The 48,842-nt window shown below is 41.7% G+C and carries 45 protein-coding genes and 1 pseudogene; 27 read left to right on the forward strand and 19 right to left on the reverse strand.

Features of this window, described 5'->3' with window-relative positions; genetic code table 11:
• Positions 1–104: 104 nt before the first annotated feature.
• Together FTT91_RS11565 and acnD are read right to left on the reverse strand one after the other, a co-directional pair.
• The gene (locus FTT91_RS11565; RefSeq protein ID WP_180169483.1) at positions 105–983 is read right to left on the reverse strand and encodes a P-loop ATPase, Sll1717 family; all 879 of its coding nucleotides are present in this window, start codon (positions 981–983) and stop codon (positions 105–107) included.
• Positions 984–1,061: 78 nt separating this feature from the next.
• Positions 1,062–3,668, reverse strand: coding sequence for a Fe/S-dependent 2-methylisocitrate dehydratase AcnD (gene acnD / locus FTT91_RS11570; RefSeq protein WP_096901558.1), 2,607 nt, complete (start codon positions 3,666–3,668; stop codon positions 1,062–1,064).
• 257 nt (positions 3,669–3,925) lie between these two features.
• Here acnD and FTT91_RS11575 point away from each other — a divergent pair, with 257 nt between their 5' ends.
• Both FTT91_RS11575 and FTT91_RS11580 read left to right on the forward strand, forming a co-directional pair.
• Positions 3,926–4,648 (forward strand): folate-binding protein YgfZ, encoded by a 723-nt coding sequence (locus FTT91_RS11575; protein ID WP_179993681.1) that lies wholly within the window; start codon positions 3,926–3,928, stop codon positions 4,646–4,648.
• 189 nt (positions 4,649–4,837) lie between these two features.
• Entirely contained in the window at positions 4,838–5,644 is an 807-nt protein-coding gene (locus FTT91_RS11580) for a tetratricopeptide repeat protein (protein ID WP_026438287.1), read from the forward strand.
• 102 nt (positions 5,645–5,746) lie between these two features.
• Here the strand turns inward: FTT91_RS11580 and FTT91_RS11585 are convergent, their stop codons facing one another.
• Together FTT91_RS11585 and FTT91_RS11590 are read right to left on the reverse strand one after the other, a co-directional pair.
• Entirely contained in the window at positions 5,747–6,679 is a 933-nt protein-coding gene (locus FTT91_RS11585; RefSeq protein WP_096901559.1) for an AEC family transporter, read from the reverse strand.
• A 124-nt stretch (positions 6,680–6,803) separates the two neighbouring features.
• Positions 6,804–7,940, reverse strand: a complete 1,137-nt coding sequence (locus tag FTT91_RS11590) for an NADH:flavin oxidoreductase/NADH oxidase (RefSeq protein ID WP_180169484.1) — start codon at positions 7,938–7,940, stop codon at positions 6,804–6,806.
• Positions 7,941–8,228: 288 nt separating this feature from the next.
• Between FTT91_RS11590 and mutM the strand changes: the two genes are divergently transcribed.
• Together mutM and FTT91_RS11600 are read left to right on the forward strand one after the other, a co-directional pair.
• Positions 8,229–9,089 carry a bifunctional DNA-formamidopyrimidine glycosylase/DNA-(apurinic or apyrimidinic site) lyase gene (gene mutM, locus FTT91_RS11595; protein ID WP_004972419.1) on the forward strand — a complete coding sequence of 287 codons (861 nt, stop codon included), beginning with the start codon at positions 8,229–8,231 and terminating at the stop codon, positions 9,087–9,089.
• Positions 9,086–9,364 (forward strand): peptidylprolyl isomerase, encoded by a 279-nt coding sequence (locus FTT91_RS11600; protein WP_180169485.1) that lies wholly within the window; start codon positions 9,086–9,088, stop codon positions 9,362–9,364. Before mutM ends, FTT91_RS11600 begins: the two co-directional genes overlap by 4 nt.
• Before the next feature lie 91 nt (positions 9,365–9,455).
• Here the strand turns inward: FTT91_RS11600 and mscL are convergent, their stop codons facing one another.
• A complete protein-coding gene (gene mscL / locus FTT91_RS11605; protein WP_004972423.1) occupies positions 9,456–9,890 on the reverse strand; it encodes a large conductance mechanosensitive channel protein MscL in 435 nt (144 codons plus the stop codon).
• Positions 9,891–10,090: 200 nt separating this feature from the next.
• Positions 10,091–11,929: a translational GTPase TypA gene (typA, locus tag FTT91_RS11610; protein WP_004972424.1), complete on the reverse strand. Its 1,839-nt coding sequence runs from the start codon at positions 11,927–11,929 to the stop codon at positions 10,091–10,093.
• 172 nt (positions 11,930–12,101) lie between these two features.
• Here typA and FTT91_RS11615 point away from each other — a divergent pair, with 172 nt between their 5' ends.
• From FTT91_RS11615 to FTT91_RS11625, 3 genes are all read left to right on the forward strand, one after another.
• Positions 12,102–13,472 (forward strand): uracil-xanthine permease family protein, encoded by a 1,371-nt coding sequence (locus FTT91_RS11615; RefSeq protein ID WP_004972426.1) that lies wholly within the window; start codon positions 12,102–12,104, stop codon positions 13,470–13,472.
• Between the two features lie 65 nt (positions 13,473–13,537).
• Entirely contained in the window at positions 13,538–14,572 is a 1,035-nt protein-coding gene (locus FTT91_RS11620; RefSeq protein ID WP_180169486.1) for a methyltransferase, read from the forward strand.
• Complete coding sequence (locus tag FTT91_RS11625; protein WP_180169487.1) at positions 14,572–16,035, forward strand: amino acid permease; 1,464 nt, start codon at positions 14,572–14,574, stop codon at positions 16,033–16,035. The genes FTT91_RS11620 and FTT91_RS11625 overlap by 1 nt, the downstream gene beginning before the upstream one ends.
• 503 nt (positions 16,036–16,538) lie before the next feature.
• Here the strand turns inward: FTT91_RS11625 and omp38 are convergent.
• Complete coding sequence (gene omp38 / locus FTT91_RS11630) at positions 16,539–17,585, reverse strand: outer membrane protein Omp38 (protein ID WP_180169488.1); 1,047 nt, start codon at positions 17,583–17,585, stop codon at positions 16,539–16,541.
• Positions 17,586–17,961: 376 nt separating this feature from the next.
• On the opposite strand from omp38, the gene FTT91_RS11635 reads away from it, so the two are divergent.
• On the forward strand, positions 17,962–18,480 hold the full coding sequence (locus FTT91_RS11635) for a GspH/FimT family pseudopilin (RefSeq protein WP_180169489.1): 519 nt from the start codon (positions 17,962–17,964) through the stop codon (positions 18,478–18,480).
• Between the two features lie 128 nt (positions 18,481–18,608).
• The gene (locus tag FTT91_RS11640) at positions 18,609–19,784 is read left to right on the forward strand and encodes an acetyl-CoA C-acyltransferase (RefSeq protein ID WP_180169490.1); all 1,176 of its coding nucleotides are present in this window, start codon (positions 18,609–18,611) and stop codon (positions 19,782–19,784) included.
• A gap of 132 nt (positions 19,785–19,916) precedes the next feature.
• Here the strand turns inward: FTT91_RS11640 and FTT91_RS11645 are convergent, their stop codons facing one another.
• From FTT91_RS11645 to FTT91_RS11660, 4 genes are all read right to left on the reverse strand, one after another.
• Positions 19,917–20,903, reverse strand: a complete 987-nt coding sequence (locus FTT91_RS11645) for a diaminopimelate dehydrogenase (RefSeq protein WP_004972441.1) — start codon at positions 20,901–20,903, stop codon at positions 19,917–19,919.
• Positions 20,904–21,210: 307 nt separating this feature from the next.
• Positions 21,211–21,696, reverse strand: a complete 486-nt coding sequence (locus FTT91_RS11650) for a DUF934 domain-containing protein (RefSeq protein WP_180006101.1) — start codon at positions 21,694–21,696, stop codon at positions 21,211–21,213.
• On the reverse strand, positions 21,689–23,332 hold the full coding sequence (locus FTT91_RS11655; protein ID WP_180169491.1) for a nitrite/sulfite reductase: 1,644 nt from the start codon (positions 23,330–23,332) through the stop codon (positions 21,689–21,691). The genes FTT91_RS11650 and FTT91_RS11655 overlap by 8 nt, the downstream gene beginning before the upstream one ends.
• A gap of 237 nt (positions 23,333–23,569) precedes the next feature.
• A complete protein-coding gene (locus FTT91_RS11660) occupies positions 23,570–24,730 on the reverse strand; it encodes a CaiB/BaiF CoA-transferase family protein (RefSeq protein WP_178319464.1) in 1,161 nt (386 codons plus the stop codon).
• Positions 24,731–24,940: 210 nt separating this feature from the next.
• Between FTT91_RS11660 and FTT91_RS11665 the strand changes: the two genes are divergently transcribed.
• The 4 genes from FTT91_RS11665 to FTT91_RS11680 all read left to right on the forward strand — a co-directional run bounded on the left by FTT91_RS11665 (position 24,941) and on the right by FTT91_RS11680 (position 30,037).
• Positions 24,941–25,951 carry an AraC family transcriptional regulator gene (locus FTT91_RS11665; RefSeq protein ID WP_004972448.1) on the forward strand — a complete coding sequence of 337 codons (1,011 nt, stop codon included), beginning with the start codon at positions 24,941–24,943 and terminating at the stop codon, positions 25,949–25,951.
• A 229-nt stretch (positions 25,952–26,180) separates the two neighbouring features.
• The gene (locus tag FTT91_RS11670) at positions 26,181–27,386 is read left to right on the forward strand and encodes an acetyl-CoA C-acetyltransferase (RefSeq protein ID WP_096901568.1); all 1,206 of its coding nucleotides are present in this window, start codon (positions 26,181–26,183) and stop codon (positions 27,384–27,386) included.
• Positions 27,387–27,397: 11 nt separating this feature from the next.
• On the forward strand, positions 27,398–29,533 hold the full coding sequence (locus tag FTT91_RS11675; RefSeq protein WP_180169492.1) for a 3-hydroxyacyl-CoA dehydrogenase NAD-binding domain-containing protein: 2,136 nt from the start codon (positions 27,398–27,400) through the stop codon (positions 29,531–29,533).
• A gap of 171 nt (positions 29,534–29,704) precedes the next feature.
• Positions 29,705–30,037 (forward strand): hypothetical protein, encoded by a 333-nt coding sequence (locus FTT91_RS11680; RefSeq protein ID WP_004972453.1) that lies wholly within the window; start codon positions 29,705–29,707, stop codon positions 30,035–30,037.
• Between the two features lie 112 nt (positions 30,038–30,149).
• Here the strand turns inward: FTT91_RS11680 and FTT91_RS11685 are convergent, their stop codons facing one another.
• A complete protein-coding gene (locus FTT91_RS11685) occupies positions 30,150–30,572 on the reverse strand; it encodes a GNAT family N-acetyltransferase (protein ID WP_180169493.1) in 423 nt (140 codons plus the stop codon).
• Positions 30,573–30,595: 23 nt separating this feature from the next.
• Positions 30,596–31,816: pseudogene (locus FTT91_RS11690) on the reverse strand (SAM-dependent methyltransferase).
• A gap of 107 nt (positions 31,817–31,923) precedes the next feature.
• Between FTT91_RS11690 and FTT91_RS11695 the strand changes: the two are divergent.
• Entirely contained in the window at positions 31,924–32,571 is a 648-nt protein-coding gene (locus tag FTT91_RS11695) for a hemolysin III family protein (protein ID WP_180169494.1), read from the forward strand.
• 185 nt (positions 32,572–32,756) lie between these two features.
• Positions 32,757–34,070 carry an MFS transporter gene (locus FTT91_RS11700; protein WP_004972461.1) on the forward strand — a complete coding sequence of 438 codons (1,314 nt, stop codon included), beginning with the start codon at positions 32,757–32,759 and terminating at the stop codon, positions 34,068–34,070.
• A gap of 66 nt (positions 34,071–34,136) precedes the next feature.
• On the opposite strand, the gene FTT91_RS11705 is transcribed toward FTT91_RS11700, so the two are convergent.
• A complete protein-coding gene (locus FTT91_RS11705; RefSeq protein ID WP_004972462.1) occupies positions 34,137–35,147 on the reverse strand; it encodes a metallophosphoesterase in 1,011 nt (336 codons plus the stop codon).
• Positions 35,148–35,323: 176 nt separating this feature from the next.
• On the opposite strand from FTT91_RS11705, the gene FTT91_RS11710 reads away from it, so the two are divergent.
• Positions 35,324–36,934 carry a phospholipase D family protein gene (locus FTT91_RS11710; RefSeq protein ID WP_257229597.1) on the forward strand — a complete coding sequence of 537 codons (1,611 nt, stop codon included), beginning with the start codon at positions 35,324–35,326 and terminating at the stop codon, positions 36,932–36,934.
• A gap of 97 nt (positions 36,935–37,031) precedes the next feature.
• Here FTT91_RS11710 and FTT91_RS11715 read toward each other — a convergent pair whose 3' ends face one another.
• Complete coding sequence (locus FTT91_RS11715) at positions 37,032–37,850, reverse strand: 1-acyl-sn-glycerol-3-phosphate acyltransferase (protein ID WP_096901584.1); 819 nt, start codon at positions 37,848–37,850, stop codon at positions 37,032–37,034.
• A 292-nt stretch (positions 37,851–38,142) separates the two neighbouring features.
• On the opposite strand from FTT91_RS11715, the gene hflX reads away from it, so the two are divergent.
• The 6 genes from hflX (at position 38,143) to FTT91_RS11745 (ending at position 42,312) form a co-directional block, all read left to right on the forward strand.
• Positions 38,143–39,483, forward strand: a complete 1,341-nt coding sequence (gene hflX / locus FTT91_RS11720) for a ribosome rescue GTPase HflX (protein ID WP_004972465.1) — start codon at positions 38,143–38,145, stop codon at positions 39,481–39,483.
• A gap of 35 nt (positions 39,484–39,518) precedes the next feature.
• A complete protein-coding gene (locus FTT91_RS11725) occupies positions 39,519–39,890 on the forward strand; it encodes a hypothetical protein (RefSeq protein WP_004972466.1) in 372 nt (123 codons plus the stop codon).
• A 9-nt stretch (positions 39,891–39,899) separates the two neighbouring features.
• Entirely contained in the window at positions 39,900–40,574 is a 675-nt protein-coding gene (locus tag FTT91_RS11730) for an LrgB family protein (protein ID WP_004972468.1), read from the forward strand.
• A gap of 86 nt (positions 40,575–40,660) precedes the next feature.
• Entirely contained in the window at positions 40,661–41,107 is a 447-nt protein-coding gene (locus FTT91_RS11735) for a DUF2147 domain-containing protein (protein ID WP_104853073.1), read from the forward strand.
• 201 nt (positions 41,108–41,308) lie between these two features.
• Positions 41,309–41,755, forward strand: coding sequence for a DUF2147 domain-containing protein (locus FTT91_RS11740; protein ID WP_004972472.1), 447 nt, complete (start codon positions 41,309–41,311; stop codon positions 41,753–41,755).
• A 104-nt stretch (positions 41,756–41,859) separates the two neighbouring features.
• A complete protein-coding gene (locus FTT91_RS11745; RefSeq protein ID WP_004972473.1) occupies positions 41,860–42,312 on the forward strand; it encodes a DUF2147 domain-containing protein in 453 nt (150 codons plus the stop codon).
• An 83-nt stretch (positions 42,313–42,395) separates the two neighbouring features.
• Here the strand turns inward: FTT91_RS11745 and FTT91_RS11750 are convergent, their stop codons facing one another.
• The 4 genes from FTT91_RS11750 to FTT91_RS11765 all read right to left on the reverse strand — a co-directional run bounded on the left by FTT91_RS11750 (position 42,396) and on the right by FTT91_RS11765 (position 45,517).
• Positions 42,396–43,244 (reverse strand): symmetrical bis(5'-nucleosyl)-tetraphosphatase, encoded by an 849-nt coding sequence (locus tag FTT91_RS11750; protein WP_096901578.1) that lies wholly within the window; start codon positions 43,242–43,244, stop codon positions 42,396–42,398.
• A complete protein-coding gene (gene rsmA, locus FTT91_RS11755; protein ID WP_004972477.1) occupies positions 43,244–44,056 on the reverse strand; it encodes a 16S rRNA (adenine(1518)-N(6)/adenine(1519)-N(6))-dimethyltransferase RsmA in 813 nt (270 codons plus the stop codon). The genes FTT91_RS11750 and rsmA overlap by 1 nt, the downstream gene beginning before the upstream one ends.
• Before the next feature lie 19 nt (positions 44,057–44,075).
• Positions 44,076–45,044, reverse strand: a complete 969-nt coding sequence (gene pdxA, locus FTT91_RS11760) for a 4-hydroxythreonine-4-phosphate dehydrogenase PdxA (RefSeq protein ID WP_096901579.1) — start codon at positions 45,042–45,044, stop codon at positions 44,076–44,078.
• 62 nt (positions 45,045–45,106) lie between these two features.
• Complete coding sequence (locus tag FTT91_RS11765; RefSeq protein WP_136144144.1) at positions 45,107–45,517, reverse strand: hypothetical protein; 411 nt, start codon at positions 45,515–45,517, stop codon at positions 45,107–45,109.
• 265 nt (positions 45,518–45,782) lie between these two features.
• Between FTT91_RS11765 and rplM the strand changes: the two genes are divergently transcribed.
• The 5 genes from rplM to FTT91_RS11790 all read left to right on the forward strand — a co-directional run bounded on the left by rplM (position 45,783) and on the right by FTT91_RS11790 (position 48,620).
• Positions 45,783–46,211, forward strand: coding sequence for a 50S ribosomal protein L13 (gene rplM / locus FTT91_RS11770; RefSeq protein WP_004909012.1), 429 nt, complete (start codon positions 45,783–45,785; stop codon positions 46,209–46,211).
• Positions 46,212–46,223: 12 nt separating this feature from the next.
• Positions 46,224–46,610: a 30S ribosomal protein S9 gene (rpsI, locus tag FTT91_RS11775; protein WP_004972483.1), complete on the forward strand. Its 387-nt coding sequence runs from the start codon at positions 46,224–46,226 to the stop codon at positions 46,608–46,610.
• 250 nt (positions 46,611–46,860) lie between these two features.
• Positions 46,861–47,514 carry a glutathione S-transferase N-terminal domain-containing protein gene (locus FTT91_RS11780; RefSeq protein WP_180169495.1) on the forward strand — a complete coding sequence of 218 codons (654 nt, stop codon included), beginning with the start codon at positions 46,861–46,863 and terminating at the stop codon, positions 47,512–47,514.
• 10 nt (positions 47,515–47,524) lie between these two features.
• On the forward strand, positions 47,525–47,953 hold the full coding sequence (locus FTT91_RS11785; protein ID WP_168418859.1) for a ClpXP protease specificity-enhancing factor: 429 nt from the start codon (positions 47,525–47,527) through the stop codon (positions 47,951–47,953).
• A 16-nt stretch (positions 47,954–47,969) separates the two neighbouring features.
• Positions 47,970–48,620 (forward strand): hypothetical protein, encoded by a 651-nt coding sequence (locus FTT91_RS11790; protein WP_004972488.1) that lies wholly within the window; start codon positions 47,970–47,972, stop codon positions 48,618–48,620.
• Positions 48,621–48,842 lie beyond the last annotated feature (222 nt).

Consider the following 48,842-nt stretch of genomic DNA (forward strand, 5'->3'; position numbering starts at 1 on the left):
GAAATTCATGCACGTGTAGCAGTCCTCAACAGATTTACGGAATTAGGTCGACCACTTACCCAAGTTACGCCTTAAATTTGGCTCAATTAGGGGCGCTTTGCATTTCAAATCTTTGTGCAACAAAGCCATTTAGCTTCTCTAGAAGTTGGATTAAATCTTTGAATATAACTAAGTATTTTTTTGGCTAAAATATACCTCATTAATTTAGTATTCCAAAATATTTCAATAATATATTGATCAATCTTATCTAAATCTTCTAGATGCCTTAGGCAAGCCCAAACATCACTACGTACTGTTGCTCTTACTCGTAAGTTTTTAAAGTCGAATGCTAATGATCTAATAGCACTAAAAAAAGATCCTACTCGATTTTGATAATCTTCATTATTTTTAAATTTTGAGTCTATATCATCGACCAATATCCAAACTGTTTGATCTGCATGTTCAATAAAATATCTTTCTAAAGTTGAATTAAAGTTTTCAGGAAAATTTTGTGTTATCTCAATATCCAATTTTGGAATCTTACTTTTAAATCTTGAAAGCAGTCCCCCCACAAAATTCTTACTTTTATACCCATCAAGTTCTGCCATTTCAACTAATGTCATATCATCACTACTAAGAGCAATCCCTATATTAGCTCCTAGAGTTATCATGATTTTTTTACAAATAACTTTCTTCCAATAGTTTTCTAAATAAGAATGGTCTTTTCCATTGAAATCACCTAACTCTAATAAATCATTTCCTTTTACATATATAATTAATGGATTATGATATTTTTCTTCGCTCTTTAATTTGGCAACAAGAAATTTTAGGAGTGCAGATTTCCCCATTCCTTTTCTAGCACTAACAATTGATAATTTACGATCTTCTTCGTAAAATTTATTAAACATTTCGTGCTCATAAAATGAAGACTTAAGTACATCTAAATCTTCATCCTCACCCGCTAAATTTCCAAATAATTTTTCATCATAAAATGGTAATTTCAACTTATTTCTCTTTAATAAAAACCCCACTGAACAGTAGGGCTTTTTATAAACAATATCAATAACTTTTAGCTTAAATTATCAAGCCACATTCCCTTCCAAAAAGTCCTGCGCAAAGCGTTGCAATACACCGCCCGCTTCATACACGGACACTTCCTCTTCAGTATCTAAACGACAGGTTACAGGCACTTCAATCGTTTGGTTTTTACCATCATCCGTTGAACGCTCAATCACCAAAGTCAAAGTCGAACGTGGCGCAATATTACCAATCACGCTATAAAGTTCCGTACCATCCAAACCTAAAGTTTTACGGTTAACACCCGCTTTAAACTCAAGTGGCAATACGCCCATACCCACCAAGTTGGTACGGTGAATACGCTCAAAACCTTCAGCCACAATTGCTTCCACACCCGCAAGACGCACGCCTTTTGCAGCCCAGTCACGGCTTGAACCCTGACCATAATCTGCACCCGCAATAATAATTAACGGCTGCTTACGGTTCATATAAGTTTCAATCGCTTCCCACATACGCATTACTTCGCCTTCTGGCTCAACACGCGCTTTAGAACCTTGCTTAATTGTGCCGTCTGAACGTACCACCATTTCATTAAACAATTTCGGATTCGCCAAAGTTGCACGCTGTGCAGTCAAATGATCACCGCGATGCGTTGCATAAGAGTTGAAATCTTCTTCTGGCAAGCCCATTTTTGCCAAATATTCCCCTGCTGCCGAGTCTAAAATAATCGCATTCGATGGAGATAAATGGTCTGTGGTGATGTTATCGCCCAAAATTGCCAACGGACGCATATTGGCTAAAGTACGTGGCGCAGCCAATGCACCTTCCCAATATGGTGGACGGCGGATATAAGTACTTTGTGGACGCCAGTCGTAGAGTGGACTTTCAGATTTTTCCGACTCTCCCAAATCGAACATTGGAATGTACACTTGGCGGAATTGTTCAGGTTTAACCGATTCTTTCACCAAAGCATCAATTTCAGCATCAGATGGCCAAATATCTTTCAGATAAATCGGGTTACCATTTTGATCTGTGCCCAAAGCATCTTTTTCGATGTCAAAACGAATCGTTCCTGCAATCGCATAAGCCACAACCAACGGTGGCGATGCCAAAAATGCTTGTTTCGCATACGGATGGATACGACCATCAAAGTTACGGTTACCCGACAGCACAGCAGTCGCATACAAGTCACGGTCAATAATTTCTTGTTGAATCGCTGGGTCTAATGCACCAGACATACCGTTACAAGTAGTACATGCATAAGCGACAATACCAAAACCAAGTTTTTCTAAGTCTTTCAGTACGCCTGCTTCTTCCAAATACAATGCAGCCGCTTTAGAACCTGGTGCAAATGATGATTTCACCCAAGGCTTACGCACTAAACCTAACTCATTGGCTTTACGTGCCAACAAACCTGCTGCTACAGTATTACGCGGGTTTGAGGTATTAGTACAAGAGGTAATCGCAGCAATGATGATGGCACCATCTGGCATTAAACCATCAGTACGGTTTTCAACCACACCTGCAATGCCTTTTTCTTTTAGGTCTGCAGTTGAAACACGTGCATGCGGATTCGATGGGCCTGCAATGTTACGAGTTACTGTTGAAAGGTCAAAACGTAATACACGTGGATACTCTGCCTGTGTCATTTCAGATGCCCAAAGACCAATTTCTTTAGCATAAGTTTCAACCAGTTTGACCTGATCTGCTTCACGACCTGTTAAGGTTAAATAGTCGATGGTGTTTTGATCGATGTAGAACATAGCGGCAGTTGCACCATATTCAGGTGTCATGTTGGAAATCGTGGCACGATCCCCCACCGACATGCTATCTGCACCTTCACCAAAGAATTCTAAATATGCACCGACCACACGTTCTTTACGCAAAAACTCGGTTAAAGCCAATACGATGTCCGTTGCCGTAATACCAGCCTGACGCTGACCGACCAACTCCACACCAATAATGTCTGGCAGACGCATCCAAGAAGCACGACCCAACATCACGTTTTCAGCTTCAAGACCGCCTACACCTACAGAAATGACACCCAAAGCATCGGTATGTGGTGTGTGTGAGTCTGTACCCACACAAGTATCTGGGAATGCAATGCCTTCACGGTTTTGAATGACTGGTGACATTTTTTCCAGATTAATCTGGTGCATGATGCCGTTGCCTGCAGGAATCACATCAACATTTTCAAATGCAGTTTTCGTCCATTCAATAAAGTGGAAACGGTCTTCATTACGACGATCTTCCACTTCACGGTTTTTACGGAAAGCATCTGGGTCAAAACCGCCATATTCCACAGCTAAAGAGTGATCGACAATTAACTGGGTAGGTACGACAGGATTCACTTTAGAAGGATCGCCACCTTGATCGGCAATTGCATCACGTAAACCTGCTAAGTCAACGAGCGCAGTTTGCCCCAAGATGTCGTGACATACCACACGCGCTGGATACCACGGAAAATCATGCTCTTGTTTACGCTCAATCAATTGTTTTAAAGATTGTTCTAAAATTGCAGGATCACAACGGCGCACTAACTGTTCTGCAAGTACTTTTGAGGTATAAGGAAGTTTGGCATAGGCGCCTGGCTGGATATCTTCAACGGCTTGACGCACGTCATAAAAATCGAGCTGAGTGCCTTGCAGCGGTTTGCGGTAGTTGTTATTCATCTGGTATTCGCCCTTACTCTATTGTTCTCAACATCTTATGGGATGATTGTTTCCACCCGTCGAAAGCATTGTACGCTGCCAAAAACCCATTTCCCAAATCTGATATATTTCATACACTTAAATGCAAAAATAGCGGTTTTTGCAATAATTAGTTACATTTCAAGTAAAATTCTTGCCTGAAAAATGCATTTTTTCTAAAAATAGCGCAAAATTGACCTCATTCTTTAGTCTTAGATTTCATTCTGAAAAGGGTTTTCATGCGCGATTTAGCTTTCTGTGCTTTGAGTTTAAACGGTGTAGATGCACAAAAATTTCTCCAAGGTCAGGTGACCGTCAATGTCGAAGCTTTGGCTGAAAATACAACGTGTTATACGGCTATTTGTAGTTTAAAAGGACGTGTGCAGTTTGGTTTATGGCTTAAAAAAATCTCGTCCGAATGTTTTGAAATCATCAGCACAGCCGACCAAGCCGAAGATTTAGCCAAACACATTAAAAAGTTTGGTGCATTTTCAAAAATGCAGCTTGAAACCATCGGTACGGTTTACCCAACCATTCAGGGCAATCAAACTGAATTTTCAGCTGAAGTGACTGATTTAAACGCATGGCAACTACAAGCGATTGAAACAGGTCAGGCATGGATTCAAGCCTCAACAGCAGAAGTGTTTCAACCGCAGGAATTGCGTTTGCATCAACGAGATGGCGTGCATTATGACAAAGGCTGTTATTTGGGTCAGGAAGTCGTGGCACGTTTATGGTTTAAAGCCAAACCAAAACATTGGTTGCATTTAATTCAGGGTTCAGGCGAAGCACCTGCACCTGCCGCCAAACTGAATAATGATGTGGAAGTGGTGAATAGCATAGCGACTGCAGAAGGTTTTAAAGCGTTGGTGGTTGCCAAACCAAGTGCTTTGGAAGAGTTAGCTGTACAAGTATTGGCTTTGCCTGAACATTTGAATGGCGATGTTGCACGTCCGCAATAAAATAGATTCCACCCGCTCAGGTTAAGGGAGTCGCAAGATTCCCTTCAAATGACAATGAAAAAAAGGCATTCGTACACATTTTTTATATTTACATTCACACTTTTCAACTTATGATGAATGCACCACTGTAAAAACAAAACGCACATCAACGGAATGATGTGTAAAAGAGAACAAGGTACAACTCAAATGATGAAAAAACTACTCATTGCGGGTGCAATCGCCCTATCTAGCAGCATCAGTATGGCAAATAGCAACATTCCAACCGATCCTGCTTTTGCCAAAATTGAACAATTAATGCAAGCCAACAAGGTTAAAGATGCCTATCAGGAATTAGAAAAGCTTGCCAAAACAGGCAATGCGCAAGCCATGTATAACTTAGGCTATTTGACACAAACTGGACAAGGCACAGCAAAAAATGAAAAGAAAGCCATTCAGTTGTATGAGCAATCTGCCCAAAAAGGCTACCCTGTTGCGAGTTATGTTTTAGGCAAAAACTATCTTACTGGCGCACTGGGTTTAAAACAGGATGCTGCTAAAGCCAAACAATATTTACAGACGGCATCCAATCAGGGTTTTAATGATGCCACAGTCGATTTAGCCGTTTTATATTTCTCGGAAAATACGGCAGCATCTGACCAAAAAGGTTTAAAACTATTACAACCTTTAATTGCCAAAGATCATTATCAAGCCATACATGCAAAAGCCTTGTACGAAATTAGCACAGGCTTTAAAAACAAAGATGAAGCACCAATTAAGCAAGGGCTGCAAAGCATTCAAAACTTGGCGCAAAAGGGTTATATTCCTGCACTCATGGCAGTGGGCAATATGTTTGTGAATGGCAATATCGTGCCGCAAAACTTGCCTGAAGCGAAAAAGATTTTTGCCTCACTGGCACAGGAAAATGTAGCGCAAGCCAAAGAATCATTGGCTGTGGTTGAAAAAATGATGGCAGATCAAGCCAAAGCTTCCAACAAGGCAACCGCTAAGAAAAGTTAAGATAGTTTCTTTATAAAGGCTATTAATCAGAGAAATTTTAAAAAAAGTCTGTATCAGCATGGTACAGACTTTTTTTATGATTTGAGCACTTCGATACCGTTGCTATAAATACTTACCCGATTGTGTCAATAAAATCGCCACCATCACAAAACCAAAAACTGTACTCAACACCAAGGGGGCTAAGGCTTTTTCATGTAAACCATAGTGCTGCCCGAAAATACCAAAGGCAATTGGCATTGGTAAAGCCGCAAGCAAAGTCCCGACAAATAGCATTTCTCGGTTCACATCTAATGCCCATAAAATTCCAAAAATCGTGAGTGGCATCAGCAATACTTTGAATGCAACCAAAACAATACTTTGCAAATTCACCGACTTGATTTGCATGCCGACCAAACTTCCACCAATCACAAATAAAGCCAAAGGTGAAGCAGTTTTGCCCAACATTTCCAGCACTTGTGCAATAGCTTGCGGCAGTTTGAAATTCAACAATACGCACAGCATACCCAATAAAATAGATAAAATTACTGGATTTTTCAGTAAGCGCTGCACAGTTTCGGCATACACCTGCCAACCTGATTTCGCTGAAGATTGTAGCCCTCGTTCTGCCAAAATCAGCATCAATGCCACAATAATTAAATTTTCGACAATTAAAGTTAAAGACAAATAAATTGCCGATTGACTGCCAATCAACAAAGTCAAAATAGCAGTGCCAATAAACCCTGTATTTGACATTGATGCACCCATTGCCAAGACACTGGCATGGGTTAAGTTTGAATTAAAATAATGCCGATACAGTAAAAAGGCAAAGATAAACAGCAGAATAGAACCGCCACCGTAACCTAAAAAATAAGCGGGATGCCAGATTTCTGACAAACTTTTACTGGCCAATGCCTGCAATAGAAATGCAGGCAACGCCACTTTCATGACAAATTGACCTAGAAACTGAATCGCACTGGTCTCAATAAATTGGCTTCTGACGGCAAAATATCCCAACAGTACTACGGTACAAATGGGAAATAAAATACTCAGTAACACCCTGACATCCTTTTTCAGTGTTGCCCATGATCGACATGGTTTTTACTGATTTACCTTACACCGAATCTCCCTATAAAGCACGGCAAAATAGTTTAAGTTTCACTTATTTTAAGCAGATAAAATATTAGGATTCCACTTCCGTATCTGTGGATTTAAACGGCGCAAATAAAGTACGAAACCCACGCGGCTGACAGCGCAAATATTGCGGGGCAATCTCAATTTTTTCACCCAATTCTGCCGCAGCATGCCATGGCCAACGAGGGTCATATAAAATCGCACGTGCGATCGCAATCGCATCGGCCTGTTCATATTGCAAAATACCTTCTGCCTGCATCGCTTCGGTAATCAAACCCACCGCAATTACAGGAATTTTTACAGCTTGCTTAATGGCATGTGCAAATGGTGTTTGATAACCCGCATGTAAATCAATTTTTTGATCGACATGCAAACCACCGCTCGACACGTGAATATAAGCCGCACCTAAATGCTCCAGTGCTTTTGCCAAACCTACTGAAGATTCCACATTCCAACCCTCTGCATCATCCATCCAGTCTGTTGCAGAAATTCGCACCCCAATTGGATAGCCTTTTGGTACAGCATTTTGAATGGCTTGAAATACTTCCAATGTAAGGCGAATCCGATTTTCCAAACTGCCGCCATATTCATCTTGGCGGTGATTAGACAATGGCGACATAAATTGATGCAATAAATAGCCATGTGCGGCATGAATTTCGATTAAGTCAAAACCTGCATCCACCGCTCGCACTGCGGCGCTGGCAAAGTCTGCAATGACCTGTTGAATTTCATCTTGCGTTAAAGCATGCGGTGGATGTTCGTGCGATTGAAATGGCAACTCACTGACCGATACCGTCTGCCAGCCATGTTCTTCATTCGGTGCAAACTGTCCTTTGCCCTGCCACGGTTTATCGGTTGAAGCTTTACGACCCGCATGTGCCAACTGCACAGCAAATGGCATAGGCGATAAACTTTTAACTTTATGCAATAGTGCTTTCATCTGCGCACGCTGCATGTCATTCCATAAGCCTAAATCTGCATAACTAATACGTCCTTCTGCCTGCACTGCCGTGGCTTCTACTATACACATCCCTGCGCCGGACAAGGCATAATTGGCCCATTGCTGCTCATGCCAATAGCTCAATTCACCTTGTTCATTGGCAGAATATTGACACATCGGGGCGATAACAATTTTGTTGGCAAGTTGCAGTGATCCAAATTGAATCGGCTGAAAAAGTAATGTCACGCTGCAAGCCCTCATACAGTGCGATTCACCAAAAGCGAATCATTAAATAAAAAAGAAGTAATCACTCAGAATCTGCCATCTGTTTTAGATGGTTTTTCTATAATAGATGTTTAAAAATGATTTATTTATAACGTGTTGTATGGTTTTTGCAAAGCCTGCTTTTGTTTTACACAGAATAATTTTGCGACAGCACACTATGGCTTGTATTCTATGGATAATGCCCAATATTAAGCGCATTACTGTATGTCCTTGCCTGCTTAATTTCTAAAAGCGGATTGAATTTGTACCATGCCAGAATTACCAGAAGTTGAAACTACCAAAACTAGTCTATTGCCGCTACTTGATCAAAAAGTCCTGAATGTAGAAGTACGTCAAGCCAATTTACGCTGGCCCATTCCAGAAAACCTACATAAACTCACAGGACAAAAATTACTGCAATTGACCCGCAGATCCAAATACATTCTGGCGCAATTTGAACAGGACAGCATGTTGTGGCATTTAGGCATGTCGGGCAGTTTTCGTCTTTGCGATGCGCAGGAAGATTTACGCAAACACGACCATTTGATTATTCAGTTTGAAGATATACAATTGCGCTACCACGACCCACGTCGCTTTGGCTGTATTTTATGGCTAAATGAAAGCTCTCAACGCAAACTGATAGATCCACTTGGCCCTGAGCCGTTGAGTGATGCCTTTAACCCCGACTATCTTGCACAGAAGCTCAAAAACAAAAATGTTGGCATCAAAGTTGCAATTATGGATAACCATGTCGTGGTGGGTGTGGGCAATATTTATGCCACGGAAAGTCTGTTTAATTTAGGTATTCACCCTGCACAACCTGCATCATCACTCAGTTTGAAACAGATTGAAAAACTAGTGCTCGAAATCAAACGCATTTTAAAACAAGCGATTGATTTAGGCGGTTCGACCTTACGTGATTACAGCAATGCAATGGGCGAAAATGGCTATTTCCAACAAACCTTGTTGGCGTATGGACGTGCAGGTGAAATGTGTGTGAACTGTGAAACCACACTGGAAAATTTAAAACTGGGCCAACGTGCCTCGGTATTTTGTCCTGAATGTCAGCCTTTGAAAAAAGTACTCACTTCGACTAAAGCTGCAACAAGCAAACGAGGTAAAAAAGTATGAGAACCGCTATTATCCGTCATATCTTAGTGAAAGATAAAGAAACCTGTGAACAACTGAAAAAGCGGATTCAATCAGGTGCTGATTTTGCCAAAATTGCCAAACAATTTTCGACCTGCCCTTCAGGAAAAAAAGGTGGGGAATTGGGTGAGGTCAAAAAAGGACAATTGGTACCCGTGATTGATAAATTAGTGTTTACCGCAGCAGAACGCGTACTACACGGCCCTGTAAAAAGTCAGTTTGGTTTTCATTTGGTAGAAGTAAAGTTTCGGATGTAATTTTTATGCCTTCAGCGCCTCTCCATCCTAGAGAATAGGGTGCAAACAAACGGCGCATAAAGCGCCGTTTGTTTTGATTGCGTATTAAAAATTATTGACGTTTTTTCAATTCATCACGGATTTCACGTAGCAACGCGATATCTTCTGGCGTTGCTGCTGGTTCTGGCGCTGCTTCTTCTTGTTTACGGCGCATACGATTAATCATTTTCACCATTAAGAACACCACCCATGCCAAAATGATGAAGTTAATTAAAATCGTAAGGAAGTTACCATAGGTCAGGACATTTACACCTGCTTTGGTTAACTCATCTAAAGACTGTAAATTGTTTGGGTTATCGCCCAAAACAAAGAACTTTTGTGTGAAATCCACACCACCGCCAGTGATCACAGTAATCAATGGCATGATGATATCTTTCACTAATGAGTCAACAATTTTACCAAATGCCCCACCAATAATCACACCGACAGCCAAGTCGATCATATTGCCTTTTACCGCAAATTCGCGGAACTCTTGAATAATACTCATTTAAATCTCCAGTTTTTTTTGACTTTAATTTATGTGACGAAGTATACATTAACTTTATAGCTTCATTTCCACGTAATTTACTTGGAAATCATCTGCTTTTATATATTGGTTTGCTAATTTAAACAAAAAAATGCCATCAATAAATTGATGGCATTTTTAAATTTTGCTGCCCCGCATGAGGACAACATCATTTTTAAAACTTATTTACCAGAACGGTTACGTTTACGTTCGTTTTCAGTCAACCAGCGTTTACGGATACGGATTGACTTAGGTGTTACTTCAACTAATTCATCATCTTCAATAAATTCAAGCGCTTGTTCAAGCGTGAATTCAATTGCAGGTACCAATGTCAACGCATCATCAGTACCAGAAGCACGTACGTTAGTTAACTGTTTCGCTTTAGTTGGGTTAACTGTCATGTCGTCTGAACGAGAGTTAATCCCTACGATCATACCTTCGTAAACTTCTAACTGAGGTTTAGCAAATAGACGACCACGGTCCTGCAATGTGAACAATGCATAGCCAAGGCAAGTACCTTGAACCATAGAAATCAACACACCGTTTTGACGTTTCGCAACTTGACCTGCTTTCATTGGGCCATAGTGTGAGAAGCTTGACGTCATGATACCCGTACCAGAAGTCATGGTCATGAATTCAGAACGGAAACCAATTAAACCACGTGAAGGCACAGTGGCTTCAATACGGATACGACCTTTACCGTCTACTTCCATATTGGTCATCTCACCTTTACGGTTACCCATTTGTTCCATCACAGCGCCTTGGTGCTGTTCTTCTACGTCAAAAGTCACGTTTTCGTATGGTTCTTGCATTTCGCCATCAATCTCTTTCAAGATGACTTGCGGACGAGATACACCCATTTCGAAGCCTTCACGGCGCATGTTTTCAATCAATACAGAAAGGTGAAGCTCACCACGACCAGATACTTTGAAACGGTCTGGACTGTCAGTATCTTCTACACGAAGTGCAACGTTGTGAATTAATTCGCGGTCTAGACGTTCACGAATGTTACGTGAAGTCACGAACTTACCTTCTTTACCCGCAAAAGGTGAGTTGTTGACTTGGAATGTCATCGATACGGTTGGTTCGTCTACAGAAAGCGGCGGTAAAGCTTCTACATTTTTCGGATCACAAATCGTGTCAGAAATATGTAATTCGTCCATGCCTGTTACACAAACGATGTCACCTGCAGATGCAGATTCGATGTCGATACGCTCTAAACCGTGGTAACCCATGATTTTTAAGATACGACCGTTACGTGTTTTGCCTTCTTGGTCAATCACGGTTACAGGTGTATTCAATTTCACAGAACCACGTTGAATACGACCCACACCAATCACACCCACGAAACTATTATAGTCAAGTGAAGAGACTTGCATTTGGAATGGACCATCAACATCAACTGCTGGTGGCTCGACGATATCTACAATTGTTTGGAATAACGGCGTCATATCTTCCGCTAATTCGTCTGGCGCAGGACCAGCAACACCACGTAAGCCTGATGCATATACGATTGGGAAGTCTAATTGGTCATCGGTTGCACCCAAGTTATCAAACAAGTCAAATACTTGATCAATAACCCAGTCTGGACGCGCGTTTGGCTTGTCTACTTTGTTGATGATCACGATTGGCTTCAAACCACGTGCGAACGCTTTTTGCGTTACGAAACGTGTTTGTGGCATTGGGCCTTCTTGTGAGTCAACCAAAAGAAGTACGCAATCCACCATCGACATTACACGTTCAACTTCGCCACCGAAGTCGGCGTGTCCCGGGGTGTCCACAATGTTAATGCGGTATTCAGTATCAGTACGTTTGTCTAACCATTTGATTGCAGTGTTTTTTGCAAGAATGGTAATACCACGTTCACTTTCAATAGCGCCTGAATCCATGACACGCTCAATCTCGCCCGCTCGTTCACCGAGTGCGCCCGATTGTTGTAAAAGTTTATCCACAAGAGTTGTTTTTCCGTGGTCAACGTGCGCAATAATTGCGATGTTGCGGAGAGTTTTAATATCAGACATTTAAATTCAATACGCTATAAATTTGAGGGCAAATTATACAGAAAAATACTAAAGTTTTATAGTGACACTTTATTGACACACACAATTTTTTTTGATGAGTGGCGTGCTTTGGGTTTTGTAATGCTGTGTAACTCGATTAGAATAGCGCCACTTTTGCAATTTTTTATGACTCATGTCTGATTTAAACCACTCTCCCCACCCAAAAGACCAGCTCGATTTGGTCTATGGTCTGAATGACCGTCCAAAACCATTCATCGCTTTTTTAGCAGCTTTTCAGCATTTACTGGCAATTATTGTTCCGATTGTCACACCAGGCCTCTTAATTTGCTTGGCTTTAGGCGTTTCCAAACAAGATACCAACATGATCTTGTCAATGTCTTTGGTCATTTCAGGCATTGCAACCTTTTTACAATGTAAAAAAGTCGGCCCTTTTGGTGCAGGTTTGCTCATTGTGCAAGGCACCAGTTTTAACTTTATTGGCCCAATCATTGGTATTGGCTCTGCTATGGTTGCCGCAGGCACACCTGTTGAATCGGTCATGGCGGCAATTTTTGGCGTGGTCATTGCAGGTTCGTTTATTGAAATGGGCGTATCGCAAATTTTACCGTGGGTCAAAAAGCTGATTACCCCATTGGTCACTGGTATTGTGGTACTTCTCATTGGTTTGACCTTAATTAAAGAAGGTTTAATCAGTATGGGCGGTGGCTACCAAGCCATGAGCAATAATACCTTTGCCAATACCGACAACCTGATTATGTCGTGTACCGTCTTGGCAATTATTATTATTTTGAACCGCATCAATATCACGTGGATTAAAAGCTCTGCCATTTTAATTGCCTTGGTGATTGGTTATGCAATGGCAGGCATGATGGGTCATCTCGACTTTTCAGGTCTGAAAGATGCCCCTCTGGTACAAGTGCCGACTCCGATGCATTTTGGACTGGATTTCTCTTGGAGCTTATTCATTCCATTGGCATTTATTTATTTGGTGACGTCATTAGAAGCCATTGGTGATATTACCGCGACCTCTAAACTCTCCAATCAACCTGTCGATGGCCCACAATGGATGCAACGCATTAAAGGCGGTGTATTGGTAAATGGCGCTAACTCATTCTTGGCAGGGATTTTCAACACCTTTCCAAGTTCGGTATTTGCCCAAAATAATGGCGTGATTCAACTTACAGGTGTTGCTAGCCGTTATGTCGGCATTTGGATTGCTGCCCTACTCATCATTTTAGGTTTACTTCCTGCAGTTGCAGGTGTGATTCAGGCTGTGCCTCAAGCCGTACTAGGTGGTGCTGTGATGGTGATGTTTGGTGCCGTTGCCGCTTCGGGAATCAATATTCTTTCAGGTGTCGCTTTAGATCGTCGTGCCTTACTGATTATTGCAATTTCATTAGGCTTAGGCTTAGGTGTTGCACAAGTGCCACAAATTCTGGAACACTTACCTGAATTATTCCGTAATATTTTCAGTTCAGGCGTTGCAACAGGCGGTATTGCAGCACTCATTTTAAATATTGTGCTTCCTGAAACTAAAAAGTAATTGCATGTCCAAAAAACACTGTCTGAGCTGAACTTGGGCAGTGTTTTTCTATTGGAGAGAGAACCATGAACCCCCAAAGCGAAGTTTTACTCAGACAATATGACTATTTGTCTGGTCGCGTTCTACTGATCAATGCCCCGACCGATCAACTCCTCGCAGAATTGGGTGACTCAATCCAAACTTCTGTTTGGACATGGAATTTTAACGACTATCAATACTTTCAAAATCGACAGGCGCAAGTGCATTTTGGTGCAGAATTGCCTGCAGGTGAATTTGATCAGGCTGTTATTTTTGTGCCGAAATCCAAGGAACTGCTCAATTACCTGATTCACACCATTGCCGCACAACTCCCACAAGGCAGCAGCGTATTTTTAGTCGGTGAAAAGAAAGCAGGAATTGAACGGGCTGCAAAGCAATTACAACCTTATGGCAAAACACTCAAACTAGATAGCGCCCGCCACTGCCAACTATGGCAGCTGATTTTAGACTGCAAGGTTCAAACTAAAGCCTTAGCAGATTGGGTGCAAAGCTATACAGTTGCTACACCTAAAGGTGATTTACAGATTTGTGCATTGCCGGGTGTATTTAGCCAAAAACACTTAGATGTTGGCACAGCTGTGTTATTACCTTATTTAAATCAGGTGACTGCTGGAAAAATTGCAGATTTTGGCTGTGGTGCGGGTGTGATCAGTGCTTACTTAGCCAAACTTAACCCTGAAAATCGTATTTTTGCCTTAGATGTCGATGCCTTTGCTTTAGCCTCAACACAAATGACGTTTGAAAAAAATCAACTCAACCCACAACAGCTTGAAATTAAAGCCGTGACAGGCATTGAGGATGCACCGTTATTTTTGCATGCCATCGTGAGTAATCCCCCGTTCCACCAAGGCATTCAAACACATTACGATGCCAGTGAAAATCTGTGTAAAACTTCACGTCGTCACCTGAAGTCGGGTGGTGAACTTTGGATCGTGGCCAATCGCTTTTTAAATTATCCACTCTTAATTGAACAAAGTTTCGGTCAATGCACAATCAAGGCAGATCAACAAGGCTTTAAAGTACTGTTTGCCAGTACTCAAAAAAATACGAAGGACGCATGATGAGCGAAACTCAAAACAATCGACAGTTACAGCGTAAGCTCGGTGCGCGTCATTTAAACATGATCGCCATTGGTGGCTCAATTGGTACAGGTTTATTCCTTGCCTCAGGGGCAACTATTGCCAACGCAGGTCCTGGAGGCGCCTTACTTGCGTATGCCCTCATTGGTGTGATGATTTATTTCTTGATGACCAGTTTAGGGGAACTTGCCACCCACAATCCAACGTCTGGGGCTTTCTTTACCTATGGCAGTAAATATGTCGAAGGTGGTTTCGGTTTTGCACTAGGTTGGAACTATTGGTACAACTGGGCTATTACCGTGGCATTTGAATTGGTTGCGGTGCAATTCATCATGAAATTTTGGTTTCCTGATATTCCTGGCTTTTACTGGAGTGCATTATTTTTAGCGGTGGTTTTCGCAATTAACGCATTAACCGTCAGAGGTTTTGGTGAGTCTGAGTTCTTCTTTTCTTTGGTCAAAGTACTTGCGATTGTGGCATTCATCATTATCGGTATTTTTATGATTGTCAAAATCATGCTCAACCCTGATGTTGCTACATTTGCCAATTGGAACAAAGGCGAAGCGCCATTTGTAGGTGGACTATCTGCCTTAATTGGTGTGGCGATGATTGCAGGATTCTCATTTCAAGGTACTGAAATGGTTGGCGTTGCAGCGGGTGAATCTAAAAATCCTAAGAAAACAATTCCGATTGCAATTAAACAAATCTTCTGGCGTATTTTATTGTTTTATATCGTGTGTATTTTCATTATTGGTACCTTAATCGCCTATGATGACCCACGTTTACTTCAAGCAGCCGCCACCGATAACATTGCACTCTCTCCGTTTACTTTACTGTATGAACAGGCAGGCTTTGCCTTTGCCGCAAGTGTCATGAATGCAGTAATTTTAACTGCGATTCTTTCTGCTGGTAACTCGGGTATGTATTCATCGACCCGTATGCTATTTGATATGGCACGTAAAGGCAGTGCACCAAAAGCTTTTGCCCGCTTAGATGCTCGTGGCGTCCCAATGAATGCACTGTATGCCACAACAGCAATCGCTGCACTATGTTTTTTAACAACATTTATTGGTGAAAAACAAGTATTTAACTGGCTTCTGAATATGTCAGGCATGTGTGGCTTTATCGTTTGGCTCGGAATTGCTGTATCGCATTACCGCTTCCGTAAAGGCTATTTGGCACAAGGCTACAAACTTGAAGATTTAGATTACCGCGCCAAATTCTTTCCTTTTGCGCCATGGTTTGCCTTTATTTTGTGTGCAATTGTCGTGTTAGGGCAAAACTACCAAGCAGTGCTCGAAGGTGAATGGCTCGCTGTTTTATCGACTTATATTGGTATTCTTTTGTTCTTGGTCATTTGGTTAGGCTATAAATGGAAACACAAAACCAAACTGATTGCATATCAGGATATGGATGTGAAACCACTACACCCTGATCATGACTAAAAAAGTTCTTCTTCAGTTTCACTACATTTAAGAAGCTAAGGTTCAAAAAAACAGCCAACATTTGGCTGTTTTTTTATGGCGTAAATTTAAGACAAATTCTATTTTTAAAATATTTTTGTAATCAATATTACGGCGAGAGATCACGCCACAAACTGCTCAATGTTGATTTTATAGTCGCTAAACAACGACTTGATTGGCTGATGGACAACCAGTCCATGTATCTTGTTTCAAAATTTGATCTGGGGCACCGCTTTGGAGTTTTTAAATGAATTGACGATAAACTTGATATAAAAATTCGGCTTAGTTTACGAGTCAACAAACCGAAATATTAAGCACCGTCAGCCTCTACCTTATTTACTCATTATTCTAAAAATCATACTTTTACAATATTTTTTAAACGTATTGAATGTAAATCATTTCAGGCACTTTCTAATCCAGACACCTCATAAAAGAGAAGCATAAAAAAACGACTCCGAAGAGTCGTTTTTTCAACTTAACTCAAATTATTGAGCTTGTTGTTCAACAGTCACTGTACGGCTGCCAGTGATCGTCGCGAATACACGACGGTTCATAGCACGACCTTCTTTAGTGTTGTTGTCAGCAATCGGTTGATCCCAAGCGAAACCTTGAGTAGACAAACGAGCTGGATCTACATTGTATTCATTTACAAGTGAAGATTTAACAGAGTTTGCACGCGCTAAAGATAAACGTTCGTTCAATGCACGTGGACCAGTGTTGTCAGTGTGACCTTCGATGCGAGCAGTAGCGTTTGGATATTCAACTAACTTCTCAGCAACTTTAGCGATTTCTGGCTTGTACTGATCTTTGATGTTTGATTTGTTCGTATCAAAGAACACACGAAGTTCCATGTTCAGGTCTTCAGTCAACTCTTGTGGAGCTGGTTGAACTGGAGCAACAGGTTCAACTGGAGCAACTTCTACTACAGGAGCAGCAGGCTTCAAGTGACCGCCAAGAACTACGTTAAGACCAGCTAAAGCTGTATAGTTCCAGAAATCTTCATCAATGTTATAAGTTGCACGTGCTTCTGTACGAAGAGATAGCGCATCGTTTAGGCGGAAGAAAGCACCTAAACCTGCATTACCTAAAGTACCTTCTTCTTCAAGACCACGATCACCACGTCCAGCAGCCGAATCCAATTCATACTTATAGTGACCAGCACCTAAAAGTACGTATGGCTTGATTTTGCTGTCATAGTTTTTAGTGATCAAATCAGAAGTAGCGTAGAAGTTACCATTGATTTGAGTTTGTTTATATTCTGCACCTGGGATTGTGTATTCTGAATCACCTTTTACTTGGTTGTATTCAACTTCAAAACCTAACCAAGGAGTAAGTTCTACACCTAACGCTGCACCAACAAACAAATCATCTTGAATCTCTTGACCAAGATCAGTCAAGTGTTCAGAACCATTGTTGTGTTTAGTATCTTGCCAAGTGTAACCAAGCATTAATGGGGTAATAGTTACGCCCGCGTTTGCAGCAGCTAAAGGAGCAGCTACGAGCATTGCTAATGCAATACGACTCATTTTCATGGATTTATCCTCCAGAGATAACAATTGTTGTTCAAGCTCAAGCCTAAATTTTCGACTACCCTGAGATAGGCTTTTTTTACCCCAGTATTATTTTTAAGCTAGTCACTTTGAATCATACAAACACTTTATTTGTTTTCCAAGTGCTTGATAATTTTAATCAAGTAAATTATTGACAAAATTACTTACAATTTCCGTTGTAATTCGGTAACTTTCTACTCAATTATTTGTGGCGAATAACCTATCTTTCTTGCTGTTTATTTTAACACTTTCTCGAGAAGTTGTTTAGTAATTATTATACACGGCAGATAAAGCACTATAAAACAACAAATTACTCAAATTAATCATAAAAAAACACAACAATAACAGGTAAAGACTTATGTCGAATGTAAGAAAAAACGGCTTCACGCTGTTTGAATTGATCGTCACGTTAGCGATTAGTGCGATTTTAATCATGGTTGCCCTGCCCTATTTTCATCAGCTGATGGCACAACAAGAACTCAAACGAATTCAGTACTCATTGCTGTCTAGCCTAAAAATAGCACGCTCCCATGCCCTCACCCACCACAGCAATGTGGTGATTTGTCCTACGCAAAACTTTGTTCAATGTAGCAAGCAAAACTGGAATACTGGATTTTTGATCTTTATGGATCGCAATCGCAACCGCCAAATTGATGAAAATGAATACATTATTTATACAGAAAAAACTGCACTCAAATATGGAAATTTAGATTGGCGTGGCACCTTAAACATCCCCAGTGTGACTTTTAATGCACAACAAGGACTCCCAATCGGTTCAAATGGCAGCTTTTTCTATTGTTCATCCACGGTATCGAATCACCGTTTGGTACTGAATAAAATGGGCATCACTCGAACAGAATTTACTTCAGAATGTTAACTTAGTAGTCTAAAGTTCGGTACTCGCTGTCACTTTATTCTCATGATTTTTTGCCTATACTGCTGAGGCAAGGTATCGCATACCCATACATCAGCATAACAATGCACAGAACAATTTGGAGAATATAAATGACTGATATCGTGATTGTGAATGGCGCTCGTACTGCCATGGGTGGTTTTCAGGGCAGTTTAGCCACACTGACTGCACCTGAGCTGGGTGCAGCAAGTATTCAAGCCGCAATTCAACGCGCAGGTCTGCAACCCACAGATATCGAAGAAGTCATTATGGGCTGCGTCCTGCCTGCAGGCTTAAAGCAAGGCCCTGCTCGTCAGGCGATGCGTCAAGCAGGCTTACCAGATTCTACAGGTGCAGTGACCATCAATAAACTGTGTGGTTCGGGCATGAAAGCTGTCATGCAAGCTGCCGATGCAATTAAAGCAGGTTCTGCTTCCATCATTGTTGCAGGTGGCATGGAGTCGATGAGTAATACACCTTATATTCTGACTAAAGCACGTGCAGGTTACCGCATGGGACACGGTGATGTGAAAGATCACATGTTCTTAGATGGCTTAGAAGATGCAGAAACAGGGCGTTTAATGGGCTCATTCGCACAAGATATGGCCAATAGCAAAGGCTATACCCGTGAACAAATGGATGATTTTGCGATTCGCTCTCTCAAACGCGCGCAAACTGCCGTAAATGAAGGCTATTTTGTCGATGAAATTGTGCCTGTACATGTTTCAACACGTAAAGGTGACGTGGTTGTCGATAAAGACGAACAACCGTTTAATGCCAATATTGAAAAAATTCCAACTCTTCGTCCAGCTTTTGCCAAAGATGGCACGATTACCGCAGCCAATGCCAGCTCAATTTCAGATGGTGCTTCAGCCTTAGTCCTAACGTCTGCAGAAAATGCAGCAAATAAAGGTTTACAACCATTAGCAAAAATTGTGGCTTATGCCACCAATTCACAACATCCATCAGAATTCACTATTGCCCCTGTTGCTGCAATTCAAAAAGTATTGGATAAAGCGGGTTGGCAAGTTGCAGATGTAGATTTATGGGAAATCAATGAAGCTTTTGCTATGGTCACCATGTGCCCAATAGATGAATTCAAGCTTGATCCTGAAAAAGTGAATATCAATGGTGGTGCATGTGCGCTTGGACATCCTGTGGGTTCTACAGGTTCACGTATTATCCTGACTTTAATTCATGCGCTTAAACGTACAGGTGGCAAACGTGGCGTGGCCGCTCTCTGTATTGGCGGTGGTGAAGCAACTGCAGTCGCGATTGAATTGCTTTAATGCATTGCCCCCCTATTCCGTAAAGCGGAATTAGGGCAGATGGGATACAGTCACTCCCTAACTCCTCTTTTAAATTCAAAAAGCAAAAAGACGAATCATTGATTCGTCTTTTTGCTTGTAGCTTTAAAAAGTTTAGAGCAATTCTGCACGCAACTGTTCAGGCGATTTCATTGACAATAAACCTGGCGCAACATCATAAGCAGTTTTTGCACCATATTGCTGCATTTGGTTTAAACGATAGCAAGCACGTGCATAAGCCACCAAAATACTCGCGGTAAACTCAGGATTGCTGTCTAACTTCAATGAGAATTCAAGCACTTGTTTTTGTTCATCGCTGGTATTACCACTGCGAATGACAAAACCACCATGTGGCATGCGTTGGTGATCTTTGGCTAAAGTCGCTTCATCAATGAAATTTACGGTTGTGTTGTAGTCAGCGAAATAATCTGGCATGGTCACAATCGCTTGCTCTACCGCAGCAGCATCGGCACCTTCTGCAAGTACGACATAACATTCACGAGTATGTTTATCTTTGGTGCTTAATACAGGACGCGCACCGCTACGCACTTGTTCAATGGCATCATTCGATGGAATGGTATATTGCACACCTGCTTTTACACCATCAACACGACGAATGGCATCTGAGTGACCCTGACTTAAACCTTTACCCCAAAAAGTATAGGTTTCACCATCAGGTAACAACGCTTCACCAAATAAACGATTAATCGAGAACATGCCTGGATCCCAACCAATTGAGATGAGTGCAGTTTTCTTGTTCGCTGTCGCAGGTGCATCTACAGATGCATAATATTCAGGAATACGTGCATGCGTATCGAAACTATCGACAATATTAAATTGGCTCGCCAGTACTGGACCTTGTTGTGGCAAGTCGTCTTTTGAACCACCACATAAAATCAGCACATCAATTTTGTCTTGAAAATCTGACAATGAATCCATGTGAAACACTGCTGTTTCAGCAAAACATGGTGAAACGCTTTCAGGCGCACGACGGGTAAAAATACCCACCAATTGTAAATCTGGGTTTTTATGAATCGCCGTTTCAACACCACGACCTAAGTTGCCATAACCAGCAATACCAATACGGATAGAATTTTGCATAAAGACAAATCACTTCATCATGAAAAAATTGAAAAATAAATCAGAGGATAATCACATCAAATTATCGTCTTGATTGATTTTTGATAATGTAAAAATAACGCCTACATAAGACTGCGATGCTACATCAGCGTGCTTATACTACAGCACTTTACGGTAAATTAAATCATTAAGAAGTGCGATAAAACAAGCCGTTTGATCATTTTAAGGCAAACAAAAAGCCTGCACATGGCAGGCTGTTTGTAAATGTGTGAACCGTGATATTTCGATAAAATCTATCTACATTTCGATGAAATCCATCATCAATATATTACGCACCTGTTTGATAATTTGGTTTTGGCACTGCGGTAGAAGCTTGATAAGGATGGGTAAAGTCCGCCAAACCTGCTGCAGCTTCTTGCACATCTTTACCTTCTTTAATCACGAAAGTATCGAAACCTGCACGCTTCATATAATTTAAGACGTCTTTAAAGACATCACCGACTGCGCGAAGTTCACCCTGAAAGCCTTGACGGCGTAACAATGCCGCAAAAGAATAACCACGGCCATCGTTAAAACCTGCAAATTCAATAAAAATCGCATCCAGTTCTGCCAATGGAAATTCATGGTTTTCAGGCGAAGCATCTACCGTTAAATATAGGGCTTTTTTACCTGAAATTTGTGCCAACTGATCAAGCTGTTCAACGCTGAGCACCACATCACCTTGCGGTAATGCTGCATCTTCAGCAATCACTTGATAAGTATTGTCTGCAATCGTGCCATCTTTCGCGAGCACAGGTAGTGCAGTATTAAGCATAAGCGCGCTCCTTAAATGGTTGAATGCCGACACGGCGATAAGTGTCGATGAAGTCTTCACCTTCACTACGCAAATCTAAGTAGGTATTTAAAATTTCTTCCACCACATCAGGAATCACTTCAGCAGCAAAAGATGGCCCTAAAATATCACCGATTGACGCATCATGGTCTGCATGCCCACCTAAAGTGATTTGGTAGAATTCAGCGCCTTTTTTATCGACACCTAAAATCCCGATATTACCAACGTGGTGATGACCACAAGCGTTCATACAACCTGAAATATTCAAATCCAGTTTGCCAAGATTATAAATGGTATCCAAATCATCAAAACGGCGTGAAATGGCTTCTGAAATTGGAATAGATTTGGCATTGGCAAGTGAACAGAAATCACCACCCGGACAGCAAATAATATCGGTAATAAAGCCAATATGCGCGCGCGCCAAGTTATTGGCATCGAGCACTTGCCACAATGCAAACAGGTCTTTTTGTGGCACATCTACCAAAGCAATATTTTGCTCATGCGTGGTACGCAACTCACCAAAGGTATATTGATCGGCTAAATCTGCAATCAGATTCATTTCTTCTGTCGTCATGTCACCCGGTGCAACACCTGCACGTTTCAATGAAATGGTGACAATACGATAGCCTTGTACTTTGTGCGCATTGGTGTTGATGTTGAACCATTGCTTGAATTTTGGATACTGCGCAAACAGCTCGCTAAAATCTTCATCGGCATAGTTTTGATAAGCAAATGGCGTGAAGTTTTCATCCATTTTTTGCAAAGTTTCTGCATCAATTTTTAAGGTTTTCACCGTATGTGCAAATTCAGCTTCAACTTTTTCTGTAAATACTGCAGGGGTTAAAGCTTTTACCAAAATTTTGATACGTGCTTTATATTTATTGTCGCGACGACCATGCAAGTTATAAACACGTAAAATAGCTTCTAAATAAGCAATCAAGTCTTCACGTGGCAAGAACTCACGAATAAAGCTACCGATAATTGGAGTACGACCTAAGCCACCACCGACTTTAATTTTATAGCCAATTTCGCCTGCTTCATTTTTGACAATATAGACACCAATGTCATGAAATGCAGTCGCAGCACGGTCAATTTCTTCCAGTGCAGACACCGCAATTTTGAATTTACGTGGCAAGAAGGCAAATTCAGGGTGGAAAGTTGACCACTGACGAATTAATTCACAGGTTGGACGTGGGTCAGCAATTTCGCCCGCCACGACACCTGCATATTGATCTGTAGTGGTATTACGAATACAGTTACCCGAAGTCTGAATTGCGTGCATTTGTACGGTTGCAAGCTCTGCCAACATGTCAGGCACATTTTCCAGTGCAGGCCAGTTAAACTGAATATTTTGACGTGTTGATACGTGCGCATAGCCACGGTCATAGTCTTTGGCAAGCTGCGCAACTTTACGCAATTGCTTAGAGTTCATCAGACCGTAAGGCACCGCAATACGCAACATTGGCGCATAGCGTTGTACATACAAACCATTTTGCAGACGCAATGGACGATATTCATCCTCAGTCAATTTGCCTGCTAAATAACGTTCCGTTTGGTCGCGGAACTGTGCAACACGTTCATTAATCAGTTGCTGATCGAAATCAGTATATAAATACATGGCGTACAGCTAGTCATTTCTATTATCACGGCTGACAGCATAGCGAGATTCAATCTATCAACAAAATGTGTTTTTTACATATTTCTTAGCGGTTTTATTGATAAGCCATCGCAACATCACAGCCTGTAAGCCTTTGCCAAAATTAACAGGCTTTTTATAGAGCTATCACGAAATAGTGCATGCTTTAGCACTTTTTCTGCTAAAGCATCTATTCGAACTTTTATTTAATACCTATGGTTATGACTTGGCTTCATCTTCATCCTGATTTTTAGTCTGAGATGACCACTGCCCTGCACCCAAAGCCTGCCCTATATAATCGTAACGCATTTGAGAACGTGAAAATTTAATTGGACACGCCAACTGAGTTTCAGTTTTTTCGGCATTCTGCTGAATAGGAACTTCTACTGTCCAACCGCGTTGCTGTGCCAAAGGTGAATGTAAGGCTTCATCTAAAGTGAATACAGGTTCAACGCAGACATCATATTGCGCGAATACCTGCTGCCATGTGGCAAAACTTTGTGTTTTAATTTTATCTTGAATAGCGTGTTTGACTTGCAAGCGCTCTTGCGGATCTAAAGATGCCCCTTTTTCCAAAAGTATCGGTAAGTTTAAAATCTGTGCCAAACCCTGCATAAACTGCGGCTCTAAACTACCGACTGAAAGATAACGGCCATCTGCTGTTTCATAATAGTCATAATAGGTGCCACCATTTAAGTAAGATTGCTCAGCATATTGAGGAACCTGTGCCGCCAAAACTGCTGAAGCGGCCATATTGTTTAAAGTCGCAGCGCAATCGGTCATCGAAATATCAATATACTGCCCTAAACCACTGCGCTGACGTTCTATCACTGCACTTAAAATCGCCACCAAAGCATGCAATGATCCACCTGCTACATCGGCCACTTGAATCCCGAGCGGTGGCGGCCCACCCGCTTGCCGTCCACTATGCCCCGCAATGCCAGACAAGGCTAAATAGTTGATGTCATGTCCTGCCCTTTGTTGATAATCGCCTGTTTGTCCATAACCTGTGATGGAACAATAGATCAGTCGCGGATTAATTTTTGCCAAGCTGGCATAGTCCAGCCCTAAACGCTGCATCACGCCTGGTCTAAACTGTTCCAATACAATATCGAATTCGGCAATTTTATCGTGAATAAGCTGAATACTTTCGGGGGATTTTAAATCCAAAGTAATTGACTGTTTATTCCGATTCAAATAACTGTGCGAAGTCGCTTGTCCATTGGCATAGGGCGGAAATAAACGAATTAAGTCAGGACGGGTTGCCGATTCAATATGAATCACCTCTGCACCCATATCCGCCAAATACAAACTGGCAAAAGGGCCGGGCAATAAGGTGGAAAAATCTAAAACTTTTAAACCGCTCAGTGCATGTGTCATTGTTGTGATTACTCGATTTTTACTGATTTTCCGTTCATCTTATAAACAGCAAAACTGTAACACAATGTCATGTTCAGCCATTTACCTTGATCATTTCGGCAATTTATTATGTAAAATAAGTAAAATTGGTATTGTAAATTGCCAATTTCAATTTTTTAGCGTCATTTAGGTCAAGCTTACGTGAATACAAAAGAGACTGAAGGATTTAACATGAGCAGAGATACCATTAGTATCCATTTTGTAAATGCAGCGCTCACGGGTGTTAAGCGACTCGGCATGGATGTCGAAACCTTATTATCTCATGTCGGTATTGAGGCAGAACTTCTGCGCCAACCGAAAGCACGTATTTCACCTGAACAATATACCCGCTTTATTAAAATGTTGTGGATGGTGACCCAAGACGAACACGTGGGTTTTGATTCTCAGCCACGTCGTTTGGGTACATTCGCGATCATGTGCCAATTGGTAATTCACGCCAAAACACTGGGCGATGCCTTAGAACTCTCTTCGCAATTCTACAAACTGTTTGGTGATGATTGGTCGGTTACCTTAGAACGTGATAAACACGAAGCACGTTTGGTACCATCTATTCCACAAGCTATGGATCCTGATCACTTTATTACTGAAAGTATGTTGATGATTTGGCACGGCTTGGCATCTTGGCTGATTGAACGTCGCCTGCCTTTGGAGCGCGTACATTTTGGCTATCCACGTCCTGCACATGCAGATGAATACGATGCGCTGTTCTTTGCGCCTGTCATGCAATTTGACATGCCACGCACCGAAATTACCTTTGCTGCCGACTACTTGGATTTACCAATTCGTCAAACCCAAGAAACCTTAGACGAATTCTTAAAAACCGCGCCTGCGCAATTGTTGGTGAAATTCAAAAACACCAATTCTTTAACTTCGCGTATTCGTGACGTGTTAAAGAGCCAAATTGGCGAAGAAATGCCAACCTTGAACGATGTTGCATCCATGCTGTACCTATCGCCACAAACCTTGCGTCGTCGTTTGGCTGCAGAAGGTAAAAGCTATCAAGGGGTAAAAGATGCATTACGCCGTGATGCCGCGATTCACCTATTGCTGAATCCTGAACTTACCCTTGAAGATGTGGCACAACAAGTTGGCTTTAGCGAAACCAGTACTTTCCACCGTGCTTTCAAAAAGTGGACTGGCGTCACACCTGGTTTATACCGTCAGTTGCACGGTTATCATTAATTTAGAATCGACAATTCACAATAACTCGTAATTCCAATCGATTGCCCTTGCACACCGCAAGGGCTTTTTTTATCGCTCTATTATAGTTTCAATCTTTCTGCCAAATTACTGCGTCATCCCAATTAGCAAAAAACCTCACTGACCTGTACCGTTCTCGTCATTGCACTTCAAAATTTTCAGATTACACACAAAAGCAATCATAAAGAAAACTATCGACAAGGGATTGATTATGAGCGAGGCCTACATCATTGATGCTATTCGCACTCCGCGCGGCAAAGGAAAAAAAGATGGCGCATTACACGAAGTTAAACCCATTCGCCTACTCACAACCTTATTGAATGAATTGCAACAACGACACAACCTAGACACCTCACAAGTAGACGATATTGTTTTGGGTTGTGTCACACCAATTGGCGATCAGGGTGCAGATATTGCCAAAACCGCAGCGATTGCCGCAGGTTGGGACAATGATGTTGCTGGGGTACAAATCAACCGCTTTTGTGCCTCAGGTTTAGAAGCCGTGAACCTCGCAGCGCAAAAAGTTCGTTCGGGTTGGGAAGATTTAATCGTTGCAGGTGGTGTGGAATCTATGTCACGCGTGGCAATGGGTTCCGATGGTGGTGCTTGGGCATTCGACCCTGAAACCAATATGGCTTGTGACTTTATTCCACAAGGTATTGGCGCTGACTTAATTGCCACACTCGATGGCTATAGCCGTACAGAAGTCGATCAATTTGCAGCAGCATCACAGCACAAAGCCGCAGCAGCACAAGCACAGGGACATTTCGAGCGCTCGATTGTACCTGTCAAAGATCAGGCAGGTGTGGTGATTTTGGCACAAGATGAATTTATCAAACCACAAACCACGGCTGAAAGCTTGGCACAGCTCAAGCCGAGTTTTGCCAATATGGGACAAATGGGTTTTGATGCGATTGCCCTGCAAAAATATCCTGAAGCAGGACAAGTCAATCATGTGCATCATGCAGGCAATTCATCAGGTATTGTTGATGGCGCGGCATTGGTCTTGATTGCATCGGAACAAGCGGTACAACAACACAACTTAAAACCACGCGCCAAAGTGCTTGCTACCGCACTGGTTGGCACAGACCCTGCCATTATGCTCACAGGACCCGCGCCTGCAGCACGCAAAGCCTTAGCCAAAGCAGGACTGAACATTGAAGATATTGATCTGTTTGAAGTCAATGAAGCCTTTGCAGCCGTGGTTCTGCGTTTTATTACAGAACTTCAGGTTGATCCCGCCAAAGTCAATGTGAATGGTGGTGCTATTGCCTTGGGTCATCCACTTGGCGCTACAGGTGCCATGATTTTAGGCACTTTACTGGACGAGCTAGAACGACAAGATAAGAAACGCGGCATGGCTACATTATGTGTAGGTGGTGGGATGGGAATTGCCACCATTATTGAGCGAGTATAAGGAGTATAAAAATGAGCGCCATTCACTATCAAAAAAATGCCGATAATATTGTCATTCTAACCTTTGACTCACCAAATCAATCTGCCAATACCATGAATGCCGATTTTAGAGATGCATTAGCGCAAGTGGTGCAAAAGTTACAGGCAGACGAACAGGTGGCGGGAATCATTTTCGCCTCTGCGAAAAAAACCTTTTTTGCAGGCGGTGACTTAGATGAGTTGATTCAAGTACAGCCTGAGCATGCCAGCTCATTTTTTCAGATGATTGAAAACTTAAAAGCACAGCTGCGTTATATTGAAACCCGTGGTATTCCTGTAGTAGCTGCCTTAAATGGCACGGCACTCGGCGGCGGATGGGAACTTGCTCTGAGCTGTCATCATCGTATTGCGATTCGTGATACAAAAACCAAGTTTGGTTTACCCGAAGTGACTTTAGGTTTATTGCCTGGTGGCGGTGGTATTGTGCGGATGGTACGTTTATTGGGTTTACAAACTGCCCTGCCGCTGTTGATGGAAGGCAAACAGCTGAGTGTGGAAAAAGCACAAAGTTTAGGTTTAATCCATGATCTTGCTGAAAATGAAACAGAATTACTCAGCAAAGCCCAAGACTGGATTCTTGCACATCCTCAATCACAACAAGTATTTGATGTCAAAGGCTATAAAATCCCTGGGGGAACACCATCTACACCTGCTGTCGCGCAAATGCTTTCCATTGCTCCTGCCATGCTACGCGACAAAACCAAAGGCTGTTACCCTGCGCCTGAAGCAATTTTGAGTGCAGCAGTAGAAGGTGCGCAGGTTGATGTCGATACAGCCTTACGCATTGAATCTCGCTATTTTACCCAGCTCGCAACAGGTCAAATTTCTAAAAATATGATTGGCACCTTTTGGCATGGGCTGAATGCGATTAAATCGGGCAGTGGCCGTCCGCAAGGCATTGCACCGCATCAAACTCAAAAAGTCGGCATTTTAGGTGCAGGCATGATGGGCGCAGGCATTGCTTATGCCACAGCAAGCAAAGGCATTGCGGTTGTTCTTAAAGATGTATCCATCGAACAAGCTGAAAAAGGCAAAGCTTACAGTCAAAAACTATTGGATAAACAAGTATCGCAAGGTCGTATAAGTGCAGAGCGAGCAGCACAAGTCTTAGCCAATATTCATCCAACGGCACAGGCTGCCGATTTACAAGGCTGTGATTTGATTATTGAGGCGGTATTTGAAAATCCTCAACTCAAGGCGCAAGTCACACAAGAAGCCGAAGTTTTTCTGGCAGAACAAGGTGTGATGGCATCCAATACCTCAACTTTGCCAATTAGTGAGCTTGCCCAAGCGGCGCAAGATCAGCAGCGTTTTATTGGCCTGCATTTCTTTAGTCCTGTCGATAAAATGCCGTTGGTAGAAATCATTAAAGGAAAAAACACCTCTGCCGATACTTTGGCAAAGGCTTATGATTTTGTGCAATACATTGGTAAAACACCGATTGTGGTCAATGACAGCCGTGGCTTTTTTACCAGTCGGGTGTTTGGCACTTTTGTGCAGGAAGGCTTGCGCTTACTGGCAGAAGGCGTACATCCTGCCAAAATTGAAATGGCAGCTTTAAAAGCAGGTATGCCTGTTGGTCCGCTTGCCATTCAGGATGAAGTGTCTTTAACCTTGTCTGAACACGTGGCGCAGGAAGCACGTAAAGCGTTACAAGCCGAAGGAAAAGACCGACCACTGTCGAATGCAGATGAAGTCATTCAAACCATGATTCATCAATTCTCACGTAAAGGCAAAGCTGCAGGTGCAGGCTTTTATGACTACCCTGAACAGGGTAAAAAACAGCTTTGGTCGGGATTAAGTCATTGGTATAAAAATACCGAAATCGCTGAACAAGAAATGATTGACCGTTTCTTATTTGTACAAGCACTGGACAGCTTACGTTGCTTGGAAGAAGGTGTTTTAGAATCTGTCATTGATGCCAATGTTGGGTCAATTTTTGGCATTGGCTTCCCTGCATGGACAGGTGGTGCTTTGCAGTTTTTAAATCAATATGGTTTAACACAGGCTTTGGCACGAGCACAGCAACTTGCTGCAGCATATGGCGAACGTTTTACCCCACCTAAAATTTTGCAAGACCGTGTTGCTGCAGATGCTAAAAGCATTTAAGTCTAAACTTTAAATTTAAAACAATCTGAGAGGGATACATCATCCCTCTTTTTATTTGCTCAAAATTACAATGAATATCCCTGCATAAATAGAATTTAATCCGTTTTTTATGCATTTTATGTTATAAAGTTACATAATTTTAAGATTTAGATTCAAATTGGGTAGATGCACATGACCGAACGCCTTACTCCTGAAAAATCACCTTGGGGTTGGAAAGCACTCTTTATTTTCTGTATTTTGGGTGGAATTTTCATGTTTATTTTCTGGTTAGCGGTCACGAATGAACCTGACTACATGCCTAGCCAGCAACAAAAGCAGAATACTCAGCAACACGCCTTTAAAAATGCGCCAGCTATGTCACAAGAAGCATTGGCAAAAGCACAAGCAGATCGTGAAGCACGTGAAGCTTTGGCTGCTGAAACTGCAGATGCACACGGTATGACTGAAACAGAACATGCCAATATGCCTGAAAACCATGAGCCAGCACCCGCACATGGACATTAATATGCGCTAGCGGCTCTGTTCATACAGTTTATAAAAAGAAATCGCCATGATCACATTCCATCATGGCGATTTTTATTTTGCACGATTAAAATCAGGACTATCGACAATTCGTTTAAAATATCAATCGCATATCTACATGCGGAATACCACAATCTAAATACGACTCACCCTCAACCTGAAAACTCAAACTTTGATAAAACGGAATCGCGTGTTCCTGCGCAGACAACTTGACCCACGGACGTTGCTGCTGCTTTGCCACCTGAATAATATGCTGCATTAAAACACGTCCCACACCTAAACCGCGCTGTGATTTCAACACTGCGACCCGTCCAATACTGTAATTTTCCAGTAAACGTGCTGTTGCAATCGCCTGTCCAGTTGCATAGACCACAAAATGCAAGGCAACTGCATCTTGTGCATCCCACTCATCTTCAGGCGCAATTCGCTGTTCCTGAATAAAGACTTGCTCACGAATAGATTTGGCCTCTGCAGCAAATTGTGTCCAAGTGCCCGATTGAATTTCATAATCTTGCATCTTTATATCCTGTTCCATCTTGCTTAGCACTTAGAACCAATGCCCTGTTGATCCCACTGATCGTTCAACAACAACTCCAAAGAATGTTTTTGAATACCGTACATGGTTTTTAAATCACGAATTTGTGCCAAAACTGCTTGATCAGGTTCACTCCAATTTTGACGTTTGGTTGCCAAAATCATTTTGTTTTTACTGGTGTGTTCTAAAGCGACAAACTCAAAAACTTTGGTGTCATAACCATAGGCTTTGAGCAATAAAGCGCGGATGGTATCGGTTAACATTTCCGCCTGTTGCCCTGCATGAATGCCAAATTGCAGCATCGGTTGCAACACGCTTGGGCTTTGTAATTGTGGACGCAACTCTTTATGGCAACACGGCGCGCACATAATCATTTGTGCATTCAGGCGAATACCAGTATGAATTGCAAAATCGGTGGCGACATCACAGGCATGCAAAGCAATCATTACATCTAAATGTTCTGGCTGATAGGTGCGCACATCGCCCTGAAAAAAATCTAGCTGCTGAAAGTCTGAAGCACTCGCCACCGACTGACAAAACTCAACCATTTTCGGGTTTAGTTCCACCCCAGTCACAAAAGGAAGAAATTGCTGCTTTTGCAAATAGTCATAGAGCACAAAAGTTAAATAGCCTTTGCCTGAGCCAAAATCCACCACGCGCACAGTATTTTCCGAAATTTTGATTTGCGCCAAAGCCCCCGAAAAAATTTCAATGAATTTATTAATCTGTTTCCATTTACGCGCCATGCTCGGAATAATTTGCGCTTTGGCATCGCTAATCCCCAAGTGTTGTAAAAATGGGCTGGATTGATCGACATAACGCTGCTTTTCTCGGTCATGTCCTTGCGGTTCTTTCGGTTTCGCTATAGTCGGTGCTGTTTTACTAATGCTGAGCATGGCTTTCTATTTGTTCTTTTTTAGCTGAATTTCCTGATCTGTCGTAAATAAATTGGCCTGTTTACAATCTGCCAATAAGTGACTCAATTGTATCTGTGCTTCTGCCAAAGGATAGTTTTTGGTGATATCCTGCGTTTTATGGCGATACAAACAAGTTAAAACGGTGTCTTGATTTAGCTGAATCACCCGTAAGGTGATTTTTTCTAATTGTTCCAGTTCGCCTTTATATTGACTCAGCACCACACGATCAAGCTTTTGTGTATCAATGGCTTGCTGAAAAGCCTCTAAGAATTGTTGTTCCTGCACAGAGGGAGAAGCCAAAGTCGACATAATAAAAACCTGAAAAAATTACAATTCAAGTTTAATTGTTATTACCCTAAAAGCAAAATTGAATTACGATACAGTTGTATAATTAAAGAAATTAAAGCAGATTCGCCATGAAATTAAATGCCCCTTTAGTGCCTGATTACGACCTGCAAGAAGAACGGATTAACTATCTGAGCCATGGTGTTGGTGCGGCTTTGGCATTTATTGCAGGTATTCTTTTAATCATTAAAGGTGCGTATTTAAGTACGGGACAATGGCTAGGTTTGTGGGCCTATGCAATAAGCATGGTACTGCTTTTTTCTGCTTCAATGCTGTATCACATGGCAACCGCAGCAGACCGTCGTTATTTTTATAAAAAGTTAGATCACACCGCAATTTATTATTTAATTGCAGGTACTTATACCCCGTTTTTATCCATCGCCATTCCTACACAAAAAGCACAATATTTGTTAATTGCCCTGTGGATTATTGCCCTGATTGGCACCCTATTTAAACTGGTATTCATCAACCGTTTTCATAAAATTTCTTTAATTGCCTACTTGGTGATGGGTTGGTTAGCCGTTCTGGTCATGGACGATATGCAAGCCTATTTAAGCAGCCAAGCCCTGACCTTTTTGCTAACTGGCGGCATTGCCTACACCGTGGGTGCATTGTTTTATGCCTTAAAACGCGTAAGATATACCCACGCAATTTGGCATGTATTTGTCTTAATTGGTGCAGGCGCACACTTTCTGGCAATTTATCTGTATGTGATTTAACGCTGAATATCGCTCATGTCTTACAGATAAAACGATCAGATTTGAATGGTGTTCATGGATGCAGTTTTGTAACCGACTTCTTGTTCAAAAAAGTATAACTACAAGAAGTATCTACTATTTTTCTGCCAGTGCGGTCTGTGCCAAATTGCACTTTCATTTAAAATTCACTTTACATAAGGTCCTGTATGGCATCTTCATCTACTGCTGCCGCTGAACAGCCGACTCAAAATTCTAAATTTCGAGTACTGACTGCAAGCTTGGTCGGTACCACCATCGAGTTTTTTGACTTTTATATCTACGCCACTGCGGCAGTCATTATTTTCCCGTATCTGTTCTTTCCGACCAGTACTGACCCAATGACGGCAACCATTCAATCTCTCGCCACCTTTGCAATTGCCTTTATCGCCCGTCCGATTGGCGCAGCTTTATTTGGACATTTAGGAGATCGGATTGGACGCAAAGCCACTTTGGTCGCGGCATTATTGACCATGGGAATTTCTACAGTCTGTATTGGTTTACTGCCGACGTATGCACAAATTGGGATTATCGCGCCATTACTGTTGGCGTTGTGTCGCTTAGGGCAAGGTTTAGGCTTGGGCGGTGAATGGTCGGGAGCAGTACTGTTAGCCACAGAAAATGCCCCTGAAGGTAAACGTGCTTGGTATGGCATGTTCCCACAATTGGGCGCTCCGATTGGTTTTATTCTTGCCACAGGTTCATTCCTTATTTTAGGTGCGCTGATGTCTGAGCAAGACTTTATGACATGGGGCTGGCGCATCCCGTTTATTTCGAGTGCCTTATTGGTGATTGTCGGTTTATGGATTCGCTTAAAACTGCATGAAACGCCTGCCTTCCAAAAAGTGTTGAATAAACAAAAAGAAGTCAATGTGCCATTTATTCAGGTCTTTAAAAAACACGCTAAAATGTTAGTGCTCGGTACAATCGCTGCAATTTGTACCTTTGTGGTGTTTTATCTGACTACGGTATTTGCCTTGCAATGGGGCACCAAACAACTGGGTTATTCACGTGAAGAATTCTTAAAACTTCAACTACTAGCCACATTGTGTTTTGCTGCTTTTATTCCCCTCTCAGCCGTTTTAGCCGAAAAATTTGGACGTAAAACCACCTCTATCGCAGTGTGCATCATCTCTGCAATTTTTGGCTTATTTTTTGCCGATATGCTTGCTTCAGGCAGCACGTGGATTGTATTTATTTTCCTGTGTATTGGCTTGGCAATTATGGGACTTACTTACGGGCCCATTGGTACAGTATTGTCTGAAATTTTCCCAACATCTGTACGCTATACAGGCTCCGCACTCACCTTTAACTTGGCGGGTATTTTTGGCGCATCGTTTGCCCCACTCATTGCCACCAAACTTGCCACCACTTATGGCTTGGCTGCAGTTGGTTATTATTTAAGTGCAGCATCCATCTTGTCTTTAATCGCATTTTTAATGATTCGAGAAACCAAGCATGATGATGTAAACAATCAAATTTAAGCGCAAAAATTGCATCAAAAAACCAGCCTCGGCTGGTTTTTTTCATGTAGGCGATGGTGACGGTGCTTACAATAATTCAATAATATCAATCGTGGGCGGCACACCAAAACGAAAAGGAACACCGACCATTCCTGTCCCTACAGTCACAAATACATCGGCATGATCATGGCGATATAACCCCTTTTTATGCCCTAAAATAGATACTTTTTTCATCACATAATCGGTCAGCCACGGCAGTTCAACCTGCCCACCATGGGTATGTCCTGCCAACATCAACGGACGTGTCGGCAATTTTGGCACCATATCCACTGTATCGGGGTTATGTGATAACAACACCCACGGCTTATCCTGAGGTAAATCGGGCATATAGCGCATGTCGGTTTTACCTGCCCATAAATCGCCAATACCGAGCAAACGAAACTCATCAAACTCGACAATTCTACCTTCAATATCAATCACGTTATTTTGTTCTAAAGCCGTTTTTAACAGCTCTTGAATGGGCGGGCCAGGATACTGCTCATCATGATTACCATTTACCGAATATACAGGCGCACAAATTTCTTTTAATACCGCCAATTCTTCGACCAATTTATTTTCAGGCTCATAAGTCCAGTCGCCTGCTACAACGACAATATCGGGGTTTTGCAAATTGAGTTTTTTCACAATTTGCTTCAATTGACGCTCATGCCCAGAAAACAAGCCAATATGTAAATCTGCAATTAAAGCAATTTTGACAGGCTTTAATAAACGGCGATCTGCATGAATTTGATATTTGGTAGTTTTGACTTGAATCAAATGCGGTTCAATAAAACGCGCATAGCTCAACACAGCACTGACTAAAAATACAAAAATCGCTTCGTGGATGGAGTAATAGCCCTGAATACCCGCATAGACACTAAAAAAAACCAAAGGCGGCAACAGGTAAGACAAATAAAATGCCAACAAATGCACAAAGGCCTTAAACGGGTGAATGGTTTCTGTATTGGCCTGACTGCGCCATGCTTGCGAAACTGCCCACAGCGCCAAAATTGCCATACCCATATAGAAATACAACACGACTGAATCGTTATCCCACATATTTATTCTCTATTACTTCATACTTCTGCTATTCAATGCTGCGCTAAACCCAGATGTCGCATTTAACCCACACACGTCATATATCTGTATTGTCATATTTATCTTTTCATAGCTGACAATTATACTCAAACCCTATTTTTAACTTATTTGCTCCTCGTGCTAAAAAGGAATTTAATTTGGCAAACCGCAGCTCATCCGCTCCATTTCAAAATATTCGGCACAACGTCTTGTGGCTGAGTTGCGCCTTCGTTTTGACACTCTCAGGCTGTAGCACGCTGCCCAAACAGATTGAACATCCGATCCAGATGGCGTTTGAAACCCCAACCGATCAAACCAGTTTGGCCAAAATTGTACTGCCGCTACGCGAAAAATATCCGCAGCTTACGGGTTATCATGTCCTGTATGATCCGCTCGAAGCCCTAGCAGCACGTATCTATCTGATTAATAAAGCAGAAAAATCTTTAGATTTACAATATTATATTTGGGATAACGATAAAATTGGCGCGCTTGCACTACACGCCATTATTCGTGCGGCAGATCGTGGGGTGAAAGTCCGCTTATTGGTCGATGATAACAATGCCAAAAAAATGGAAGGCATTTATCTCGCGCTCGATCAACACGTCAACATCGACATCAAACTGTATAATCCATATCGCTTTCGACATTATCGTGCCATGGACATGATTTTGGATTTGAAGCGTATTAACCGTCGTATGCACAACAAAAGCTTTATTGCCGATAACCAAATTTCTCTGATTGGTGGGCGCAATATGAGCAATCAATACTATAACGTCAGCGACAATTATCAATTTTCTGATGTCGATGTGATGTTAGTCGGCTCGGCTTCGGATGAAATTATTCACTCTTTTGATGAATACTGGAATGATGACTATGCTTATTCAGTCAAGCAATTGGTCAATCCACAACATTACACCTTGCGTTATGAAAGCTTAAAACAGCAATTAGAACAGCACGATCAAGAAACCACCGTACAAAATTATTTAGATTTGGTGACTCGTTCTAAAGCGATTGAACAGTGGATGACGCATAGTATTAAGTTCGATTGGGTCAGTGCTGAAGTGGTCAAAGATGCGCCGAGTAAAATTAAAGACCGCGCCTCAAAAGAAGAACATCTCAACTTTCAATTGCTGACGCATTTAGAGAAGCCAAGCAGTAGTGTCGATATTATTTCTGCGTATTTTGTCCCTGAACAATCGGGGGCAGAAAAACTAAAAGACTTGGCGGATGATGGCGTTCAGGTACGCGTACTGACCAACTCCTTTAAAGCCAACGATGTTCCTGTGGTGCATGCTTTTTACGCCAAATATCGAGAAGATTTATTGGCAAATAACGTGCAGCTGTATGAGTTTTTGGCGCGACCTGAAATGGAAAACCTAAACACACATACGCACGAAATTTCCAAAAAAGCCAAAGTCAGTATGAAAGGTTTAAGCCGTTCTAGTTTACATGCCAAACTCATGGCATTGGATGAAAAACAGGTATTTATTGGTTCGTTTAATTTTGACCCACGCTCGGCATATTTAAATACTGAAATTGGGGTGATTTTAAACAGTCCGCCATTGGCTCGCGCAGTTCACCACACCATGGATGTCAATTTGTCCAAATATGCTTATAAACTGGTTTTGGATGCACAGCAAAACATTCAATGGCACATGAAAAATCCACAAGGAGAAACTCAAATTCTGAAAAAAGAACCAGGGATGAAATGGTATCAACGTGCGGCAATGAAAATTACCTCATGGCTGCCAATTGAAGGCTTTATGTAGCAACATAATATTGAAGCTGTTGGATGATGACCATTATTCTTAAAAAAATGTGATGTGCTTAGGCTATCTTTAACATGAAGATGCGCCTAAGCATGTTTTATGATGTCAGCACTTGTGGTTTTAATACCTGACGATGCAACTCAGCCAAACCTTCTGTCATGCGTTCCTGTACCACAGCAGTTAAAGATTCAATATCGTGCCCTTCTACCACAATTGCAGGTAACGCCATTAAATGCGCTGTCACTTTCGGCATTTCCAAAACATCTTTCACATGATCAACAAAGGTCATGTCATTAATAAACGGCGCAACAGTATCTAACTCACCTTGCTGATTCACATAACAAATCAGACAAATTTGCACAGGTCGTTTGGCTTCAATTGCTGCCCCTAAAATACGACCATGCACTTTTTTAATTTTGCTTCCATCTGACGTGGTCGCTTCAGGAAAAAATAATACAGGAATATCTTGTTTTAAAAATTGCGTGATTTGTTCACGAATTTTGACTGAATCGCCAGAGCCACGCTTAATAAATAGCGTCCCCCCACCTTTGGCTAACTTACCCAATAACGGCCATTTTTCAATTTCAGCTTTGGCCAGAAAAAATACCCGCGCACTAGAACCCAATACCGCTACATCTAACCACGAAATATGATTACTGACCCATAGCGCAGGGTCATGCGGAATTTCACCATGAATTTGCACTTCAATATTAAAAACTTTGCACAATTGACGGCAAAAATATTGCACATAGCGCGTATTGTTCGGGTTGTTGGTGTCTTTATACAATTGATGACGATAGACCAAATAGAACCCTTCACCAATCGCGCCAGCCGTTGCCAGAACTTTTTTGCTATACAAAGCAAGCTTTGCAAAACCATGAATTGGAGATGTGTGAGTTTCAACAGCTGGGTTCATAGGGTCATCACTAATTGTTAAACGCAAAACAACGTATAAAGGTCTATATTTTGCTCATTCTATACTGTTCAATCTGAACTTGCATTGATAATAAAAACCGAAACCTGCATGCAAACATGCGACTTTTGGCAAAATCTAAATAGATAAATTCTATATTGGGGTCATCCTTATAATTGAGTTTACATACGTTGATATAGCATCAAATCAGGGCGCAGGAAAAATCCAATCATCTATTTCCCTGCACAAACATTTTTTCTACTAGAATATAGCTTTAGCATGGAGATTGCGCTGAGTGGAAAATTTTGTGCCACATCAAGATGGCGAGCGTGTTGTACTGGTCAGTGTCGCTGTCCAAATTTTAGAAGACCTAGATGCCGAAGAATTTCAGCTCTTGGCTGAATCTGCGGGTGCAGAAGTTTTACAACACGTCCACACTCAACGTAGTAAACCCGATGCCAAACTCTTTATTGGCTCAGGCAAAGCCGAAGAAATTGCCGCATTGGTCAAAGAACACGACGCCAATTTGGTCATTTTTGATCATGCACTCAGTCCTGCACAGGCACGTAATTTAGAAAAAGTGATGCAATGCCGTGTGGTTGACCGTACCGAACTCATTTTAGATATTTTTGCTCAACGCGCCCGCACTTACGAAGGTAAATTACAGGTCGAATTGGCACAATTACAACATTTATCTTCACGTTTGGTGCGTAGTCGCAGCAACTTAGACAGTCAAAAAGGTGGTATCGGCTTACGTGGTCCTGGGGAAACCTTGCTTGAAACTGACCGACGCTTATTGCGTATTCGCATGGGACAACTCAAAACCAAACTCGATAAAGTCCGTCAAACCCGTGCACAAGGTCGTGTGGCTCGGCAAAAAGCCGCCATTCCTACCGTTTCATTGGTCGGTTATACCAACGCAGGCAAATCGACCTTATTTAATATTTTGGCGCAAAGTGATGTCTATGCTGCTGACCAACTGTTTGCTACGCTTGACCCTACTTTACGGCGTTTAGAATGGGATGGCATCGGACGTCTGGTATTGGCAGACACCGTTGGCTTTGTAAGAAACCTATCTCACTCTTTGGTGGAATCTTTTAAAGCAACTTTGGAAGAAACCTTAGAAGCCAGTTTATTGCTGCATGTGATTGATTCAAGCAGCCCCGATGTGTTGGAACAAATTGAAGCAGTCGAAGGTGTGCTAAAAGAAATTGGCGCAGATGTACCTATTTTGCGGGTTTACAATAAAATTGATGTCTCAGGCGAAACAGCCAAAATTATCTATGAAAAACCGCATCAACCTGACCGTGTCTATGTATCGGCACATTCAGGGCAAGGTTTAGACTTGTTAAAACAAGCCGTACATGAATGTTTGATGGGGCAAATTCAAAAGTTTGATCTTAAATTACAACCTGCTTATGGCAAACTGCGCAATCAACTGTATGCGCTCAATGTCATTCAGGCAGAACAGTACGATGATGAAGGTCAATTACATCTACAAGTCAGCATGGCACCACATAAACTGGAACAACTGATTAAACAGGCACATTTACCGATAGACGAAATTTTAGGTGCACAGGCAGAACAATTTAAACGTCCGCTTGAAGCATTTGAAATTGACGATCAGATCGGTTAAAACGTGATAAGTAAAATTTTAATGAAAGATCAAAAATGAGCAGGATAAAACATATCGATTGGCCAGCATGGATCGGCACACTCCTTTTGATTATTGTGTTTCGTGAAGCCTCTGTATGGATCATGACCCAATTTAATCACCCAGAATTAGGCAATTTAGTCGGTTTGCTCAGCCTGCTGGCGGTATTATTTACATGGCGCAAACTCAGTAAAATTCCTGCTCGTCTGGTCGATACCAACAACAAAATCATGAAAGAAAGTGCCTTTGCCTTTTTACCCATCAGCGCGGGTTCATTAATTATGCTCACGCACATGGGCAAACAAATTCCAATCTTCTTAATTGTGTTGTTTATCAGTACGCTGATCCCGCTTTGGCTGTATGCCAAAATGGCAAAACGCTGGCTTTAGGAGATTAAAATGCTGTCAATTCTATATGGTTTTTTAATCACTCTCGTTGCATATTTACTGGCAAAACCTTGCAACCAAAAAGTCCCGCAAATCCCTGTGATTGTCTTTGGCATGTGTTTTGTGTTGCTACTGTTGTATTTTTTCGGGATTCCATACGAAACTTACGTCGCACAAACCAACCCTTTGTTTAATCAATTATTGGGCTATGTGACAGTTGCACTCGCCATTCCTCTAGCAGCCATGCGTTATGACGATTTACCCCTCAAAGCGATTTTAGGTATTTTGTTCTTTGCCAGTCTTAGTGCTGTGGCGCTGCCGATGGGGCTTGCTTATGCGCTACATATGTCCAGTGCCGATATTATGGCATTTGCCACCCGTGCAGTGACCACGCCGATTGCGATTAATATCGCAACCTTATTAGAAGCACCGATTCAATTGGCAGTATTAATTGTGATTTTATCAGGTGTCGTGGGTGCTGCTTTTTCACCACTTATTTTAAGGCATATCAATGATGAACGTGCTTCAGGTTTGGCACTTGGCTTAGCTGCACATGCCATTGGTACTGCTCAAGCATGGCAACGTGGCAGTGTTGCAGGACGTTATGCTGCCTTTGGCATGGCAGTCAATGCAGTCTTTACCGCAGTTTGGCTGCCAACATTTATACTGTATTTACAAAGAATGTGACTGAGCAATCACTTTTAAAGATTGTGACCATTTCACTTTCTTTTTATTATGAAATATCCAGTTTGCGAAATGAAGGAACATTGAACATGGTCAAGATGAAACTCACCGTTGCCTTAATCTGCTCAGCCTTAGGTAGTTTTGCGCTGGCTCAAGATATTACAGGAACTTGGAAAAACATTGACGATAAAACGGGTTCATCTAAAGCCATTTTAGAAATTCGTCAGGAAAGCAATGGTAGCTATACCGCTAAAATCGTTAAAGTGACGCCACGCCCAGGTTACACACCAAGAGAAACCTGTGTCAACTGCCCTGCGCCTTATACCAACCAACCGATTTTAGGTATGGATGTACTCACTGGCTTAAAATATACAGGTAATTCCAATTTCACAGGCGGGAAAATTATTGACCCTTTAAGCGGCAATATTTACAGCACCAAAGCCAAATTGAGCAATAATGGTAAGCGTTTGACCATGCGCGGTTATGTCGGTGTATCGGCTTTAGGTCGCAGCCAAACTTGGATTAAAAGTGATTAATTTATAAGTTATTCCATCAACTTAATTAATTCACTTTTCACTTAAAATGCCACACGTTCGTGGCATTTTTCACATCTTTTCCAGCATTTTCCCTGCAAGTTTAAGATTAAAAATTTCCTCAAATCTCTTGACTCTTACCACAACTCGCTTTATATCTTGAATTAACCTCTGTAATAACTTTCGACAATCAAAGGAACTGATATGAAGAAAAATGTATTGATGGGTGTATTTGCAAGCTTAATCTTCAGTGGTTCAGCATTTGCTGCAGACCTAACAGGTATCTGGCAAAGTATTGATGACAAAACAGGTTCACCCAAAGCCCTGATTGAAATTACCCAAGCTGAAAATGGCAGCTTTACTGGTAAAATTATCAAAGTCACACCAAGACCGGGCTATACCCCAAAAACTATGTGTGTGAATTGCCCTGCACCTTATACCAACAAACCTTTGGTCGGTTTGGAAATTATTAGTGGCTTAAAGCATGTGGAAAATAACAACTATGCCGATGGGCGTATTTTAGATCCACTTACAGGCAAAATGTATAGCCTGAAAGGTCGTTTAGCATCTAATAATAAACGTCTCACTTTACGTGGTTACGTCGGAATTTCAGCCATTGGTCGGACACAAACGTGGATTCGCCAACAATAAGCGAGTAATTGTGTCTCATAGGTCATTTTTTCTGGATACTCGGGACTTTGTGTCCGTTAATTCACAGATTAGACTAGCCGCAAAGACCGAGTAAGGGAAATAAAATGATTCAGAAATTGGCTTTAGGAATAGCCGTCATCTTCGGCAGTCTAAGCACTTTGGCGATGGCACAAGATTTAGCAGGAACTTGGCAACAAATTGATGATAAAACAGGCTCACCCAAAGCTGTCATCGAAATTCGTAAAGAAGCCAATCAAACCTATACGGGTAAAATTGTGAAAGTAACCCCGCGTCCGGGTTATACCCCACGTGAACTTTGTAATAAATGCCCTGCGCCTTATACCGACCAACCTATTTTAGGGATGGATATTTTAAAAGGCTTACAACAAGTCAAAAACAGCAACAATTACGAAAAAGGACGCGTAATTGATCCATTGGCAGGTCGTATTTACGATGCAAAAATTCGCCTCAACTCAACAGGTAAACGTTTAACTTTACGTGCTTATATGGGTGTATCTACACTAGGTCGCAGTCAAACTTGGATTCGAATTCAATAAAATTCAAGATAAAAAATAGCCACCTCAATAGGTGGCTATTTTCATTTCATCATCACATTTTTAAATTTTAAAGATGAATGTTATTACCATTCTGCCAGCGGATTATCCACTGCAAACAATTGCTGATCTTCCAAACGATAAGCCACAAGCTGATTGCCCCACACACAACCGCCATCCACATTTTGAATATTGTCGGCTACCGTTTGTCCCTGCAATGCTGCCCAATGACCAAATACGATTTGATGTGTTTGCGCAGCTAAAGATGGATATTCAAACCACGGTTTAAAACCTTCTGGCATCGGATCATCTAAGGCATCTTTAAAGCTGAATTCCAAACCACCCTGTGCATTGGCTAAACGCATACGGGTCAAATAGTTGGTAATACAACGTAAACGCGCATGCCCCTCTAAATCATCCGACCAAACTGCAGGTTCTGCCCCATACATTTCCTTTAAGAATGCATCCACTACCTCAAAGTCCTCATGCCCAATCACCGCCTCAACTTCTTTTGCCAAAGCTGCGGTTTGTTCCGCATTCCAAATATGTGGAATACCTGCATGAGTTAAAATGGTGTTTTCATTAGGAAAAAGACACAATGGTTGTTTACGCAACCAATCAATCAAATCATCACTGTCAATTGCATCAATCACATCACGAGTGTTGTCTTGTGCTTTGATTTTCTTTAAGCCACGTGCGCCTGCCAACAAGGTTAAATCGTGATTGCCTAACACCGTTGCTGCAACGCCACGATCTACCAGTTTTTTAATAAAACGCAAAGCACCTACCGAGTTTTCACCCCGCGCGACTAAATCGCCTGCAAACCAAATAAAATCTTGATCGGGATCGAACTGTATTTCTTTTAATAACAGTTTTAAGGCTTCAAAGCAGCCCTGCACATCACCAATGACATAGTTGTATCGAATTGCTGCCATTAATTCACCATCTGATCTGCCAATGCGACAAATGCACTCAAACTTAAAGTTTCAGGACGTGCCATTGGGTCTACCCCTGCACGTTCAAACGCATCTTCAGCCAACATGCCTTTTAAGCTATTGCGCAATGTTTTACGACGTTGGGTAAATACATGCGCCACCAAACGTGCCAATGCTTTTTCATCTTTGGCAATAATCGGTTTAGTCACATAAGGCTCTAAACGGAATACTGCAGAAGTCACTTTAGGCGGTGGATTAAATGCGCCAGGCGGTACTTCAAACAAGAACGTTGGCTTACAGTAATACTGCATCATCACCGATAAACGCCCATATTCTTTGGTATTCGGTTCAGCCGTGATACGATCTACCACTTCTTTTTGCAGCATAAAGTGCATGTCTTTAACTTTGTCACCAAACTCTAAGAGATGAAACAAAAGCGGCGTCGAAATGTTATACGGCAAGTTTCCAACCACACGTAGCGGGCGCCCTTCCTGAAATAACTCGGTAAAGTCATATTTCAGCGCGTCACTTTCTACAATAGTTAAACGCTCAGGATGTGGCACACGTCCCGGTAAGCCTGCGGCCAAATCACGGTCTAATTCCACTACAGTCAAAGCATCACACTCACCAATTAAAGGTGAGGTCAATGCCGCTAAACCCGGTCCAATCTCGACAATATTATCGCCTGGACGTGGGTTCACTGAGCGGACAATTTTGGCAATCACGCGTTGATCATGCAAAAAGTTTTGACCAAAGCGTTTACGAGCCTGATGCCCTTCATCTTTTGGGTTTAGGGCATTAATTTGATACATAAAGATTTCCAAGCTGAAATTATGAACGTGCTAAATCCAGCGCTAAATCGACAGCAACATGCAAGCTAGAACTTTTCGCAAGTCCCGTACCTGCGAGGGAGAGCGCTGTGCCGTGATCGACTGAAGTGCGAATAAACGGTAAGCCTAAAGTAATATTGATTGCTTCACCAAAGCCCTGAGATTTTAACACAGGTAAACCCTGATCGTGATACATCGCTAAAACTGCATCGGCATCTTTTAAATTTTCTGGGGTAAATAAAGTATCTGCAGGTAAACTTAAACTGAGATTTTCACCGCGATTACGGTAATTTTGCAGCACAGGATTAATCACCTCAATTTCTTCCATGCCTAAATACCCATCTTCGCCCGCATGTGGGTTCAAACCACAGACCAATACTTTAGGATGTTCAATTTTAAACTTGCTTTTTAGATCGTGCAGCAAAATATCAATTACTTGTTCTAAACGTGTTTTGGTAATGGCATCTGCCACGGCACGTAAAGGTAAATGCGTGGTCGCCAAGGCAACGCGTAAGGTTTTGGTGGCTAACATCATCACCACACGCGCAACACCTGCAAACTCCTGATAATATTCAGTGTGCCCACTAAAAGAAATACCAGCTTCATTAATAATAGATTTTTGCACGGGTGCTGTCGCCACGCCCACACTCTTACCTGTCATTGCATAAGAAGCTGAGCGACGTAATTGCTCCAAAACGTAAGTTGCATTTTGTGCATTTAAATGCCCCAACTCAACATCTACAGCCAAAGGCACATGCTCAACATATAACTGCCCAAGCGCTGCAGGCTGTTGCTGACCTGAATATTCAATCAATTCGACTTGTTGCTTTAGAATTTCGGTGCGTTGTTGTAATAATTGATGATCTGCCAATACCACAATTGGACGCTCATCTTGTCGAGCTGCCAGACTTAGACAAATATCAGGTCCAATACCTGCAGGTTCACCACTGGTGACATATAAAGGGCGCATGCAGCTTCATCCACTATAGCTAGGTGTAGCTGAATTATAGCGCCATCCTGAGCAAAATTGTTTTATCTCCAATCTAATCTAAATCGGCTATCTAAGATGCCCATCTGATGCGCCCATTCCGAAATGCCAATCACGACCATACATAACAACAAACCTATAAATAGTATTTTGGGCGCTTGTTGAGTGACTGCTCGATAGTTTTGATCAGATAGACTCAACATGATGAAGCCACCGATGCCATATAGCATAAAAGGGAGCAAGGTGATGTGCATAAATACAGAATAGATTAAGATAAAATCAAATACATCAGTACCATAAGCTGCACCTACCAACAAAAATGCCAGTTCATACAGACCAATCAATGTGATGAAAAAACCTGCTATAAATTTTAGCAGTTTATTTGGTTGCGGCTTTAATGCTTCTGTCGTTAATGCTTTTGTCGTTGTAGCGATGCGTTCTAAATCATCAGACATAGTGATCCGTCCTCATCATTATTATTTGCTGCGACCATACAGAAAAAGCTAAAACAGTACTAGATAAATAAGATCAATACCTGATTTTTACTGTCGTGAAATGGTCGCTAGAGGTGATTTTGCTTTTATAACCAAACTTGATAAAATATAGCGCTTAAAATGTGACTTTTCCATTGTAGTTCTACCCATTCTCAGGTAGAATTCGGACTCCTTTTTGTTTGGACAGCTTCCATAGTCCAAACCAACTATAATAGGTAGTGGTTTAATGAAAACTCTCAGCGCTAAGCCAGCTGAAGTTCAACACGACTGGTACGTTGTTGATGCTTCTGGCAAAACTCTAGGTCGCCTTGCGACAGAAATCGCTCGTCGTTTACGCGGTAAGCACAAAACTTCTTATACTCCTCACGTTGACACTGGTGACTACATCGTTGTTATCAATGCTGAGCAAGTTCAAGTGACTGGTAACAAATCACTTGATAAGAAATACTATCGCCACACTGGTTTCCCTGGTGGTATCCGTGAAACTAATTTCGAGAAATTAGTTGCTCACAAACCAGAAGAAATCTTCCAACGCGCTGTAAAAGGCATGTTGCCAAAAGGTCCTCTTGGTTATGCTATGATCAAGAAAATGAAAGTGTACGCTGGTGCTGAGCATCCTCACACAGCTCAACAGCCACAAGTTTTGGACATCTAAGGGATACAGTACATGGCTACTAACTATGGTACAGGTCGCCGTAAGACCGCAACTGCACGTGTTTTCTTATCAGCTGGTACAGGTAAACTCGTAATTAACAACCGTACTCTTGAGCAATATTTCGGTCGTGAAACTGCTCGTATGATCGTACGTCAACCATTAGAGCTTCTTGAAGCTACTGAAAAATATGACCTTTACATCACTGTTGCTGGTGGTGGTATTGGTGGTCAAGCTGGTGCAATCCGTCACGGTATTACTCGTGCATTGATCGCATCTGACGACACTTTAAAACCTGCTCTTCGTCAAGCTGGTTTCGTTACTCGTGATGCTCGTGAAGTTGAACGTAAGAAACTTGGTTTACGTAAAGCTCGTAAACGTCCACAATTCTCTAAACGTTAATTCGTTTACCGAATCGGACACAAAAAAAGCCTTGGATTTTCCAAGGCTTTTTTTTATGCAAATCAACGAGCTGAGCATTTTAAGCCAGATAAACAATTCGGATTCATATACACCAAAAATCAAAATTCAATACAGTCCAAAAATTGAAAACCAATCAACAAATATCTCATACACTTTTATCAGCTTTGCTGGGTGATTTTAATGGCTAAGTTTAGTATCCTATTCTATTCATTTGGTTTTATTTCGGATTATGTCAGTCGAGAACGCACCCTTACAAGGCATTACCCTCTACAGTCATGCGGACGACTTTCGCTCACATTGGATTCGTTACGTTCTGGCCGAAAAACAAATCAAATATCAACTGATTTTGGTCGATTATGAAGATGAAGACCTCGCAAGCCTGAATCCGTATAATCAACTTCCAATGCTGCTAGAAAACGATTTAAAACTCTTTAATACTGCGATTATTTCCGAATATCTGGATGATCGTTATCGACAAAATAAACTTTATGCCGATGCACCTATGCCACGTGCAGAACAACGTCAATATATTTGGCGCTTTGAACAAGACTGGTTCAAACTTGCCGATCAGATGCTACGTCATCGTGATAGCTTAGATTACACAACACAGCGCGCTGCACAAAAAAAATTACGTGATACACTCATTTCACTGACACCATTATTTCAGCATTATCCTTATTTCATGTCAGAAAATTTCAGTATTTTAGATTGCATGCTGGCATCCTTATTTATACGGCTAAAAGCCATGGGCATAGAATTACCTCAACAACACTGTCGTCCAATTTTCCTGTATTGTCAGCGGATTTTTTCACGCCCTGCCTTCACTCAAGCAATGACTTTGCAAGAAAAAAACCGCTATCAGGAATTTTTAATTCATACTTAAAGAGCACATTATGTCTGAATCTGAAATCAACTTAAGTCCGACCCGTCCCTATTTAGCTCGCGCAATTTATGACTGGATTTGCGACAACCAACTCACGCCACATTTATTGGTAGACGCTACACAGCCGAATACGCTTGTTCCTGAACAATTTGTGCAGGATGGTCAGATCGTATTAAACATTGTTCCACATGCTGTACACGCCTTACACATGAGCAATGATGCAATTACATTCTCCGCACGCTTTGGTGGTGTTTCACGCGACTTATATGTGCCAATGAATGCGGTACTGGGGATTTACGCTCGAGAAAATGGACAAGGCTTATTCTTTGATCCGAGCGAGTATCAACATATCCAAAATGATGAAGATGCTTTAGAATTAAAGACTGAAGAAAAACCCGAACAAACTAAGAAAAAACCAAGCCTTAGATTATTAGATTAAAACAATGGAGTAGTGAATGGCTTTTGATTTAGTACAATATTTTGCAGCGCAGATTAAACTTCAAAAGCCCTCGCTTTTGAAACAATATAATGCTGTTGATCGCGACCAATATATTCAAGAAATCAATGCGCTGAGCTTAGGCAAACTGGTCAGTCTGTGGCGAGAAGACAACCAAAAACTTTATCAAGAAATTGATCATCAAGATGAATTATATATTCAGGAAATTGCACGTCGACTCACCACATCTCCACACAATCAGTCACCTCTCTCCAAAACTGAGCTTGAACAGAATATTAGTGAAGTCTTAGCCTTACAACTCACAGAGCTCAAGCAATTGGATCAAACCGGTAATTTTGGCAATAAAGGTCTAGGTGAATTATTGCTAGGTCAAATTGAACATTTATCTGGTCAAGCGGATGATTGGGTTTGGTCAACAAACGATCTAATAGAGTTAAAAGGTTCTAAACCAATTCCTCAAGAAGAGCTATCATTAGAGGCATCAATGAAGGAGTTTAATCAAATGGTACAACAACATACCCACGATGATCATCAAAATATTGAGCCTGTAGAAGCAATTGTACCCACTTGGTCTAAAGTACTAGAACCTATCGTTGCGATTGCGATTTTAGCAATTCTATGGTGTTCCGTTACTCAATTATTCGCTTAAATCAATCTTCTATCTAAGCCGTAATAAAACCATCATCATCTGATGGTTTTATTTTTTGGTGTTCTTTATTTTTATTCTTTTTAATTTTAATTCAGGCATAAAAAAACACCCCCAACGCTAGTTGAGGGTGTTTAGAATAATGAGCTGGCGATGACTTACTCTCACATGGGTAACCCCACACTACCATCAGCGCGAAGAGGTTTCACTTCTGAGTTCGGGAAG

It is taken from the genome of Acinetobacter sp. YH12021 (assembly GCF_013420145.1).
GTDB classification, from domain to species: Bacteria; Pseudomonadota; Gammaproteobacteria; order Pseudomonadales; family Moraxellaceae; genus Acinetobacter; species Acinetobacter towneri.

Coding starts and splice junctions, on each gene's coding strand:
- acnD (WP_096901558.1), bottom strand. CDS start 3,668: ATGAATAACAACTACCGCAAACCGCTGCAAGGCACTCAGCTCGATTTT.
- FTT91_RS11575 (WP_179993681.1), top strand. CDS start 3,926: ATGCGCGATTTAGCTTTCTGTGCTTTGAGTTTAAACGGTGTAGATGCA.
- FTT91_RS11580 (WP_026438287.1), top strand. CDS start 4,838: ATGAAAAAACTACTCATTGCGGGTGCAATCGCCCTATCTAGCAGCATC.
- mutM (WP_004972419.1), top strand. CDS start 8,229: ATGCCAGAATTACCAGAAGTTGAAACTACCAAAACTAGTCTATTGCCG.
- FTT91_RS11600 (WP_180169485.1), top strand. CDS start 9,086: ATGAGAACCGCTATTATCCGTCATATCTTAGTGAAAGATAAAGAAACC.
- mscL (WP_004972423.1), bottom strand. CDS start 9,890: ATGAGTATTATTCAAGAGTTCCGCGAATTTGCGGTAAAAGGCAATATG.
- typA (WP_004972424.1), bottom strand. CDS start 11,929: ATGTCTGATATTAAAACTCTCCGCAACATCGCAATTATTGCGCACGTT.
- FTT91_RS11615 (WP_004972426.1), top strand. CDS start 12,102: ATGTCTGATTTAAACCACTCTCCCCACCCAAAAGACCAGCTCGATTTG.
- FTT91_RS11620 (WP_180169486.1), top strand. CDS start 13,538: ATGAACCCCCAAAGCGAAGTTTTACTCAGACAATATGACTATTTGTCT.
- FTT91_RS11625 (WP_180169487.1), top strand. CDS start 14,572: ATGAGCGAAACTCAAAACAATCGACAGTTACAGCGTAAGCTCGGTGCG.
- omp38 (WP_180169488.1), bottom strand. CDS start 17,585: ATGAAAATGAGTCGTATTGCATTAGCAATGCTCGTAGCTGCTCCTTTA.
- FTT91_RS11635 (WP_180169489.1), top strand. CDS start 17,962: ATGTCGAATGTAAGAAAAAACGGCTTCACGCTGTTTGAATTGATCGTC.
- FTT91_RS11640 (WP_180169490.1), top strand. CDS start 18,609: ATGACTGATATCGTGATTGTGAATGGCGCTCGTACTGCCATGGGTGGT.
- FTT91_RS11645 (WP_004972441.1), bottom strand. CDS start 20,903: ATGCAAAATTCTATCCGTATTGGTATTGCTGGTTATGGCAACTTAGGT.
- FTT91_RS11650 (WP_180006101.1), bottom strand. CDS start 21,696: ATGCTTAATACTGCACTACCTGTGCTCGCGAAAGATGGCACGATTGCA.
- FTT91_RS11655 (WP_180169491.1), bottom strand. CDS start 23,332: ATGTATTTATATACTGATTTCGATCAGCAACTGATTAATGAACGTGTT.
- FTT91_RS11660 (WP_178319464.1), bottom strand. CDS start 24,730: ATGACACATGCACTGAGCGGTTTAAAAGTTTTAGATTTTTCCACCTTA.
- FTT91_RS11665 (WP_004972448.1), top strand. CDS start 24,941: ATGAGCAGAGATACCATTAGTATCCATTTTGTAAATGCAGCGCTCACG.
- FTT91_RS11670 (WP_096901568.1), top strand. CDS start 26,181: ATGAGCGAGGCCTACATCATTGATGCTATTCGCACTCCGCGCGGCAAA.
- FTT91_RS11675 (WP_180169492.1), top strand. CDS start 27,398: ATGAGCGCCATTCACTATCAAAAAAATGCCGATAATATTGTCATTCTA.
- FTT91_RS11680 (WP_004972453.1), top strand. CDS start 29,705: ATGACCGAACGCCTTACTCCTGAAAAATCACCTTGGGGTTGGAAAGCA.
- FTT91_RS11685 (WP_180169493.1), bottom strand. CDS start 30,572: ATGCAAGATTATGAAATTCAATCGGGCACTTGGACACAATTTGCTGCA.
- FTT91_RS11695 (WP_180169494.1), top strand. CDS start 31,924: ATGAAATTAAATGCCCCTTTAGTGCCTGATTACGACCTGCAAGAAGAA.
- FTT91_RS11700 (WP_004972461.1), top strand. CDS start 32,757: ATGGCATCTTCATCTACTGCTGCCGCTGAACAGCCGACTCAAAATTCT.
- FTT91_RS11705 (WP_004972462.1), bottom strand. CDS start 35,147: ATGTGGGATAACGATTCAGTCGTGTTGTATTTCTATATGGGTATGGCA.
- FTT91_RS11715 (WP_096901584.1), bottom strand. CDS start 37,850: ATGAACCCAGCTGTTGAAACTCACACATCTCCAATTCATGGTTTTGCA.
- FTT91_RS11725 (WP_004972466.1), top strand. CDS start 39,519: ATGAGCAGGATAAAACATATCGATTGGCCAGCATGGATCGGCACACTC.
- FTT91_RS11730 (WP_004972468.1), top strand. CDS start 39,900: ATGCTGTCAATTCTATATGGTTTTTTAATCACTCTCGTTGCATATTTA.
- FTT91_RS11735 (WP_104853073.1), top strand. CDS start 40,661: ATGGTCAAGATGAAACTCACCGTTGCCTTAATCTGCTCAGCCTTAGGT.
- FTT91_RS11740 (WP_004972472.1), top strand. CDS start 41,309: ATGAAGAAAAATGTATTGATGGGTGTATTTGCAAGCTTAATCTTCAGT.
- FTT91_RS11745 (WP_004972473.1), top strand. CDS start 41,860: ATGATTCAGAAATTGGCTTTAGGAATAGCCGTCATCTTCGGCAGTCTA.
- FTT91_RS11750 (WP_096901578.1), bottom strand. CDS start 43,244: ATGGCAGCAATTCGATACAACTATGTCATTGGTGATGTGCAGGGCTGC.
- rsmA (WP_004972477.1), bottom strand. CDS start 44,056: ATGTATCAAATTAATGCCCTAAACCCAAAAGATGAAGGGCATCAGGCT.
- pdxA (WP_096901579.1), bottom strand. CDS start 45,044: ATGCGCCCTTTATATGTCACCAGTGGTGAACCTGCAGGTATTGGACCT.
- FTT91_RS11765 (WP_136144144.1), bottom strand. CDS start 45,517: ATGTCTGATGATTTAGAACGCATCGCTACAACGACAAAAGCATTAACG.
- rplM (WP_004909012.1), top strand. CDS start 45,783: ATGAAAACTCTCAGCGCTAAGCCAGCTGAAGTTCAACACGACTGGTAC.
- rpsI (WP_004972483.1), top strand. CDS start 46,224: ATGGCTACTAACTATGGTACAGGTCGCCGTAAGACCGCAACTGCACGT.
- FTT91_RS11780 (WP_180169495.1), top strand. CDS start 46,861: ATGTCAGTCGAGAACGCACCCTTACAAGGCATTACCCTCTACAGTCAT.
- FTT91_RS11785 (WP_168418859.1), top strand. CDS start 47,525: ATGTCTGAATCTGAAATCAACTTAAGTCCGACCCGTCCCTATTTAGCT.
- FTT91_RS11790 (WP_004972488.1), top strand. CDS start 47,970: ATGGCTTTTGATTTAGTACAATATTTTGCAGCGCAGATTAAACTTCAA.